Genomic DNA, 53,599 nt, shown 5'->3' on the forward strand with positions numbered 1-53,599 from the left:
ACGCGACAAGCTGGCCGCCTCACGCAACCGCTGCCGTTCACCCGGGGGCGGGATCGCAGCGGTCAGCCGGGCCTCCTCAAGAAGCGCTTCCACGCCGATCTCTTCACTCATACCCCGAATATACAGAAATTGGACACAGAATAATGCCCGATTGGCCAACTGTTGGGCATCGGCTGACGAGCCGCCCGCTGGGACGGCATCGACACACCGACGCAGCGAAACGTGGTACCCATCGCCTCGCTCTCCCGCCCCGCAACAGCCGCGCGCCCTGCCGCCAGCCGCGCGCCCTGCCGCCAGCCGCCCGCTGAGCGAACGACGGTCAAGCCGTGACCGGTTGAGTGGTGAGTGGCCGTACCCCCTGTGACCTGCCGTGTGAGTAGCTATGGGGAAGCGCCGCCATGGGTCGGGGAGCCCGCTCGGGGACGCCGAAGAGGCAGACGACCAGACACCCCTCCGCGCAGGGGCCGGGGCCCCACGGGGGAAGGGGCGGGCGCTTGTGGGGTGCGTGGTGCCGCGTTCAGCCGCCCGATGCCGCTCCGGCAGGCGGGTGCACGGCCCACAGACCGGCGTGGGTCGGCGTACGCCTGAACGTGCTCAACCCGTACAGGTGAACGTGCTCAGTTGATGATGCGCTGACCAGGGCTCTCGTGAGCCCACAGACGGTCGACGGCCTGGGCGGCCGAACACTTCTCATGCCACCTTGATGACAACCTTGCCCGCAGTGTGACCGTTTTCGACGGTGGCGAGGGCGGCCAGGGCGTCGGAGAGCGGATGGACCGCAGTGATCACGGGTGCGAGAACTCCGTCGAGGGCCAGCCGGGCCGACCGCTCCAGGCTCTCCCGGTCGAGGCGCCGCTCGACGAAACGCCCACCGAGATCGGGCACAGACATATCACCCACAGCGATGACGTTGCGGGGATCCCGGGCCAGCCGAGCGACCGTCCGCAGCGAGGTGCCTCCGACCAGGTCGACGATCCCGTCGAAGCCGTCTGGAACCAGCTCGCGTGCCGCGGCGACGACGTCCCCGGCGGTGTAGTCGATGAACCGCGCCCCGATGGCCTCGGCCTGCTCGCGCTTGGCGGTACTCCCGGTGCCGATCACACGTAGCTCGCGCCCGACGGCCAGTCGGGCGACAGCGAGGCCGACCCCGCCCCCGACTCCGTTGACCAGGACCGTGGCACCGGCCGGGAGGCCTAGCTGGTCGAGCACGTCCACCGCGGTCGTCCCGGTCACGGGCAGTGTTGCCGCCACGGTCGCGGACAGGCCCGCCGGGATGAGCGCGGTGTTCGGCGCGGACAGCACCGTAGTCTCGGCGTAGGTGCCGCCACCAGTGAGTGCGAAGCCGAAGACCGCGTCACCCACTTCGAGCCCGTCGACGTCCTGGCCCCGGGCGAGAACGGTTCCCGCTGCCTCCATACCCAGCACACGGGGGAACGGACGCCCGCCGTCGAGCCCGGGGACCAGACCCGAGCGCAGCATGTGGTCGAGGGGATTCACGCCGGCCACGTCGACCCGGATCAGTACTTCGCCGCGACCAGGGACGGGATCGGGACGATCGAAGAACTCCTGCACCTCGGGCCCGCCATACCTGCCAAAACCCCACGCCTGCCCCATCTTCTGCCGCCTCCCGTGTGACCGACCCGGTGGTTCCGGGCTCTGCAGCCATCCTCACCTCTCACATCGATGTCAGGGGCAACCTACTGAGATGCAGGTCACAGCATCAGGCCAACCGTGCCGTCGGCTCCGGCGACGTGGACAGCTCCGCCCGGTGCCGGCTGTTGGCTCTGATCAGCACGTCGAGCGCATCCCGGGTCTCGATCAGGTGCGCGATGTCGTCGTCGATCCGGTCGCGCTCGCGCATCATCGCCGTGAACGTCTCCTCGGCGACGCCCAGGTCACCCGGGACGTCCACACACGGCAGCACAGTCGCGATCACTCGGCTGGACATACCCGCGTCGAACAGCTTTCGGATGAGCGACACGCGCTGGACTGCCTCAGCGGAATAGTGACGCTGCCCGGTATCGGAGCGCGAGCTGGTCAGCAGGCCCTGCTCTTCGTAGTACCGCAATGAGCGCGGACTCACGCCCGTGCGTGTGGACAGCTCGCCGATCCGCATTCCTGAGAGCCTACGCTCGCGTACTCCAGGTGCAGACCGCCGGCGAGTCATAGACACCCGCGGACGCCGCCACAGCTGCAGGGTTGTCGTCCCGGTCCCACAACTGAGCACGTTCGTCTGTACGCGCCTGAGCGCTTTTCTCAGTACGCCGACAGCGTGGGTGGTGATGACGCCGTGGTCGCAGTGGCGCACCAGGTGGGTCAGGTCCGGGGACAGTGCGTCGTGGTGCACCACGACGATGTCGGTTCGGATGGTGCGGTGCAGCCTAATCAGCTCCGCCCACCACCCCCATCCGATGCGGTGGGCACGAAGGACCGTCAGCTGACGCACGGCTGCGCCCTCTAAGGCGGTGCGCACCGCGCGCTCCTGTTCGTGTGCGTCGCCCCGGGTGGGGCGTGCCGGAGTCATCCCACGAGGGCCCGGCGATGATGAAGCCCCGGCTGCTGCTGCGCCAGCGCCATCCGCCTCGGACGCCGTCCGCAGCCGTGACAGACACCAGCGCGCCATCCTCGTTCGGCACCCTGACATCGCAGCCCACCGCCGTCGAGCTAACCCGCGAGTCGGTCATCTACCTGTCTTCGGCTCCCTGGAACAGCACGGGCTGGGCCCACGGTCACTACCGCCGCCCGCCTGTTGTCTGACGGGCCGGCACTCGCCGGCCCGTCAGCACCTCTTACATACCTTCCTCCAGTTCGGAGAAATCTCGTTCACTGAGTGCGACGGTAATAACGCGGGTGGGGTTATCGAGGCACTGCCAGCTCTCCGGGTCCGAAAGAACTTCCGGTACATCATCATCAGGGACCTTCTGCCCACTGACATGCGGCGGCGGCCACTCCAACCCTGCATACAATTGCACGAATTTCAATCGTGCCCACCGCTCGATCAGCTCGGTGAATGCGGGAATCTCTGTCGCCCACACTTCTGGGTCATCAGACTGCGTGCGATCAGCCAGAAGCGCCCAGAGAGGAGACAGTTCCCGGCAGTTCACCAAGAGGCAGTACTCGTCCTCGGTCAATTTCGACCACTCTTTCACTAGACGCTCCTAATCCAGCGCGGGGTTTCCGGCGAGAGGAATGCCCACTGGCTTTTCTGCCCGTCGGTAAGCAGTCCGCGCAGGCAAACGACCTCACCGACACTGATCGCTATGCGCGAACGACCCGTGCAGGTTGAAGGTCAAATTAGAGCACAAATACAATCGAAACCGGATGGGGCATGGCCCAAATGTGCCAGGCCCCACATTGGCTAAACCCGATGCGTTGCTACCCGCTCTTCCGGCGGGCGAGTTCATCACCGTTAGCGGTATTGGAGAGCCAAGCCGAGCTACCGAGTTGTGGCGCCCAGCCGAGCCGGTCCAGGTCCGCGGTCACTCGGCGAACCTGCTCATCTACATCTCCGGTCCATGCCACAAAGCCCGTTTCCATCAATTCACCGACCTCGATGAGACCGCTCGAGAGCGCGTACCGCAGTAGCTCAACGAGGCGGTCCTGCCGTGCACGACCTGCCGGATATTCATCTGCGGCCCAAAGCAGCTGATCGATGGGTACCCAATCGTCGAGACCTTCGATAAGAACGCCTTCGAGGGCTTCCATCTCATTCATCAGGAAGGTGCACCTTCAAATGCCTTGCCGCCGGATCCAGGCAAGATGTCAATTGTCGCGCCGCCCGACCTGGACGCGTTCCGCCACTGCATCGTGGTACCGTCCTCGAATTTGTACACATCCGGAATCTTAGGTCCGCGTGCCGGCAATCTCTGCGCTCCCTGAGTCCAGCCATCGAACATGTCGCGCATCTCCTTCTCTGTGGAGATCTACCGGACGTGCCCCTGCTACCCTGCCGCAAGCTTACCGAAGTCATCCGACCAGGACTTCCGGGCGTCGGATCCTGCATCGGCGGCTTTCTCAATCGGTGCCCTTGCGCTTGAAGCACTCCGGCGAAAATACAGGGGCCCGACTCGGTCGAGTCGGGCCCCTGTGGGAAATCATGCGGCGGAAGCAGCCGATCGCCCGCTATTGTCCAGTCATTGTTGCTCTCACCTCACATCCCTTCGTCCAGTTCAGTGATATCGCGGTCTCCAACCGTTACGGCGGTGTAGCGAGATGGGTTTTCCTCGTACTGCCAACTGGTGGGGTCGGCCAGCACTCCGTCCACCTCATCAGGCGGGACCTCGCTTGTGCTGAGATCGACTGGCCAATCAGCTCCCTGGCACAGCTTCACAAATCCAAGCTGGACCCATTGCGAGATGAGATCTCGAAACGCGGGGATATGTGACTTCCAGATCTCTTCGTCTTCGCTTTGAGAACGATCGGACAGGAGCATCCATAGATAGGAACCCTCCCGAGCGTTGACGTGAAGGCAATATTCGTCGTCAGTCCATTCTTTCACGCCAACCACCTAATCCAGTGTCGGTCACCGTCTTGCCGGAGCCACTGCGGATGAGGAGTTCGCCGTTGGCGTCGTACAGGTAGTCGGTTGTCTTGCTGCCCTCGGTGAGGTTGGCCAACTCACCCTCGACATTCCAGGTCAGGGTTTGCGCGCCGACCGGACCGGGGCGGGTCGTGGTGTTGCCGGACACGTCATAGGTGTAGCTCTTGGTGGTGCTCCCGGTGGTGGTGGTCTTCAGGGTGTGGGGCCAGCCAGCGCTGACCGACCAGCAGGCAGGGAAGCTTTCCCGCAGGAAGTGGAAGCCACCGCAGCGAGCACGCCGATCGTGATCGGCAGCGGCCGTTCAAGCGCTCCATTACGTCTCGGGGCCGGCAGTGGGGTGAAGGGCGGCGAGTCAGCTTCTCGGTAACAGCTAGAGCTGGCCAGCCTCCGCCCGAGCCGGCAGGAAAGCCCACCCAGTCCGCCTCGCGTGCCGGGGCGGGCCCGCCTCGCCACCCGCCACCGCGCGCTCCGCCCGGTGAAGAACGGCTTGCGGCTCCAACCGGCTGCTAGCCCGTCCGAGCCGCGGTTGCCTGCCGATGAGTACACCGCTTTAAGCTCCACCTGGCCGTAGAGAGCCGCCGGGCGGAGCCGGACTGTCCGTGTGCTGTACCCCTTGTGTTTGGAACCGTTCCGGCTGTCCGGGACTCCCCTTCCATGGTGCCCCATGGTCGATCACTGTCGTGGTGCCGTACCGATCCAGCCTAGGAAGAACCGAGGATGACTGTGCCCCTGTTGTCACACCGACGTCTGACCGTGAGTACCGCTTTGATCGCCGCTCTCGCCGGTGGTCTCGCTCCCGCCACCAGCGCGTCCGCAGCCCCGGCCGCCACCCAAGCCCAGGCGCCCGCGCCCGATATGGTCGGCGTCGTCGCCGCACTTGAGTCCACGATGGCCAACAGGGCGCCGGGCGCGATGGCCCGCTACTCCGGTCCGGACGGGGTCAAGGAAAGGGCTGTCGGGGTCCGTGACCGGGAGTCCGGCGCGGCGATGGACACTAAGGCGCGGTTCCGGATCGGCAGTGTCAGCAAGACGTTCTCCAGCGTCGTGCTGCTCCAGCTGGTGGAAGAGGGACGGCTGAAGCTGGACGCGCCCGTCAACGCCTATCTCGAAGGGCTGCTGCCCGACGACCGGATCACGGTCCGTCATCTCCTCACCCATCGCAGTGGCTTGGCCGACTACACCAACGCCATGTTCAACCAGACCGTGCCAGGCTTCGAGGCCGTACGAAACCGGGTGTTCAGCCACCAGGAGCTGGTCGAGCTCTCCCTCGCCGAACCCCGGACCACCGAGCCCGGCGCCGCGTACAAGTACTCGAACGCCAACTTCGTCGTCGTCGGCATGCTGATCGAGAAGCTGACCGGGCGCCCGGTGGCCGACGCCTACCAGCGACGCATCATCAAGCCGCTGGGGCTGCGCAAGACCGCGTACGTCCACCCCGACACGCGCATCAAGGGCACCCACGTGCGCGGCTACCTGCACCCCGACGAGGCTGATGCGCCGCTCGTCGACTCCACCGAGCAGACCGTTTCCTGGGCACAGTCCGCCGGCGCCGTCATCTCCAGCCCCGCCGACCTCAACACCTTCACCAGCGCCCTGATGCGCGGCCGGCTGTTGTCCCCAGCGACGCTGGAGGCGATGACCACGGTGACGCCGACGGACGCCACCAACACCCGGTTCTACGGCCTCGGTCTGCGCCGCTACGACCTGACGTGCGGCACCCAGGTGTACGGCCACACCGGCACCGTCCAAGGCTTTTACACCTACGCCTTCTCCACCCGCGACGGCCGCCGAAGCCTTTCGGCGCTGGCCAACACCTCCAACCACGGCGCCGCGAACACCGCGCTGGGCGGCACCCTGGAAGCCGCCTTCTGCGGCAAGCAGCCGACACCCGTCTCGACCGCCCGCTCCACGGCACCCTCCGCCTCCCCTGACCACGCACCGCAGCCCGCCGAGCGTGACCTGCCCGAGCGCTACTGAGGTCTGGCACGACCGGCCGACCCACCCCGCGGGTCGGCCGGTCCAACAGGGCACCACTCTGCTTGACCACGGCCAGCACCCCCGCGACCACGGAGAATGCCTGCAGGCCCCTTCCACGGAGTCACTGATCCACTTCAAGCACCCGTCGGCGCCTGCAGTGATCGGCACGGCACACACCTCCGGGTTGTCCCAGGGATGGTGCTCCAACAGGTAGGACTCCAGCTCTGGATACCGGTGGACCGTGATCTTGAGGAGAAGTTGCCACTCCTCACCGGTGCCGTACTCCCCCAGGTGCCAGAACACGCTCGTGACCGGCCCGACGACCTGAGCACCAGCAGAAGCCGCTGCTGGACCGCCGGGCCCGCAAGCGCTACCGCCTGCTCTTTCGTCTCCGTGGCCGTGGACACCTGCACGTAGTCAGTCACGCCGGGGAGCCTAACCAGCCTCGGCGCGCCCCGGACGGGAAGATGGACGAGTATGCTCCCTCGCGTCACTTTTCTGGACGGTCAGTTTGGAAACACAAATCATGCGTCCGCGTGGGATGGATACAAGTTCGTGAGGACGATTTGTTGCTCTCGGAAGATGAAGCCAAAGCGGTTGCCGAAGGGTTCCTCCTTGCCAGCCGCAAGGCTAGTGAGCCAGAACTAGCAATTAATTGGGAGCTCACGAGAGTAAAGGAGGGAACCCTAATCGCCCCATACAACTCCGCCCGCTACTTGGAAACCCGGAATCCGAGGGACCAGTTGTTGGACTGCTGGCCAATCCTGGTAGACATGTCAGCGAGCCAAGTCCGCTTCGCACTCCTGGAGGAGCGGGCATTTTGGCGAATCATGCCAAACGAACGAGCCTGAGATCCTTGCGTCGCGTTGGCGGGCCGCTGTTGCACTGTCGGCGATGTGGGCGTCCGGTCCGCTGGCCGCGGGATCGGGGCTGCCGTCACGGCTGAGGGTCCCTGGCCTGCCGCCGAAGAGTCCGCTGCCGCTCGTACGGACGACAGCGTCCTCTTCGGCAGAACTCCATGGGCACCGCACTCGTCGGTACGGTCATGGAACCGATCGACACACAGCACATCAGCGAGCCCGGCCTCGTCGTTCTCGACATCACCGCGGCCGACGAAAGCACCGCTCTCGCGGCGATGGCCTCACTCGAACAGCACTGGGCCACCTCAGGGGTTGGGCGGGCCCGTTCGACGCGAACCCGGAGAACCTGGTGTCAAGGCACGCATCTACGCAGACACCCGTCGCCGTCCAGAGGCGTCCGCGTGATGCAGCCTCTTCTGGGAGCCCGGTGCGTACCGGCCCGGGCTCCCAGGGTGTCGGGTGCGGTGCGCAGTTATGGGGCGGGGGTGTAGGAGACGACGGTTTTCTCGCAGGGGCCGTCGGCGAATACCTTCAGCGCCTCGAGTTCGGCGGCGTCCGCGGTCAACTGCCAGCGGAGCTTGGTGGCCACCCACTCCCCCACGTACCGGCACTGCGCGTCCGGGGCCGGTGGTAGCCACTCGGCCGGGTCCTGGTCCGACTTCTGCCTGTTCGTACGAGCCGTCACCGCGACCAGCGAAGCCGCCGCACCCTGGTCGTTCGCGTAGGCCTCACACCGGGCGGCCGTCCAGGCGGAGGCACCAGCTGGCGGGGAGCGTCATTCCGCATGTGCGGTATTCCCTCCGACCTCTGCCCTTGGCGCACAGAAGGCGGATGGTCTGCAGCTGGTGTCGCGTTGTGCTGAGGCCGCCAAGGCGTGGGTGCGCCCGGCGCCGGCAAACGCCCAGATGATCAAGCGGGTCAGACGTGAAGGTGCAAGTAGACCAGGAGAGCGTCACCCGGTATGCCTTCCAGGTAACGCTGCACGGCGAGGTTCGACCCGGGCGCGATGTCCGGTGCGTGCGGGCACGCGGCGCGGCCGCCGCAGGCGCTGTGGATCACTTCCTCGCCTTCCTCGTACCACCAGCCGTCCAGGGTGAGCACATTGGGGAAGTTCGCTCCGTCGCTCCGGGAATGGTCACTGATGAACTCCTCGCGGGAGAGATCATCGACGCTCTTCAGGGGATCCCAGATATCCAGGAAGCTGGGTCCGTATCGGTGGGTGCGGGCTGCACTCTTGAACTCGTCCAGCGCTGACAGGTAGGCGCCAATGAGGGGCTGCGCCTGGTAGCGCTCGCAAGCCGGTGTGAAGGGGTCCGGCTCAGTTTCCATGCGGAACAGGAGGAAGGGCGGGACGTCCATCTCCGCCTTGCTGCGTTCCAGGAACAGCTCGTACGGATGGGGAGCGGGATAGCGGCCGGACAGTTCCCCCCACAGCTCCCACGCTCGGCCGGCCAGGGCGACGGACTCGTCGTAACTCGCGGTGAGGTCGAGCACACCGCGGGGGCCGCCCGCGCAGAAGCCGTGTCGACTGGGCTCGGTCGTGCCATCGTATCGCGGCCGGTCGTGCAGAAGTCGTGAATCCTCTTCGGAGCCGGCCTGGGCAGCGAAGCCGTAGCCCGAAGCACCGCCGCAGATCCGGTAGTAGTCCCAGATGTCGAATTCCGCGCCGGGCCCCTTCGCTCGTTCGAACGGAGCCATCGCCTCCGCGACCGCGTCGTCCACTCGCCCTGCTGCCGAACCCGGCAGGCACACCACTATCGTCATTCCGGCCATGACCTGATCATGCCGCAGCCACGGCAGGCGCCTCCTCCGGTTTTCCCGCACGTCTTCGTCTGCCGACGCGGCCCGACGGACGGCGTCCTAGGCATAGCCGCCAGCCGGCTGGGAGCGTCATTCGAAAGGTGCCGGAGGCCACTCCGACCCCGTATCCGACGGCGGATGTGTGTCCGTCCGTCCGCAGACGTCTATGGCAAAGCATCCACCTTGCGGATGAGTTCTGCTGGGGTCGTGTCGGGGGTCATCGCCAGGTCGAAGTTGTAGCCCTGATCGCAGAAGATCATTTCGATGGACCCTGGTACGTAGTGGCGAAATACGCAGGCGATCTGGGCAGCGTCGGCGAGGGCGGCATCGATGTAGAGGCACGTGCCGTCCGTGTGCAGGCAGGCCTCAGCTGGACCGCTGGACGTCCAGAAGCTCCATGTGAAGCCCCGAACTTCACTACGAATGGTCGGATCGGTGATCGTGTCGGCCCAGATGTCTTGAAGCGCGGGAGTAAGGGCTGAGGGTTCGATCCGCCAGGTGGTGCGGGAGTCGTCGAAGAGAGCCAGGTACGTCGCCATGCTGGATGTCTACCAGGCTGGGCGAATCGCGATGTCAGTCGTGTTCGTATCGCCGCGCCTAAAGGGGTGTCCCGCTATTGGCGGCGGCCGGAGGGCCGAGCGGAGCGGACCGTCATACTCAGTGCGTGACGACCATCGATGTTGAAGGTCCCCTGCCCGACCCCTGGGAACTGGTGGAGGGAACCGACTGGGCCTCGCTGGAGCATGCCTATGGATCGGCCGAAGGGGCAGCTCCCGTGATGGGCGGGCTGCTTGCGGCGGACCTCGACACTCAGGTCAGGGCGATGCGTTACATCGAGGACCCGGTTCACCACCAGAACACGATCTACTCAGCCACAGTGCCTGCGGCGCTTTACGTGGCAGCATCCCTCAGCGAGCCTCGCACAGACACCATGCTTCCCCGCGAGCAAGGGGAGTGTCCGCTCCGCGCGACCATGCTGGACTGGTTGGAGTCTGTCGCAAGCGCGGTAGGCAAGGACGCCGAGGCGATCCGAGAACGATTGGGCTTCTCTTGGGATCCGGCGTCCGTCCAGATTCGGGCGCTGCGGCCCGCGCTCTTCCGGGCTGTGTCCCCCTTCTTGCACGACCTTGACCCCGCCGTCCACGAAGCGGCGATCGCTGCGGCTGTCTCACTGCTGGATGCCCCGGAGCTGGTCCAGTATCGGGCGACTCTTGTTCCGCTGGTGCGTGAAGTCCTGGCCGTCAGCGCCGAGCGGTCGTATCGCTCCATTGCAGTCAACGGCCTTCAAGCCTGGGGAGAAGACACTAGATATCTACAGGCCGTGGAGAACGAGGATCCTTGGGCTGCCGGCTGCAGCAGAGAGATGCCGTTCTGACACACGGGCTTTCCAGAAGGAAGGTCTATTCACCTTCGAGCCCGTAGCCAGCTGCCATGATCGCATCGTGACTGGTGTGATCACGGCCTTGGAGCCCTCCTGGATAGCCCCGTTCACTGGGCTGAGCCCACGTTGCTTCGGCAAGTTGGTGACCTCGCTGCGCCGCGATGAGGTGCGGCGCGGACGACCGTGGAGTCTGCCACTGGAGGACCGCTTGCTGGTCGCAGCCTATTGGCGCACGAACTTGACTCTGCGCCAGCTCGCTCCCCTCTTCGGTGTCTCCAAGTCCGCCGCCGACCGAATTATCGACCATCTCGGCCCCAAGCTGGCGCTCTACCCCCGCCAGCGGTTCCGCAAGGGCACAGTGCTCATCGTGGACGGCACTCTGGTGCCCACCCGCGATCACTCGCTGGCCGAGCAGTCGAAGACATCTCATGTCGCCGGCAGGTCAAGTAGGCGGTCAGGCGGCGAGCCCCAGGGGTGCCGCGAAGGCACGATCAGGGTCGAATGGCGTGCGGCGTTGTAGGCAGTGGTAGAGGCAGCCGAGCAGTTTGTTGAACAGGTTTCTGAGAGCTGCCGTATGGCGCTCTCCACCAGCGCGCCGTCGGTCATAGTGGGCGCGTGGAGCCTGCGTGCGAAGGGCTGCGAAGGCCCACATGTGCCCGGCTGAGGCCAGCCGCTGGTTCTTGACGGTCCGTGCCACTACGACGTGGCTTCGCCCGGAGGCCCGCGTGACAGCGGGTTGGTGATGCCGCACCGTCGCCGCAAGGGCGAGGAACTGCCCGCCTGGAAACAGGACCACAACAAGTCCCACAAGCAAGTCCCACAAGCAAGTCCGGGCCCGCGTTGAGCACGCCTTCGCCCGGATGAAGACCTGGAAGATCCTGCGCGACTGCCGCCTCAAAGGTGACGGCGTCCACCACGCCATGCTCGGCATCGCCCGCCTGCACAACCTCACCCTCGCCGGATGACGAAGAAACAGACAGGTCAGCGAACACTTCGCAGATCATTTACGGGACAGCCCTTAGCTCGGCGTGGTCCTCGTTCTGCACCTCCACGGTGCACGCCTCGGGGTGCTTGCGCAGGATCATGTGACCGTAGACGATCTCCCACCGACGCTCACGCCCCTGTTCAGCGTGAGCGTCCCGCACGCAGCCCGTGTCTGCCCGCTGACCTGCAACTTCAGGTTGAAACGATCCCCGTGGGCTACTCGACGGTCTCGAAGCCGAGCCCTCAGCAGCCCGCCCGGCTGGCATCACCGCGACTTCAGGTCTGCCGAGAAGAGGAACATCCAGCCGGATTGAACTCAGGGCTCAGGACCCATACCTGGCCGGGGTCGGCGAGGAGGAACGGGTCGCCGTCACGAACGCCGTCGCAGACCAGCTGGAAGGCGACGGGCTCTGGGGGCAAGTCGTTGGCGATGAACTCGCGGACCAGGGCGCCGATGCACTGGGCGGCGCTTTCGGGGCTGCTGATGAGTCCGTCGAGGGGAAGTGAGGAGGGCTGCGTTGTGAGGCTCCTCAGGAGCGTGCAAGGGTAAGGGCGCCCCGAGGTGTCCGGCTGGCCACATGGCTGGTGACGGAACGGATCACCTCGGGGCATTGCTGTGCCGTCAGGCGTGGACGTCGTCGCCCTTGCTTATGGGCTGGACATCGGAGGCGAACCTGCCGACGCGGGCCTCGGCCGGGTGCTCGGCGATCCACCCCTCGGCGCATGTTTTGTGTACGGGCTCGCGGTGATTGGAGCGCATCTCTTCCGGACTACGGAGACGATCAGAGTGCGGCTCCTTCAATGAGATCGGCCCGCCAAGTGAGGCTGGTGGTTATGTCAGTGCAGAGGGAGTCAGAGATACTAAGAGGCAGTGCGGAAGCGGTGGTTGATGCGGGGAGGCATGATGGACTCGGCCGTGGCGGGCCTGCTGGCTGCGGTTGTGGGCGTGGGCGGCACGCTGGGTTCGGCGTGGCTGACCCAGCGCCGCGCAGATGCCTCCCGCCGTGAAGAGTGGAAACTCCTCGAACGCACCCGCCGTGACGAACTCGCCGCCCAACAGTTGGAGTCGAGCCAGGAAGCCAGGAAGTTGGCGTACACGAAGTTCAACGCCGCCGCCCGTCACTACCTGGCGACCCTGAATGATCACAGGCACGTACTGCGCATCGGGTACGACCCGCGGGAGTCGCTGGCCTTGGTTGAGACAGCCCGCGTTGAATACCGCCAGCAGTACGCTGAAGCCCAGATGATCGTGCCGGACACAGTGCTGGAGGAGGTGAGACGGGTCGACATCGGCCTGGGCTCGGTCTACGGGACCTTGGCCCGCCTCAGTCAAAACACGGCGCGCGATGGCGACGACGTCGAAACCGTACGGGACGAGATCACACAGGGCTGGCGAGACTTATCCAGAATGCGCGCCACGATGCGTACGGATCTGGGAGTGACGAGGCCGTCTCACCAGTGAGCACAGTTCCCTCTCAGATCCGTGGACCGGGGTCCACCCGTTCCCGGACGAGGTGGCAGTGCTTGGTCGCGGGGACGACTGGGATGCCAAGGTCGACCAGTTGCGGCCAGCCATCGGTGGGCCTTCGGCCAGGGCAGAGGCGGATCCAGATGAACGCCTCCGGGCTGGCCGGCGGCCACTGCTCAGCGAGCGTGCCCTTGCGCACGACGCGCACAAGCTGGTCGCCCCCGTCGAGCATGGCCAGACTTGCTCACCTAAATTCCCCACCCCGTGAGCTTCAAGGCCTTGAGACAGCATCGTCCGGAAGTCCCGCAATGATGGCCGCGACGGCCTCTGCCGCACTGTCCAGCTCTTGCAGCCGGCCGTCGGAGAATCGCACCTGGTAGCCACCATTTCTGAGCGGCATGGCCGCCGGCAGGTCATGGCAGATGGGCGGCGCGGCCCGGCGGCTGAAAGTGACCCAGTACATGCTCCGCCCCGGCGACAGGACCCGAAGCCGCTCCTGTTCGAAGGCGGCCTCGACGAGCTCGTGGAGCGCGGTGTCCGGCTTGCGCGCGGCGGCCTCGCGTAGCTGGCGCCATCGCACTGGAATAGCCTCTCCACGCTCATGGGCCTCGGCCAGCTCCCAGGTCCGCAGGAAGGGCCACTGGGCGACGAGTCCCCGGACCCCGGGATCCTGCAGCCACGAATGCAACGCCCCGACAACCGCGGACAAGTCCAGGGTGCTGCCGGTGGCCATGCGGACATCGTTGGTCCAGCAGTCGACGACGAAGCTGCGTTCGCTCTGTGCCATCAGTACATTCGCCGAGTGGCCGTCGGCTTCCACCCGTGCGGCCACCTGGCGCCAGCCTGGTGAGGATGTCAGCTCGACCGCAAGCCCGTAGCCTGCACGATCGGCCACCGCCTGCAGGGCATTCTGCAAGGATCCCGCCCGGACGATCTCGGGGTACAGCGTTAGGTACTCGTGCATCGGATCGTTCGGTGCTGCGTCGCCAGCGAGTTGTTCGGACATACGAGCGAGTCTGCCAGGCTGGCGCATTGGCATCCCCGCTGCCTACGTCCGTAGACCCTGCCCAGTCCTTTGAATACCAAAACCCGAGTGGGGAGCGAAGAGCAAGAGGAAATTTCGGGCTCTGACCGGAGTTCCGTGAGCTGGACCAAGACCTTCACCGCCCCCCGGCTCTACGCGGCTATCGTCGACCGGCTCACCTTCGGCGGCAACATCATCGAAACCGGCACCGACTCCTACCGCCTGTCTCATGCTCGTGCTCAACGGGCGGCTTCGGCAACCTCCTGAACTGCACAGATGCAGATCTCACGGGCGAAGAGACAGCAGAATCTGACGTTTCACAAGGTTGATGGCGACCACCTCTACCGCGACCTCGTCGCCGGCCTGCACGGTGTTTCCCGGGGGATCGGTAGTGTGGCCTGCGATCTCAGGCCACGGGACCAGCCCCACGCAGTGCCTATTGACTCGGACGAACGCGCCGATCTTCACCACCTTCTCCGCACGACCTGCGACGACACGACCAAGTTGCGTGCGCGCGAACTCTGGCAGTGGGTCAGGATAGAGCGCCTTGAGCGACAGCGCGCACCGCTCCCAGCCCAGATCCACGCCCAGGACGACGACGGTCACCTCCTGCCCGATCTCAACGATGTCCGACACCGCATCGGCATGAGCCCAGGTCAACTCGGCCACGCTCACCAGGCCGTCCAAACCCCCGATGTCGACGAACGCACCGAACGGTTTGATCGCTGAAACGACGCCTTTGCAGACCTGGCCCGCCTTCAACCCCTCCAGCTTCGCCCGGCGCGCCTGCTCTCTGGACGACTCTGCCATCCCCACCCCTTCCTGAGCCGCCCAGACTCTCACCCCAGACCCCGGCGAAAGAGACCAACCGCCGCAGGTGGGTCCAAAGCCCATTGCTGATCAAGGTCCGGCAGACCAGATGCTGGGTCCAACTCCCATTGCTAAGTGGGGCCGAGTCGTCCTGGCGAAGAACTCGGCAACATTCCAGAGCCAGCCCAGCATTAGATGATGCCGAAACCCACCGACATCCGTTCTTAGTTCTCGGTTCTGGCACACATTCCGTGAGGACGATCACCGGCGTTCTGCCACGGTGACGTCGCGTCATATGGGACCGTGGTGCGGTGTGATGACCTCAAAGGGGCGCTGTTTCCGCAGTTCAGGGCGGTTTGGGTGGAGCGGGTGTTCACGGAGTGCGGCGTGGTGCACATCGTTGCGAGAACCCTCGATGGCACGGCTTCGTGCCCGGACTGCGAGCTTCCGTCGAGTCATGTGCACAGCCGCTACGAACGCCGGCTGGCCGACACTCCGGTCGGTGACCAGCCGGTGGTGATCGCACTGACCGTGCGGCGGCTGTACTGCGATAACGCCTATTGCGGGCGTCGTACGTTCGTTGAGCAGGTTGCGGGGCTGACGTTCAGGTACGGGAGAAGGACTCCGGCCTCGCGCCGTGTCCTGGCGGTCGTTGCAGTTGCCCTCGCCGGCCGGGCCGGGGCCCGTCTGGCAGCTGTCCTGCAGACGAGGGTGAGCCGGACAACGCTGCTGCGGGCGATCATGGCCGTGCCTGATCCTCTCTGGGCCGTTCCAAAGGTGCTGGGTGTCGATGGCTTCGCCACCCGTCGTGGGCACCACTACGGCACTGTCCTCATCGACTGCGAGACCGGCCGGCCTCTCGACCTTCTGCCCGGCCGCGACGCCTCCACCCTGGCCGGTTGGCTGCGCGAGCATCCCGGCGCCGAGATCATCTGCCGTGACCGGGCCGGCTCCTACGCTGACGGCGCCCGGACCGGTGCCCCGAACGCGATCCAAGTGGCCGACCGCTTCCACCTCTGGCAGAACCTCGGCACCGCCGTCGAAGCCACCGTCAGACTCCACAGCACGTGCCTCAAGACGGCTTTCACCAGCTCAGATGGGCCTACGAGCGATGGCGACAGCGCGGACGCGACGAAGACGATGTCGCCCATCGAATCCCGAAGCAGGGAACGGCACGCGACCATCCATGCCCCGGCTGGCCCAGGGACACGGGATCCGGGAGATCGCCAGGGAACTACACATGGGCGGTAACACCGTCCGCCGTAACGCCCGCACGGAAGTCCCCGAACAGCTGCTGGCCGGAAGGCGCCAGCCCCGGCCCAGCCAGCTCGACCCCTACAAGCCCCACCTCCTTCTGCGCTACTCATCGCTCGCCTTCATGCGGCCGTTGAGAGCACAAGCCCAGACTTTTCTTTTGTTGATGACACTGGCGAATACGGCTCTTTGTTCGAATAGTTATTGCCCAGCCACACTTACCACCCAGCCACCTGACGAGCCGCAAATGAGGGACGTGCCGTTGAATGCTCGCTTCCTGGTGACCGTCTCGAAGAGCACACACTTCTCTTCCTGACGCAGCGTCCAAGGCGCAAGGCGTTGCGGTCAGTTATTCATTGACAATCAATCGTTCGACAGTGAACTCCCACAACTAGGCCGTGTTTTGAAAGATGGCTTCGTTCCCTGCTCTGCATCGCGATGATCGCTGTGTGGGGCGGGGAGATCTTTCAGATGATCAGTGGGCGGTGCTGGGGCCGTTGTTGCCGGTCGCGGTGGTGGGCAGGCCGTCGCTGGGTCGGCGGCGGTTGATCGACGGGATCCGTTGGCGGGTGCGGACGGGTGTTCCGTGGCGGGATCTGCCGGCTGAGTACGGTCCGTGGCAGACGGTCTACGGACTCTTCCGTCGCTGGCAGCGCGGTGGGGTCTGGGCAGCCGTCCTGACCGGACTGCAGGCCCGTGCAGACGCCGCCGGACTGATCACGTGGGACGTGAACGTCGACTCCACGATCTGCCGCGCCCATCAGCACGCGGCCGGCGCCCGGCGCGAAGGCCGAGCCCAGAAGGAATCCCCGGGCGGCCATCGGGCCGAGCCCGACGACCACGGCCTGGGCCGCTCCCCCGGCGGCTGGACCACGAAGATCCACCTGGCCCGCGAGCAGGGGCAGAAACCGTTGTCCGTGCTGGTCACAGCAGGCCAGCGGGGTGACAGTCCGCAGTTCACCGCCGTGCTGGACGCCATCAGGGTTCCCCGCCTCGGGGTGGGTCGGCCGCGGATCCGGCCGTTGCGGATGCGTGGCGACAAGGCGTACTCGTCGCGGGCGAACCGTGCCTACCTGCGTCGGCGCGGGATCCGCTGCACGATCCCGGAACCCGCCGATCAGGCCGGGCACCGCAAGCGCCGGGGACGGGCCGGCGGGCGGCCTCCGACTTTCGACCGCGAGGACTACAAGGGCCGGCACGCGGTCGAGTGCGGCATCAACCGGCTGAAGCGGAACCGGGAGGTGGCCACCCGCTTCGACAAACTCGCCGTGCGCTTCGAAGCGACCGTCCTCATCGCCGCGATCGGCGAATGGCTGTGACCTGACGGACGAGCCGGTCCCGCATGTCATCCTGGCCGCGATCAGGTCAGCGGGGCGAGGGGAGACAGAGCCGATGGGGGCTACGTACTACCGGGCCGAGAGTGAGAGCGGCGACCACGTCGACGACCCGTCCGAGGACATGCTGTTCATGCTGATCGACGACCTCAACGACTCCGACAACACCTTCGTCGTCATCCAGCCCGACGAGGACGACCCGGCCTGGTTCACCTCCGTCGCCGTCCTCGACGAAGGCGGCTACGAGATCGTCCGCCGCGACACCAACCGCCGCGAACACGACGTCCTCACCGAGACCAGCATCGACCGGATCGCTCTTGACCTCACAGTCTGGATGGCCGCCCGCGCATTCCCCAGACGGCCCACCGGGCAAACCAGCCAGATCTAAAACACGACCTAGTCAAGGCGAGCCGATCTGAACGGCGTCGTAGCCAGTCGGCGCCAGTAGATGGGCGGCGGTTACCGTACGCGAGAGCCACGGCTGCCGGACATGAACGACCACTCGGCCGTGTCACCCCGGCCCGTGTCCCGGGCGTGTCAGTGGCCTGCGGCATGATGCGGGAGACGTGACGGCAGATCCGATAGCGATTTCAGAGGCCGTCCCGAACGGGGGCGTTGTGCACAAGCTGGTCTCAGATGGGGTAGGGGTCACGGAGGATCCGCAGCTGCACTACGAGAGGTGGCGGTGGGGCGGAAGACTGCCGAGTGAGTCGCTGCGCCGTGTCCGCGAGAGCAACGTCTTGGGGCTGCTCGACTTCGACAGTGACCTGGTCCACGACCTCGGCGCCGCGGATCCCGACGTCCAGCGTGCCGTGGCGGTGCTCGCCGCTCAGCGGGCCTGCGAGGTGGCGGGCCTGACCGATGTGCCGTGGGTCGCTGGCACGCTCGCCGCGTTGACGCAGGGGCATCCGCTACCGCCCCCTTTCGACGACGCGGCCCGGATGCGGGAGGCTCTGCGGTCCACCCCTCTCGAACCGGGCCCGGATGTTCTCGGGGCAGTACCGCCCCAGCGGCGGCCGTACTTTCCCCAGCCGCCGGCAGGGTTGATGTGGGTCAAGACCGCAGAAGAGAGCGACGGGGAAACGAGCTACGAGCTTGACCGGCTACCGGGCAGCCTGGCACCGATGGTGTTCACCGAGCTCGTGTTCCCTGCCAGCACACCGCAGGTCCGTGGGCCCATCTCACAGCCGCATTTCGCTCTCCCCGCCGTACTCGCTGCTGCCGAACCCGACCCGCTCAAAGCAGCTCTGGATGCGGTGTGGCATGCGCTGAACACGCACGGAGAGCACTACCCGAAGTTGTTGGATGAGATCCGGTCGACCTGGGGCGGGCGGATGTCCGTACCGGATGCAAAGACATGGCCTGCTGATCCGGGCCGACGAGTGCGGAGCGGACGAGGGAGCGTACCGATGGTCAACTACCGGGTGAAGTGGGTACGCGCGCGCGACGGCAAGACCATGGTGTCCACGGTGAGCTACGACCAGCCCAGCGCCGAACACCGCAAGGCAGATCTCGAGGCGGAGGGCGCCACGGACATCAAGATCGTGAAGGTGCGGCCCGGCGAGTAGAACCGCCCGATTCGCATGCACCCGGCCGTCTCCACGGCACACGCGGGCGTTGAATGCGAACAGCCCCCTCGACCTGGTGGTCGAGGGGGCTGTTGCGTTGGTAGCGGGGACAGGATTTGAACCTGCGACCTCTGGGTTATGAGCCCAGCGAGCTACCGAGCTGCTCCACCCCGCGTCGGTGAACACCACCCTACGGCACTGGCCCCACGCTTCCGACCGAGTATCCGGACGGTGAGGCGCTCGCGTTCGACCCGCAGTGTCCCGGGTCCGGCGCACTGTCCCTGACAGTGGTCAGCCCGTACTCCTCGGGAACGGACCAGGGAGTGTCTCGGACTTCCAGGACCGCCCATCCAGCGGACCAAGCTGAAGGGGCGGAGGGCCGCCCGTGAGACAGCCCGTACTGACCCTGCGCACCCGCCCAGATCGGCCCGTGCGCGAGGTGCCGAGGAGTCTTCAAGAGTTGCGGTCCGTCACTGCGGGAGTGTTCTGGGCGGACAGGTCTGCGAGCGCCATGACGGCGGCTTCGCGGACGTAGTCCACGGGGTGTTGTCGGTAAGGCTCGATCATCGGGTAGGCGTCGGGGTTACGGGTGGAGCCGAGAATGCCGAGGGCGTGCTCGAGAAGGGGTGCCGTCATCGTGTGGAGGCACGGTGCCAGCCCGGCGACCAGGTGGAGCGACAGGTCTCTGCATTCGAAGGCCTTACAGATGGAGTTGAGGGCGCTCTCTCGGACGGCGTCGTCTGAGTCCTCGATCGCGGCGGTGAGCAAACATGCTCACAGAAGGGACTGACTCAGCCGCTGCGAGTGTCCATCGACGCGGCTACCTGCAGTCTCAGGAACGTGTCATTTCCTCAGATCAGAGATCGACGAGCATGAGCACTTCGTCGCGATCGTCGCCGGACCCGAAGCGGAGGGCTCCTGGCCAGCGCCCGATCTCCTTCCAGCCGAGGCTTTCGTAGAAGGTCTCCAGCCCTTCTCCAGCGCGTGCGGCCAGGTGCAGCTACTCAAGGCCCATGTCCTCACGGGCGATGCGGTGAGCTTGCTTCGTCAAAGCGCTCCCGATTCCCTGCCCGCGTCTGCTGATGTGGGTTTGAACGTGATTCAGCGTTCCCCAGTGAGCGATGAGGGCGTAGGCGTCTCGGCGAATGCTGAGCCAGCCCACCAGCTCGTCGTCGTCCAGGGCCATCAGGAGGCGGCTGGTTCGGGGGTCGAGGCTTTCGAGGATGTTCTCAAGGGCCGGGGCGGCCTCCCGTTCGTCGATGGGAGGGAACGGGAAGCGGCCGCGCCGCCGGCGTTGGAGACGTCGATCCAGCAGTTGATGAGAGCCTGGCGCCGGTCTTGGTCGATTTCCTGCGCGGTGGTGGCCTGGGCGAAGCGGAGCGGGTGGGAGTGCATGCGGTGAGGATCCCAGCAGCCACTGACAACGGACCTCTCCGTCACTTCCGGTATTTCTTGACCGCACCAGCAACGCTTTCACTCGAATGAGGTACGGCAGCGAGATCGCCCCGCCCCATGGGAAGCCGCCGAGGGAGATCCGCCTGCGGCCTCGCGGGCGTCAGCGCTCCGCGTGCTCCTCCCCGTGCACGTCGTGCTGGTCGTGCGCGTCCTAGGCGCCGGACGGCGCCAAGGTGCGCAGGACGTCGAACTCGTTGCCCTCGGGGTCGGCCATGACCACCCAGCTGCGGTCGGGGCCCTGGCCCACGTCCACCCTGGTGGCGCCGAGGCCGAGGAGTCTGGTCACCTCGGCCTCGGTGCCGCGGTCGATCGGGCTCACGTCGAGGTGGAGCCGGTTCTTCGCGGTCTTGCCCTCGGAGACCTGGATGAACACCACGGTGGGCGGCATCTGGCGGGCACGCACTTGCTCAGCGGTCGGCACCCATGAGCAGATCTCGACCTTTCCCTCGCCGCGCTCCAGGACCTGGAAGTCCAGGACCGCGCACCAGAAGTCCGCGAGGCGCTCGGGGTCGTGGCAGTCGACAACCAGTTCGGTGAATCTGCTGGTCATGAGATCTCCAGGTCGGTGGTGGTGGAGGTGGGTGCGCTGACGATGCCGTCGAACGCGTCCACGACGGCGGTCTGTTGCTGGATGCTCTGCATCCGGATGTGGTCGGGCCCCTCCACGCCTTCCGCGCGGGCCGCACGGAGATCGGCGACCGCGAGCCCCACGTCGGCCGCGGCGAAGGCGGCTTCGACGCTGCCGGGCACGGGGGGCTCCAGCGCGGTGGCGTGGAGGGTGAAACCGAACCGGGCGCTCTCGTCGCGGCGCATCTCGGCGGTCTGTCCCGTGACGCTCGTCAGGCCGAACGCGAAGTAGGCGTCGCCGAGGGCGTCGTGCAGGTACTGGCCCATGGGGAGTCCCGTGAGCTGCCCGCCGAACTCGACCGGTGTCCGCTGGATGTGCGCGTTGTGAGCCACCAGGACGACGCGGGCCGCGGGGTCGAGCCGGTCCAGGTGCCACAGGAGCGAGTCGGCCATGTAGCGGTCGCGGGCCGAGGTGTCGGCGGTGAGACCGCCTCCCGCGAAGAGGGCGGCCATCGCGCGGAATGTGTGGTCCGCGTGGCAGGCGCCTTCGAGGCGGTGCAGGGCGACCTCGTAGGAATGCCGGTCGCCCCGGGAGAGGTAGAGCGGCCGCAGCGAGCGGACGCGGATGAGCAGCCTCGCCAACAGAGCGCTCAGGGCGTCCTGTTCGTCGGTGGCCAGGCGGGCCCACGCGGGCGCGGCCACGGCGGCGGAGTCGCCCGCGAAGGACTCGGCGATGGTCAGCGCGTCGCGCAGGACCGGCAGCGTCTCGGGGTCGATCTCGCAGAGGTAGTCGGCGACGGGGTTCAGGGCGGGCAGCAGCGACCCACCGGCCGCTGGGATGTCGACGCCCGCGAAGCGCACGGGTGTCGCGGCGGTGCGGTTGTGATCGCGGACGAAGCGCAGCGGCGCCTCCAGTCCGATGGGGACCGCCGCCGCCAGCAGGGACGGGAGGTCGTCGTCCGCTCCCCCGCCGTGGGCCCAGGCGTCGAGCGGGAATCCCTCGCTGAATCCGTACTCGAAGGCGAGGGCGGTGAAGCCGCAGCGTTCCACCAGGAAGCGCAGCAGCCGCTGCCGTATCGCGGCGAACTCGGCGATGAAGTGGGAGTGTTCGCCCAGGGCGACGACGCGGGCTCCGTCGAGGATCTCGCGCAGCGGTTCCAGGTCGTCCAGGGGCGCCGCCGGGTCGGGACGACCGAGCGGGACGGCGCGGCTGTGGAGCCAGTCGGTGAAGGGCTGCCGGCCGGTGGCAGGAGGCATGGTGGTGACTCTTCCGCGAAGGGGGCTCTGAAAGGGGTGGTGGGTGCACGCCGGCGGATCACCGGGGCGGCGGCACGGGTGCCGCGTCTTCCAGCTGGTCGACGGTGCCGGACATGAGGGTGCGTAGGTGGGCGGTGAGGTGTTCGGCGGGCCAGTCCCACCAGGCGAGGGCGAGGAGCCGGGCGATGTCCTGGTCGCAGTGGCGGGTCCGCAGGAGGCGGGCGGGGTTGCCGCCGACGAGGCCGTACGCGGGGACGTCCCGGGTGACCACGGAGCCGGCGCCGATGATGGCGCCGTGGCCGATGCTGACGCCGGGCAAGACGGTGGCGCCGCGACCGAACCAGACGTCGTGGCCGACGACGGTGTCGCCCCGGCTGGGGAGCCCGGCCAGGAGGTCGAAGTGATCGGCCCAGGCCCCGCCCATGGTCGGGAAGGGAAAGGTGGAGGGGCCGTCCATACGGTGGTTGGCGCCGTTCATGAGGAAGCGCACGCCGGTGCCCAGGGCGCAGAACTTCCCGATGGCGAGCTTCTCGGGCCCGTAGTGGTAGAGCACGTTGTGGGTCTCGAACGCGGTCGCGTCCTCGGGATCGTCGTAGTAGGTGTATTCCCCGACCTCGATCAGCGGGGATGTGACCAGGGGCTTGAGCAGCACCACCCGGGGCTGACCGGGCATAGGGTGCAGCACGTTCGGGTCCGGCGGGACGGGCATGGCGGGAATCCTCACGGGGTGCGGGTGGTCAGGGTCTGGTCGGTGGCCGGGCGCGATCTCGGCTCCTTCTCGCAGGGTTGCCCGAACCAGGCGGCGAGAGCCTGCCGCAGTGCGGGTACGAGTGTGTCGGCGGGTTCGCCGACGGGCGCGGCCCAGGCGATGTGCGCGTCCGGGCGGATCAGGAGGGCGTCCGCCGGCCGGGCGTTGGTGCCGACGACCCGGACGTCGACACGGTGCGCCCAGCCCTCGGCGGCCTCGCGGAGTTCCGGCCGGTCGGCGAAGTCGAGGAGCACCGGGCGCGCGGGCCGCAGCAGGTCGGCGACGCTGGTCGCGCCCTGCGCGGTGTCCAGGGGCAGGTCAGGGGCGAAGGCACCGGTCAGGGGATGCCGGTCATCGCCGGGCGACGGGTAGCGGATGTCCGTTCCCGCGACCATGGCTCCCGTGCGGCGCAGGGGCGCCTCGTCGCCGAGCAGTTCCTGGAAGACGTCGCGCAGGGCTTGCGCGGCGGGGTCGTGGCCGCGTCGCAACGCCACCTGGGCACGGGTGTGCAGGAGGGTCCGCTCCCCGGCGAAGCGGCGTTCGGCGTGGTAGGTGTCCAGCAGTCCCGGCGGTGCCCAGCCCTGCACCTGGGCGGCCAGCTTCCACCCGAGGTTGACCGCGTCGAGCATCCCGGCGTTGAGGGCGACGCCCGTGGCGGGGAACTGGTGGGCGGCGTCGCCCGCCAGCAGGACGCGTCCCTCCCGGTACCGCTCGGCGTGCCGGGCCTGGAACTGGTAGCGCGACAGCCGAAGCGGCTTGCCCAACGGCAGGTCCTCCCCGAGCACGCGGCCGACGCTGCCCCGGAGTTCCGCCAGGGTCATCGGCGCGTCGTCCTCGAACGTGGTGGTCTCGTCCTCGGTGGTGGAGATGAGCAGTACCTCGTCGGTGAGCCAGCCGAAGCCGAACACGCCGCGCTCGGTCCGGGTGAAGCCCGCGCGGAGCATGCCTGCCCCAGGCACGTCGAGGTCGCCGTTGTCGCGGCGCGTCGCCCCCTCGGGGAGCGTGACCTGGGCCAGCCGGTTGACCTGGGGATACGTGGTCCCCGGGAACGCTATGCCCGCCATGTCGCGGACCCGCCCGCGCGAGCCGTCGCAGCCGACCAGATAGGCGGCGGTCACCCGGTACGGCCCGTCGGGGGCGTGGACGTACGCGCTCACGCCATCCGGGTCCTGGGTCACCTCCGCCACCTCGTGGCCCTGGCGTACGGGGGCGCCGAGTGCCTGGGCGCGTTCCTCCAGCAGGCGCTCCAGGCGGGCCTGCTGGAGCTGGACCGAGCGCAGCGGCGGGTCCGTCACCCGGGTCAAGTCCAGGTGGACGTCGCCGAACGGGAACCTGGGGGCCGGATCGGGATCCGTGGCGGTGGCCCGGATGTCGGCCGCCATGCCCCGGTAGCGCAACAGTTCGAGGATCTGACCGCCCAGCCCGTTCGCGCGTGGAGTCTCGCGCAGCCGGGGCTGCCGCTCCAGGATCAGCGGCCGCACCCCGGCGGTGCGCAGCTCCGCCGCCAGCATCAGGCCCGTGGGGCCCGCCCCCACGACGATCACGTCAGCGTCCATGCGTTCCCCCTCGAAGAAACGGCACGCCCCGTGCCGTTCTGGTGTCCAGAGAGTGCCCCGGAGCGTGAACACCTGTCAAGCACGGCACGTGCCGTGCCTTATTGTGGAGGGATGCCACCTACCCGCCGTCGCGGCCCCGACCTGACCGAAGCCATCATGCGCACCACCGTGGAACTGGGGCAGGAACTCGGTTACGCCAGGCTCAGCATCGAGGCGATCGCGGCCCGGGCCGGCGTCGGTAAGCACACCGTCTACCGCCGGTGGCCCTCGAAGGGGGCCCTACTGCTCGACTCGCTGCTGTCGGTCAACGGCGCGGCGCTCGACTATCCGGACACCGGCGACGTCCTCGCTGACCTGCGCACACAGATCCACGCGATCGTCGAGCTGCTGGGCAGGGCGCCGCTCGACTCCCTCTTCCGGGCGATGATCGGCGAGGCCCAGCACGACACAGGGGTCGCCGCCGCGCTCAACGAACGGTTCATCGCCCCGCAGGCGCGGAAGACCGTCGTACGCCTCGAAAAGGCGCGGGAACAGGGCCAGTTGTCGCCCGACTTCGATCTGGACCTGGCGATGACGATCCTGTCCGGCCCGCTGTACTTCAGGCTGCTGATCACCCAGGAGCCGCTGACCCCCGCGTACGTGGACCGCGTGCTCAAGGCCCTGTTCACCGGGATGCGGCCGCGCCCGTGACCCGTCGGCGGTCTGCAGGATGCCCGCCGCACGGGGGTCGCCCCCGATTGCGACGACCAGCTGGGTGCGCGGGTCGCGGGTGATGGTGACGTAGTCCATTGCGAAGAAGGTGAGTTCGCCGTCGCGGCGCGTCATCGGCTTCGGTGCGGGGATGCGACCGTCGGGGGCGGCGGCGCGACCGAGGCGGTACTCAGCGCGGGCACTGTCACCGTGCAGGGCCGTATCGGTCCACAGGTCGAGTATGAGGGTATCCGACTGATTGGCATGCCCATATCCATCGTTGATGAGGCCATAATCCAGCACACCGAAGAGCATGAGACGAGCCTGATCTTGGGCTGCGGCGGCGATCTGGGGTTGGGCGGCCTCAACATGAACGTCCGGGCCACGAGAGCCGGCGACGCCACAATCAGCGAGGCCCGGTTCTGCCAAGAAGAGTGGGAAGACCATGGCTGACCATGGCGTTTCCGCATCACAGAACCTGAGCCAGAATCCGTTCTCACGAACAAAGCCAGGCTTGGCAGTAGCCACGCAATTCACCCAAGACGCCCCGCTTGACACCCTCGCAGACGCTGGGCGGCGGGGTTGGCGACGGGCACGAGCAGGCGAGCAGCGATCTACCTGGCCGGACTCCACATCGCAGGCATCTTCCTGTGGTCAGCCCGATGATCCAAACGAAACGGCCTAACTCAGCGTCATGAAGTTGCGGGTGTCAGCCACGCACACGGGACACCTCAGAATGCGAGCCCTCCAGTTGCGGCCGAACCCCGAACTCGCTTCACCTGTCCCGCCAGCCCAGCCTGCCCTGGCCAAGGAACCCGCCGCCGACCGGCGCCGAGAATGTAGTGCGGCCGGCGGGTTCCCAGTGAGAGCCAAGCGGGAATCGGCGAACTCGTCGGATTCGCGACGGCCCGACTCCAGCACTGATCTGAACCCCGTACATGGCGAGGATGCGGAGCCGGATGACCGCGGCAAGGCTTTCGGGCCCGTGGTCCCGGTACCGCAGGGCGCCGGTGAGGTCGACGTCGGCGGACCAGTCTGCGGGGTGCGCCTGAACGCGCGGGGTGACGCCCTCGAGGACGTCGAGGATCTGCTCGTACAGCTCCGCGTTCTGCACATGGAAGTAGATACGCATCACGGTGCGTGGTCTGGTGGTCATCCCGCACTGCCCTGGCTGTTGTGGCCGAGCCGGTTGAGGTCGGCGGAGCGGGTGCCGGCGGACTGGAGGCCGGCGTAGGGGTGGAGTTTCGCTCCCGCGGTTCCGTTGGTGAGCGTCCGCGCCGGCGCGTCGGCCGACTGGGCGGGGGTGAGTATGGGTTCGCAACGGCCGAGGAGGTCACGACCAGGGCTCACTGCGAAACGGTCATGCGGACCTTCTACGACTTCCACCTCCGCGAGGGCAGCGGACCGGGCCGCGTACTTGACGCCCGGCGACGACTTGCCCGTCACCGGATTCGGCGTCCCCGGTGCCAGCCTCACGACGCCATGCCCCTTCGGTGCTGCCGTCTGCGATCGAAGCTGGAGGCGCCAGTGCACGCGCACGGGCTTGTCGGCCAGCAGCATCCAGCGCATGAAGTCCCTCGCCTCGACACCTGGTTGCCTGGTCCCACCTGATGTCGAGCACCCAGAGGAATCGCAGCAGGTCCAGCGCGTAGGAGCGCAGGGTCGTGTCTTCGCGGCCCGCGGTCTGGAGGTCCTTGAAGAACGCCTGGGCCTCCGCGCAGACCAGCCCGTCCTTGTCGATCAGCTGGTACGGATCCCCGGTCTCTCGTAAGCGGCCCCACTGCGGCAGCTCCAGAGCGGACAGATCACGCTCGGCCCCCTCGTTCTCAGGCATGCCCGGAAGCTAGCAGCAGCATCCTCTATACCGTGCCTGAACTGGGAAAACTCCCAAGTTAGTTCAGTCAACAGGAAGCCCATCTGAACTGGGCACTCATCACCGTGATGACCCAACGCATCACCCGCGAAGGACCTCGCACCGACAACTGGACGAAGCGGCCCTGACCCGAGCTGGCACGATGACGGCCATGAATCCCCAGCCGCACCCCTGCCCCTGGCTCGGTTCCGACCAAGCAGCCGCGGACGTCCGTGCAGCTGCCCGACTAGTTTCCGCGCGCTATCCGGAAGCGACCGGCGCGGTGCTGGGCGGTTCCGCCGCCCACGGTCAGTCCACCCCGAGCAGTGACCTCGACATCACGGTCCTTCTCCCTGATCACGGCATGAGACGTCGTGAGGTGCTTCGTCACGACGACCGCTTGGCCGAGGTCTTCCTCAACAGTCGCTTCGACCTGCGAACCGCCTTCGCGGAAAGCCGCATAACGCGCAGGGCGACAGCACTCTTCCTCTTCGCTGATTCCATCGTTGTCCACGATGCCGACGGTCATGTCGAGGCGCTTCGCCAGGAAGCGAAAGCCCTGTTGGCAGCAGGCCCAGATCCCCTGACAGGACCCGAGTGCGAAGCCCAGCGAGCCCTGCTCACAGACCTCTTGGACGACCTCACTGACACCGGCCCCCACAGCGACCCTCACGAACAGCTGGCGGTGGCAGACCGAGTCCTCCGCGAAGCGGCGCACTTGCTCACCGCGCACCATCGCACGTGGAACGGCGCCGGAAAATGGCTGCCCAGGCGCCTGAAATCAGCTGATCCCGACCTCGGCCAACACCTACTCGACGGACACCTCGCCCTGGCCAGACACGCTGACCCGACACCGCTGACGACCTCAGCTAAGCGAGTGCTGAACATGACAGGCGGCCCTCTCCGCGAAGGCTACGTCGCCCGCTGACACCTTGAACACCAATGTCAGAGCCATCGATGCCAGCGGTCACGTGATCTCGGCAGGTTGAAAAACACCTACCAAGGTGTCGTTCACCAACGCAGACCGCGTCAGAGACGTGATCCGCAACTTCAACACCCACGGTTTCGACTCGCTCTACCCCAAAGTGCACCGGCAGCGGCGTCAAATCGGTGGCGATGCCGCCAATTCCAGTGTGGAAGGACGAACTCACCTGGCCGGTTGAAGCAAATGCAAACCAATCGCTGTTCTGCCCCGCAGTGTGGTGAGTCGGGCTCATGGGATCCCGGTCGAAGCGCCGCGAGGCGCGCAACAAGAGGCAGCGCCGCTCCGGTCCGGCGTCTCCAGGGCTCGACCTCCACGCGCGAGAGAGAGCGGTCGGGCGACGTCACCTGGCTGGACGTCGACTCCGCCACGAGCATCCCACACCGTGCAGGTTCCCTGTCGGTCCCGGCGGTATCCAACCGTCTGACGGTGGGGCACTCACACCCACGGGCATGGGTCTGGTCATGCCGTGCCGCGGACGACGGTGACGGGGCAGTGGGCGTGGTGCAGCAGTGCCTGGCTCACCGAACCCAACAGCAGGCCAGCGAAACCTCCACGCCCTCTGGCTCCGACGACCACGAGCTGGGCCGTCCGGCTCGCCTCGATCAATGCCTCGCGGGCTTCGCCGCTCAGCACTTCGTGTCTGACCGTGACGTCCGGATATCTCTCCGTGCGGCCAGCGAGTGCCTGCGCCAACAGACGCTCCGCGCTCTCCGGGCCCGTACCGGGCGGCACGTAGTCCGGCTGAAACGCGTGTACGGCCACAATCTCAGCCCCCCGTAGCGCCGCCTCGGCGAAGGCGAATTCGACCGCTGCTTCACCGACGGAGGAGCCGTCGACAGCGAGCACGATCGGCCCCGTGCCGACCGGTTCATCGCGAACCACCATCACTGGACACTGGCTGTGGGCGGCCAGGGACGACGCCGTTGATCCCAGCAGCATGCCGATAATGCCACCCGTACCCCGGGGGCCGACGACCACAAGGTCCGCGTCCCGCGACTCAGCTACCAGCACCGCTACGGTGTCGCCGGTCACCACGGCTTCGGTGACCTCCACCTCCGGCGCCACCCTCCGAGCACGCTGCGCCGCCTCGTTCAACAGGCGTTTGACTGGTGAGGGGTCCAGCGGCGCCAACTCGGGCATGGCCGGCAAACTGAAGGCGTGCACTACACGAAGCTCCGCACGACGCCGCTGGGCTTCCCTGGCGGCCTCTTCCACCGCGGCGAGACTCGACGACGAGCCATCCGTTCCTGCGACGACAAGGTTGCCCACTGCTCCTCCATTGCTGGCTTCGGCTTCAAGCTTCACTCCGGCAGCACATTGCTGCCATCCAGGCTGGTGTCGGGGGGCGACTGCAGCTCAGCCCCGGCCCTCGTCTGATCCAGCGGCGCGTCCCCCAGGCGCGGCACCTGCAGTAACGGCGAGGAGGCCCGGGGCTGGCGTACGGCGGATTTCGTTAGTCGGGCCCAGCAAGGCCGATGAAATGTAGGTGTTCCGCGAGTCCGGCCGGGTTCAGGCAAATTGGCCGCGGGACGGGGTGGAATGCGTACGGCGAGGAGGGCGACGTCGTCGGTGCTTCCGGCTCCGAAGTCGGCGAGGACTGCGTCGCAGAAGGCGTCGAGGGGCTCACCTTTGAGTGCGGCGGCCTCTTCCCGGAGTGTAAGACCGGTCTGATCGCCTCTTGAGGAGGGCCCCTGGCCTGCTGCAGCAGGCCGGCGCGGTAGCTAACAAGTTGTCTCGTTGCTGCTGTGGCGGGGATTGTTGAGCGGTTGGTGCCGGATGCGCTGTGGGAGCTGTTCCAGCGGGTGGTGCCGTAGGCGCCGTCGACGCCACAAGAGTGGTGGTCGGCGCCGGCATGGTGACCGTGAGGTTCTGGCGGGGATCGTATTCGTGGCAACGTCGGGCTGTACGTGGCAGCAGCTGCCCGCGGCGTCGTTCGGCCCGTCCGGCGCGACGGCATACCGCCGGTTCGCAGAGTGGACGAAGGCCCGGGTCTGGGCCAAGCTCCACCGCCTGGTCCTCGACGAACTCGGCTCTTGCGGCGACCTGGACTGGTCGCGGTGCGCGATCGACTCGGTGGACATGCGGGCCCTGAAAAGGGGGACCTGACAGGTCCGAATCCTGTCGACCGGGGCAAGTACGGCTCGAAGATCCATCTGATCACCGATCGGACCGGTCTGCCCCTGTCCGCCGGCGTCTCCGCCGCCAACGTCCACGACAGCCAGGCCCTCATTCCGCTCGTGAAAGGCATACCTCCGATCCGGTCCCGCCGAGGACCTCGCCGACGTAGGCCCGCCAAGCTCCACGCCGACAAGGGCTACGATTACCGCCAACTGCGGAAATGGCTGGCACAGCGAGGCATCCGACACCGCATCGCCCACAAGGGCGTCGACACCTCACAGCGACTCGGACGACATTGCTGGACCATCGAACGGACCATGGCCTGGCTCGCCGGCTGCCGCCGACTCCACCGCCGCTACGAACGCAAGGCCGAGCACTTCCTCGCTTTCGCGAGCATCGCCTGCACCCTCATCTGTTACCGCAGACTCGCCAAATGAATGACTTGTAATGAGCACGGCGAGCGTGCGGTATATGTGATGGCCTGTGATGACAAGGCCGTGACACAGTCATCGGATGTCCAACGACGTCGCCTATCCGGTCTTCCGCACCTCCGACCCTGCCCTCGCCCTGCGTACCGCGCGCCGCCTCATGGAGTTCGGTCGCTGCGAGCACTCCAAGGTCTCGGCGTACACGGAGCTTTCTTCCGTCGCCGAGGTGCGGCGGATGGCGAAGGCCATACCCGAGCCCGAGGGGCGGTTCTGCGGGGCGTTCGAGCTGGAGGAAGTGGAAGAGATTCCGTTCGAGGACCTGCCGGCTCTGGTCGCCGGTGTCCCGGCGAGCGGCCTGCCGACCGAGGCGGCCGCCTTCGAGGGGCGGCTGCCCGTGGAGTGGGAGGTGTGGAACCTTCCAATCGGCCATATCGAGGACGTTTTCACCGCGGCGATCGGTCCGAATGTGGGCTCGATCCACTGGGAATCGCTGCAATGGCCGGACGCGCCCGAGGCGGGATTCAACGGCGAGTCCAAGCACGCTGAGGTGACCCTTGTCTTCAATGCCCATAAGCTCGAGCTTGACAAGCCCACCGACGACCACACCGTCTTCGTTCACGTCCGCAGCGCCGTCCACAACGGCCTCCAGAGCAGAGAGCCATACGCCCACTGGCTCGCCGCGCAGCTGGGACTCACCGTCATTGGGCCCGCGCAACGGCCCTGACGGCGGCCCGCCAGCCCTCCGGGCAGCGAAGGCGCACCGATCACCAGTAGAGCGTGGTGGGCCGTTCGCGGGTGGGGCCGAGCTGGGGCGTCGACAGAACGCAAACCGCCGTTCCCAATCGCATGGAGATCATTACCCGACTGCATGCATAGAGCAATCATGTGAGCCTCCGGCGCCCTCCGAAGCAGTGCCGCTCCGCCGATCTGATCGGCTGCAGCGTCATGGGTTTTCTCGTTACTCCACGGCGCGGCCGATGAGTTTGTGGCTCCCGACCGGTCCAAGCTCGTGACACCCCAGGAAAGGACACCGCCATGTCGGAGCTTCTCGTCGACTTCATCACCTCCCTCGACGGCCACGCATCGGGAGAGGGATGGCCCGGGTTCTGGGGCCTCGAGGGCCCGGAGTACCTCGCATGGCTCGGCGAGCAGCCCAAGGCCACTTACCTGATGGGAGCGAACACCTACCGCCTGATGTCGGGCTTCGCCGCAGGCGAGGTCCCGAATGGCCAAGACGAGTTCAGGCCCGAAGAAGAGGCGTCCGTCGACGAGCTCACGCAAGCGTCCAAGGTTGTGTTCTCCTCCTCACTCGAGGAGCCACTGACGTGGGCCAACTCCACGCTCGTCCGCGACGACGCTGTCGAGGCGGTCCGCGCGATGAAGTCGAGTGGCTCTGGGCTCCTCAGCACGATCGGCAGCCTCAGCCTGTGCCAATCCCTGCTACGAGCCGGTCTCGTCGACCGCTTCCGGGTCGTGATGTTCCCGGTGATCACCGGGGCCACGGGCGAAGAACGCATCTACGACGGCTATCCGGACGTTGCCCTCGAGATGATCGAGCACCGCACCTTCGACCGCCGCATCCAGCTGGTCGAGTACAAGCCCCGCGTGCTTGAGCACCCGCCGCTCGGCGTCCCTGCGTGACGTCGCCCCGTCCGCCGGTTGGACGGCCGACAGGCCGACGTCGGCGGGCGCGGAGCCGTCCGGAACTGCCCGCACTGCGGTCAGCCCGTCACCATCGTGGCCTTGCTGGCCGATCTCGGTGTCCTGTGCGCCGTCCCGGGTGGCTGACGACTTGGACACGAGGACGGGTTGGGCCCGGCGGTGGTTCGCAACATGGCAATCCGCCCCAGGCCGGAGAGACCGCCGCGCGGTGAGGGCGACCGGAATCTGAGCATCGATTGGTTGATCAGTGACAGCAAAGTTTGAGCAGCTCGGGCCACAGGGGCACTCATCGACTGTTGAGCGGGAGGGGCGGGCGGGGTCTTCAGAGCGCTATGCCCCCATTGCGCAGATATTCTGTGAAGTGTGATCGAGCCTGGACGGCCGCGGCTCCGTAGGCACCCCGGCCCGGGAAGACTGGTGCGGCTCTCGCCGGTCATCCTGACCGTCGTCATCGCCAGTCTGGCATACGCCACTCCGCCGGAAATGGCCTTCAGCCGCCTTTTGCCTGCGGCGCCGGCCCTCGCCGCTGCCATGTGGCCGGTGCTCCCCACCGTTCTGCTCGGGACGGTCTGTCTCGTTCTGATGATCGGTCTCGGCCTCGTCTTCCCCGATCTGGGAACGTGGTGGACGGCCGCGGGAATCATCGCGGTCACCGTGGCCGCCGCGTACGGAAGCCATGTGCGCCTCCAACGGGAGCGCACCCTCTTCCAGGTACGGCTCGTCGCCGACGCGGCGCAGCAGGTGGTACTGAGCCCCATGCCACGCCGTATCGGCAGCATCGAGATCGAGTCGCTGTATCTCGCGGCCGCAGCGGAGGCCCGCATCGGCGGGGATTTCTACGAGGTGGCCGACACGCCATACGGGGTCAGGCTGCTCATCGGTGACGTGCGAGGTAAGGGCCTGCCGGCAGTGGGCGCGGCCGCGGCGATCGTCAACGCCTTCCGGGAGGCGGCCTACGGCGAGACCGACATGATCAACGTCGCACGCAGGCTGGACGCCAGCAGCACCCGTTACAACGCCGCCTTTCCCCCCGAGGGGCCGATGGAGCGCTTCGCCACCGCTCTTCTCGTCGAGATCCCGCACGAGGGCAGACGTATAGACATCCTCAACTGCGGACACCCTCCGCCGCTGCTCCTGAACCGCGGGAAACTCCGTGTCCTCGAGTCGGCCACCCCCTCGCCACTGCTCAGCCTCGCGGAGCTAATCGGCGAGCACTACAACGTCGACACCTTCGACTTCTCCCCCACCGACATGCTGCTTCTTTATACCGACGGGATCGCCGAGGCCCGCGCCCGCGACGGCGAGTTCTTCCCGCTGGCAGCTTGGATGCGTCGACAGCCCCCGACACCTCCCCGCGAGCTGCTCGCGGCTCTTCACAGCGATCTCCTCCGATACAGCAGAGGACACCTTGACGACGACATCGCCGCCCTCGCCGTACGTATGCGTGAGCCCTGAGACACGGGCGTCCGAGTGAGCACTTTTTCAGCTCACGCTGACGCCACAGGCGAAGAGCGAGGGCGGCTCGGACGAGGTCGGTGATGCGGTTGGTGCGAACCGCTCGTCAGTGTGGATCGGCAACGCTATGGCGCGCCCGGGCCTGCCCGGTCAGCCGGGACCGGGATAGTCGCTTTGACCCCGCCTCTGCGCAGGTAGGCCCGGTTCCCGAGCAGCAGGTGATCGTCGTTGCCGCCTTGTGGCGCAGTGCCGTCCCTTGGGACCATCTCCGCATGTTCGAGTTGCTCCCCGGAGTCGGTCTCCGGCTCCCTGGCTCTGCCGGCACCCTCCGCTTCGGCATGGACGAGCGCACCGCCCAGTGGGCCGTCGCCACCGTCGCGGACGTTCGCGATGGTTGGCTCTGTGGCGCCCGCTGGGCCTTCAGCGCGCAGTACCGGGGCCTGACGCTCGACACATACGGTGACACCACGGACCGCCGCGGCCGGCACCAGGACACCCCTGGCCTAGCCTGCATCGGCCTCACCCGCGACCCCTTCACGCTCACTGGGCCGTCTGCCTGCCCAGTTGTCCTCCGCGACATCAACCTCTTCGGCTACCCGACCGCCGAGGTTTCGGATGCTTTCAGTGACGGCCTGCCCCCGACGCTCCGGGTCAGCGGCGACGGTCTCTACCTCACCACCGTGTCACTTCACGCGGAACCCGTACCTTTCGAGAACTGATCACGACGGCGAGCCGGGCAAGTCGAGGTCGCGGCGCATCGCCTCACGCAGGGCGACCAGGCTGGGCCAGAGGTCATCGATCCGCTCCGTCAAAGCGTCAACACTGTCACCTGGATTCTGCGGTCCGACGTCCAAACGCTTGACCAGCCCATGGATCTTGCGCAGCGCCCCATTGACGCGGCCGACTACGCCGAGAACATCGTTGGAGGCAATGATGTGGGTTTCGGCGTGCTGGGCGACGTAGGCGTCCCAGCGTTGCTTCAACTCCTCGCGGTGCGTGTCCTCCAGAGTGCCGGCACGCCGCATGTCGTACATGCAAGCCGCCAGTGCGTCCCGTGCTGTGCGGGCTGCCGCACTGAACCGCACGTATGCAGCCTGCCGTTCCTCGAGCAGACGGTTCGCCCGGGCCCTTGCCAGGTCCTCATGCCGGTGGCGCTCGACACGGTCCTGTTCCCGCCGGTGCACCTGCTGCGTAAAACGCTGGGTCACCAAAACCGACACCAGCGACACAGCGCTACCGATCACAGCCGCCGACAACGTCAACACTGCCCCACCCATAACGCCCACCCCTCCCCGACACAGCTGAACGCACCGTATACAGGACCTCCACCCTCTGTAGGTCATTCCCTACTTTCGCTCTCAGAGCACGCCAGCATGACAGGGGTCGCGGCGTCGGGCACGACAGCACGTAGCCGAAATCCCCGCACTACACCGACCACCACAGCCCACCAGCGACCCGGCCCCCGCAGCGGAACCATCGTGTTCGCCGCGGTGGCTGTGGTGGGCGGCAGCTGGGCGGCGGTCGCGTGGGGCCTACTCGCCGGGAGCCCGCCGTACCCAACCGCGGTCGAACCGGCCGCCAACAGCCCCTACCTGACCCTTCCGCGTGCTCGCACCAACACCGCGCTGCAATGACGTCGGCGACCGACTCGAAGTCCGCACACCAACCCATCCCTGTCGGCAGGCGATCGTGTGTGAGAGTGGCCGTGCACGCAACTCGGAGGACGCCCTCACTGGCGCGCACCTCACCGTCGCCACTCGCGCGGCCTCCGAGTTCTGAGGCTTCGCACGCATGCGGGGCATGCCTGCCTGAACGGCACGAACAGCCAAGGATGTTCCCCTACCTTCCAAGTCGACTACCGACTCGAGGGGACCGATGCACACGTTCAAGATGACCGGCGATTACGCGTCCGCGATGGTGACGGTCATCCCCATCATCCTGCTGCTGGGCAGGGCAGAGGTTCATAAATGACTGGCCACGTTTCTCACCAGGAGAGGTCCGGACTTCGACCAGGAGTTCCGCGATCTCAGCCTGAAGGTCTTCAAGGGGAAACAGCAGCGCCCGCAGGAGCCGGATTCGCCCGCCATCCAGGTCCCCGAGCGGGATCCTTTTTCCCCGTTCATTGATGCGGGCAAGACGGGTGGCGGCTTCACGCAGGGCGTCAAGATCACAACCGGCGTGATGGGCGAGGAAGAGAGGTCTCCGCCTTCGTTGTGGTGGGCCAGGCCGGTTCTGGCGAAGCTCGAACAGCGAGTCCAAACACCAGAAGAATCTTAGGAACAGCGATCCGCTCCGGACCCACAGGAGCCTGCCCTCCCCGACTGCCGGGCGAATGCTCGGGGCGTCGGCTGTGGGGCGGATTTCAGCCGTGGGTACGGTGCGGCGCGGTGGATCGGCTGAAGTCGGAGGTCACCGTCCCTTCGGCTGCGATCTGAGGGCGACGAACTGGGCGGTGCTGGGGACGCCGTCCTCGTCGAGCAGGAACAGCATGTAGTAGCCGGGCGGCGCGTCGTTGGCCGTCGGCGGGGCCTGGAGGGTCAGCTTGCCGCCCTTGCGGGAGGTGATCCGCAGGTCGAGGTGACGCTGGCTGAAGTTCACCGCGTGGGTCGCGGTCGTGGGCGCGAGCAGGACAGCGCGCTTGACGCGGTCCGGTGTCGAGGTGGTGACCTCGAAGTGGGACCGGTGGGCGATCGGGCCATCAGGGACGCGGCTCAGGACCGGGCGAGGGCCCTGGTGGAGGTAAGCCGGCTCATAGAGCTCGATGCTGCCGTTCATGTCATCGCTGATGTTGGGATCGTTGGCGAGCTGTTGGAGTTCGTCGCCAGTGAGCATGATGCGGCCGTCGGGCAGCACCACCGCATTGGAGTGGTAGCCGCGCGGGAGCCGCTGGACCGGCCCGAGCTTCCACTGTCCGAGGGCGTCGCGCGTCTCGACCTGGCGGTATTTCAGGTCGGCACTCGGGTTGTACGGCCCGTTGCCGTAATCACGGATGTCGTAGGCTCCGTTGACCGTGAGCAGGTTCCCGCCGGGGAGGATGACGGTGTCGTCCTGGGTGCGGCCGAAGGCCCGGGGCTGTTGGGTCTTCCACTTGCCATGGGCGAGCCGGTAGGTGTTGGGGTCGTCCCGGTTGCCGCCGAGGACGAGCACGGAGTCCGGGCCCCGGAATCCGGCGGGCAGGGGCACGGCGGAGCCGTAGTTGCGGCTGAAGTTGTCGGGCCGGGCGGGCAGGTCGGACCGGGTCTCGGCGACCGGGTCGAAGATCCATTGCTGCTTCGGGTCACGTCCGAGGCCGTAGACCTTGCCGTCGCGCAAGGTGAACAGATGCGGGTAGTCGCTGGTCGAGCTGAACGGGGCGTCCACGCGGAGCCTGTCGACGGGGACGTTGCGGGGGATGTCCTTCTCGTTCCAGGGGACGGCGTGGCTCTTCGCGGGGAAGCGCTCGACGACCGGAGTGGCGGTACCCCATCCGTTCTCGGACTGGCCCGACATGATCAGCAGACGTCCGTCCGGGGCGGCGACGACAGACGGATACCAGCGGCCCACCGACATGTCCTGGTTCACCGCCCAGCTCTCCGTCCACGGGTCGAAGACCAGCGAGAGCTTGGCGCCGCTGCCGCCCTTGCCACCGAGGTTTCCGCCGAACACGCCGAGCATGCCGTTGGGCAGGAACGCGTGCCCGGCGCAGAAGAACGGAGCGGGACGGCTCTCCTGCGTACCGTCCGGCATGACGACTTCCGGCGGGGTCACCTTCGTGAAGGCCGTCGGGCCTGTCCCCTTGGCGGGATCCCACAGGAACGCGCGGCCGGCGTTGGCGGCGCCGATCGTGTCGGTGGGCGCCGGCTCGAGCGTGGGGTTGGATTCCATCCGCTCGAACGAGAACAGCAACACCTTGCCCGTGGGCAGCTGGGCGACGTGCGCACCGAAGTCGGGAGAGGGGAAGTACTCGGCGAACTGGCCGTACGCCTTGGGATGGAACTGGGAGTTGGCCTCCGCCTGGGACGTGGCGAGGTTCTGCAGGCTCTGGACGCGGGCCAGCTGGGAGTAGCCGTCCAGGGCCTTGGCCCCGGAACGGACGCGCGCGTGTGCCTTGGCGTGGTCCTGGCCAAGTACGGTGGCTTCTTCGGCGCTGGTGTCGGTCGCCTGGCCCGAATCATGGGCGTGGGCCGGAAGTGCCGTGGCCATGAGGGCGCCGACCACGGCGCATGCCGAGATCACCGCCGACAGCTTTGTGCGTGACATGGAGCTCCTCGTGGGAAGAGGTGGCGACGGATCGCCAGAGGATCACTGAGAGTGAAATTTCGTGATCAACATCACTCAATGTCATATTTATGGCTATCTGACTTCATGTGCACGTCCAGAAAGGGCGCACACGCTGGGCTGTCCGTGTGAGTGGGCCGACGTCGCTCGGTGGGTCGTCCAACTGATCGTTTCAGAATGCCGTCCTGCGGAGACGCTGGCGGCCCATGAAACAATCCCCGCAGCCACGGGCTCAGGGGGATGACGACGTATGGAACGGGTCGGGGCTGCGCAAGACCTCGTCCTCGGTTACGTCCACGCTCTGAACGCGATTGACGAGGCCATGAGGGTGGCGATCCCCTCGCTTGAGCGCCTGGCAGATATCCTTGGCCTGGCCCGCTCGCGCCTGATCAGCCGGAGTGGGCACATCGGTACCTACTCCTACACGGTCCATGGGGCGGGATGCCGATTCGTCAGCGGCAACGGCACTGAGGTCGATGTGGACTTCGCAGCCGACGGGAGCGAAGTCTTCGACCTCTGGCGGCTGCGCTGGTACGGGCTGAGCCTGCCGGAGCCTCTTGACGTCACGGATGAGGACCTGCGGTCCGCAGTGCAGTCACTGCAGCCGCTTCTGGCCGAGGTGCAGCCGGGATGGTTCAGCGTAGCCAGCTGACCGCTTCAGGGTGAGGTTCGGATGCGTCGGAGGCTGCAAGGAGCTGGGTTACGGCGAGTGGGGCGCCGTGTCGGTCAATGATCAGGTGGTGCTTCGAACCGGGGCGGGCGCGGTCGACAGGTGAGGGGCCGCAGGACCTCACAGAGGGTCCGCGCCCAGGCGCAGCTCCTGGCCCGGATCGTCCAGGTCCTGGAGATCGACAACCACCGGCGCAAGGAGGCCAACACGAATCTGCGCGGGCAGTTGGCCGTACAGGGAGCGGTTCGCGACCTTGACCCAGCGACGTCGAACCTGAGTCCGTGCGACGAGGCGCAGGGGCAAACCTTCGCTGGATTCTACGCCTTTGCGTGCGAAATATGCCCCCGCCCGGTATCCCCGGGCGGGGGCCGGCGCGGCCGGACCACATTGCGGTCCGCGCCAATTGACGGTTACCGCGTTGCGGTGGCCAGTGCGGCGCGGATGGCGTCCTCGCCGACCGGCTGGCCCTTCTCGTTCGAGTACGGCCCGTACGGTGTTCCCCACACCGGCGTGCCCGTCGCCTGCCGCCAGCTGTCGGCCAGCGTTCCCGTGTCTACCACGCTGTAGCCGATGGAGTCGATGAATGCGGTCACCGCCGCCTTCGCCGGTGCGGAGTCCCCGGCGATCGGCAAGTAGGAGCGGTCGGCCGCACCTGCCGGGCGGTCGAGTGACAGCAGGTGCTTGAAGTAGATGTTGTTGAACGCCTTTACGAGCAGGGCGTCCGGGACGTACCGCAGAAGCAACTCGCTTGAGGTGAGGGACTTGCTGTCGAGCTCGGGTATGTGCCCGTCACGCTCGGGGCCGTAGTTGCAGGTGTCGATGACCGTCTTCCCGGCGAGTGGCGCGGCGGGCACATGGGGGAAGGCTCTGACCGGCACCGTGACCACGACGATGTCACCGGCCGCCGCGGCCGCTTCGCTCGTCGCCGCGGACGCCCGCGGCCCCAGTTCCTCGGCCATGTCCGCGAGCGTTTCGGGACCGCGCGAGTTGCTGAGCACCACTTGGTGCCCGGCCCCGACAGCGAGTCGCGCGAGGGTCTTGCCGATGTTTCCGCTTCCGATGATTGCCACAGTCGTCACAGTCTCAACGTCCTTCAGTAGAAACGAACTTGCCGGTTGCCGGGCTTTTTCGATCCGGGTTCCCGCCGTCAGCCGACGGGGAAGTAGTGGCCGTTGTCCAGATCGGCGAGCAGGCCGGGCCGGGCGGGTTCCCAGCCGAGGGCCCGGCGGGTGATGAGGTTGGACGCCGGGTAGCTCTGCGTGACGATATTCGTGAGGAACCCGAAGTACCCCGGCGTCATCAGGGCATCGTCGGGAACGCTCACGGCGGGCAGGCCCAGGCGGCCGGCGATGGCCTCGGCGATGTCGCGGAACGTGATACCCCCGTCCTCTACCGCGTGCCAGTATTTGCCGGCCGGCCCCTTCTCCAGCGCGAGGCGGAACAAGGTGGCGGCATCGTGGATGTGCACGGCGTTCCACAGGTTCGCGCCGTCGCCGTGGTAGCCGACGAACCCCTTTTCCTTCGCAAGCGCGATCAGCGTGGGGAGGAAGCCGGCACGGTCGGTCGCGCTGTGCGCGATGTTGGCGATCCGGACGACCGAAGACCGCACCCCCTGCTCGGCGAGGTCGACAACGGACCTTTCCACGACGTTGCGGACCCGCAGGGTGCCCTTGTGCTCCTCGCCGACGGGGAGGGCCGGGTCCATCTCGGTGGCCGGCCGCTCCAGGTTCCCGGGCGAGCCCATGCTCCCAGCCGTGACCAGCGGCTTTCCGGTTCCCGCGAGTGCCTCGCCGTACGCGAGCATGATCGGGAGCTCCGCAGCGGCGACGGCGTCCATCCCTCCGGAGGGCAGCAGATCCTGCCTGTGGGCGACATGGATGACGCCATCCGAGCCCGAGGCTGCCTCCTTGAGCCCGTCGAGATCCTGAAGGTCGCCGCGACGCACCTTCGCGCCGAGCGCGGACAGGGTCGCCGCGGAAGCCTCCGACCGGGCCAGGCCGGTGACCTCGTGCCCGGCAGCTATGAGTTCGGGGATGATATACGAACCGGAATGACCGGTCCCCCCGGCAACGAATACACGCATTTAATTTCCCTTGCGAGGGTAAGTGCAGGATCTTCCCGTGCCCATAGGGCAACTGGCGTAATGCAGCACGAGGTATTGGTATGGGTTCGCTCAGCCGAGAAAGCTGATACCGAGGGAGAAAATGACGTGCTTGACGGAGTGGTTCATGATGCCCAGCTCCAGCAGACCGACGTTCTCCAGTGCCCGCGCCATGAACAGTTCCCCGGTGTCCCAGGGACGCAGCCCCAGGCTCTCGACGAACGCCGACACGCGTGCCTTCGCCTGCGCGTCGTCGCCGGCGATGAACACGTCCAGAGGACGGCCCTCGACCCGGCCAGCCGCCAGAACGTGGGAGAACACGGTGTTGAACGCCTTGACGACATGCGCGTCATCGGGAGCCGCCTTGGCGATCTCCTGTGCGCCGGAACTGTCGTCGGGGACGACGAAGCCCTGCATGTCGGGGGCTACGGGGTTGGTGATGTCGACGATGATCTTGCCGCGCAGCGCGTCCCCGTACTCCCTCACAACCGCCGCCGCGCCGGCGTACGGCGCGGCGAGGATCACGATGTTCCCGTTCGGGGCGGCCCCGAACCGCCCGACCGTGGCGCCGCCGAGCGTGGTGGCCAATTCCTTGGCCTTCGCCTGGTCGCGGCCGATGATCTCGACGGTGTTGCCGCCGGCCAGCGCCCGGCCGGCCAGAGCACGGGCCATGTTTCCCGGTCCGATTATGCTGATGCCGCTCATCGGTGTTCCTGCTTTCCGGGCTTTGGCCCTGCTCTCACATTCCAATGTCGAATTTCTGTGCCGAATTCACTTGGCCGCCCTTAAGCGCCTGGTTTTATGCTGCCATCTGGCCCGAGTGGCGTCCAAGACCTATTGAAGCCGTGGTGATACCCTGGAGGTATCACCACGGCCAGGGGGGTTATATGGATCTGGATCTGCGCAAACTGCGTTACTTCGTCACCGTGGCCGAACGGCTGCATTTCGGCCGCGCCGCCGATGAGCTTCACATCGCACAACCGGTGCTCAGCCGGCAGATCCGCGCGCTCGAGCATGATCTCGGCGCCTCGCTGTTCACCAGGGATCGCCACGGCGTGGAGCTGACAGATGCGGGCCGGCAACTGCTGGCCGATGCCGGCCCACTGCTCGCCTCCACCCACGCGGTACGCCGCCGGGTGTCTGCGGCCGCCAGTGGCAAGCGGCGGCTCATGGTCGGTTTCCGGGCTGGCATTGCGGTCATCCCTGCGGCCCGTGCGTTCGAGGACCGGCACCCGGACGTGTTCGTGGACGTGCAGCGGATCGAAGGGGACGACCAGGCTGCGATGCTGCTCGACGGCCGCATCGACGTCGGCTATGTACGGCTGCCCATCGACGAGGCCGGCCTGCGCGTCACCCCGCTGTACACCGAGCCGCGGGTAGCGGTATTGCCCGCCGGACACCGGTTTGCCGGCAAGCAGGAGGTCACGGAAGCCGACCTGGCCGGCGAAACGCTGGTCTGGAACGGTGCCCCGAGCACGCAGCCCACCAAGCGCCCGCTCCTCAATGCTGGGTACTCGGTGCGCGGGGTGGACGAGACGCTCGAGCATGTCGCGGCCGGACGGGGTATCTCCTTCCTGGCCCGTTCGGCGTCCGTGTTCTACTCGCATCCGGACGTCGTCTATGTGCCCATCCCGGATCTGGCGCCCGACCAGGTGTGCCTCGCGGTGGCGGCATCGCACACCTCACCGGTGGTGGATGACTTCGTCACTGCGGCTCAGTCGACGGCCGAGATCACGGCAGAATGCGGGAACTATGAGATGTGGCAGCTTGGAGGCGATCCCGTCTCAAGGCACGCTTGAGCAGTTCGACCGGCCCCCGTTCATCATGCGCTGAAGAGTGAAGTGGTCTGACGCAGTGGTGCTGTTGCGGCTGACCGCCGAGCTGGTTCCGTTCTTCGGCCAGCAGTTGTCCGAGGTGCCCCGAAGCACCTGAGACCGACCGGAAGTACGTCTGCGGACGCGGCTCAGGTCGGCTGCCACGCTGTTGGCATTCGTTTCGGGCTGGCGTGGCCCAGATGGGCCCGCTCACTGACGAGCAGCGTGGACGGTTGGGAGGCCCTGAAGATGCGGGTGGCCGTCTGTTCAACCCGCCGCGCGCCGGCGCCCTGGGCCGGAATGACGTCCTCGAATTCCTGAAGCCCGTCGCCGGTCTCCCCCGTAAGGATTCGTCAAGACCTGTGGATCAGGTCAGTTGGGCAGGTTCCGGAGCCGATGGTTCGCTGCGTTTCGGACGCGGCGGGTTCGTCCGCGTTCGGCCAGCAGCCTGAGGGCCTCGGGGGAGGTCACGATCTGCATGGTTGCGGCCGTGCGTTGGAACCAGTCGGATGCGGTGGTGATCTCATCGTCGGCCCACGATTTGCCCAGCGCGATGTTTCTGAGCAGGGTCCACTCGTGCAAGCGACCGGTGAGGAAGTCGCGCTCCGCGATCACCTCCGTCATGGTCCGGGCCCAGGCCGTGAACCGGGGGTCGGTCAGCAAGTCGGTGACCCGGCGGTCCAGATGGCGGCCCACCGCACTGTCCGCCATCGTTGCGTCCTCATCACTCAGGACGGCAGCCACCAGGCCGGCCTCCTCCGTCTCGGCGACGGCCTCCAGAGCCTGCAGGTAGTTGGCGAAGCGCCGGTGCTCGGCGGGCTCCTCGTTGAAGTGAGGGCTGATCATGCCGCGATCCCTTCTGGCCGCTCAACCAGTTGGTCCCGCTCGAAGTGGGCACCCGCCCGGACCAGGACAACGAGGTGGGGTGCGTTGACCGGGCGCCAGCGGGCCTGTGCGGATTCGATCAGCTTGAACACCATGCTCAGCGCGGCGGCCCGGCTGCCCGGCGCCTTCGGTGACCTTGGTTCGCAGCCCAACAGTGGCGAAGGTCGACTCGAGGGGGTTCGTGGTCCGCAGATGGGACCAATACTCAGCGGGAGAATCGACAAAGCGCCAGGAGTTCGTCCTTGTCGTCGGTGATCCACTTGATGACCTTGGGGCACTTCGCCCCGTACTGTTTTGGCGAACGTGGCGACAGCTTTGACCTCGTGCTCCTCGTCCTCGGCGTTGTAGATCTCTTGGACCGCGCGCTTGGCGGCCGGCTGGGCCGACTTCGGCAGGGCGTCCAGGACGTTGGCGGTCTTGTGGGCCCAGCACCACTGGTGGCGGGTGTCGGGGAAAGCTCGTGCAGTGCATGCCAGAAGCCGAGCGCGCCGTCGCCGACTGCCAAAACCGGGCTCGCATCCCCCGGTGAAAGCAGGAGCAGTCCCGCAGTAGCCCTGCCCATGCCTCGGGCGACTCGCGGTAGCCGTCAGTCACTGCGGTCAGCTCCTTCGTGCCGTCCGCGCGCACCCATCAGCACCAGCACGGCGGCCTTCGCCTCTTCCAGGCGGAGGCAGGTGGACACCGTCGGCCCAGACATAGACGTAGTCGGTGGCAGATAGGTCAGGGTCCATGGCGCACTTCTACCTCGAAGTGCGCGCCGCGGCATCCTCCCTGCAGTAAGGGTGCGACGCCTGACCGACACTGGCCGCGTCAGCCCTGCCAGGTGCGCAACTGCTCGGTGATGCTCGCCGCGGTGCAGCGGGGGTTGTAGAGCTCTTGAGCCAGGGCGGCGAGTTGGTCGCGGTCCGGGTCGGCGGGGATACCGCTGGCGTTGAGGTACATGACCGCCACGGCGCAGGCGACGGTGAGGTTGGAGCGCTCCAGCCAGCGGCAGCGGCCCAGGGTGTGGACGAGGGCGGCGGCGCGGGCGTAGGCGCCGCCGTAAACGGGCTGCTCGAGGAGCTCCGCGCGGTGGCGGGCGACGGCAGCGAGCGGGACACCGAGGTCGTCGGGCGCGGGGTCGTGCTTGCCTGCCCGCTCGGCGACTTCGAGGATCCAGGACAGGTCGACGTGCAGGGACATGCTCACGCAGCGGCGTCCCGGTTCTGCGCGGCCGGGGTGTGCTGCGCGTCGAGGTCGGCCTCCAGGTCGTCGAGGAAGGCGCTCTGGGTGTCGATCAGGCGCTGGGCTGCGGCCATGCCGGCCGAGCGGGCACCAGTGGTGTCCTCGGAGATAAGGCGCTCCACGTATTTGTTGAAGTCCAGGCCCCGGGCAGCGGCGGCGCCCTTGCCGGCGGCGAGAACGTCGGGGGCCAGCCGGAGCTGGGTCTGCTTCTTGTCGCTGCTCATATCACCAAAGGTAGCAGGGTGGTAGCACTCGCGGGGCTGGCAGCGCTGGACCGCACGGCCCGCCTCGGAATCCATCCCGTTCGGATACGGAAAGGCGTGGAAGGCAAAGAAGGCCCGGCCCCGATGCCGTCACTCACCAGGTCCGGCCTTGGCTTGCGGGTCAAGTACAGGATTGGGCAGTGGTCTCAGCAGCGGCCACTCCAGCGCGCTGGTGCTCGAGGTCGTCGTGCCGCTCCTGAAGCTGGCCCAGGGCAAGAGGGTCGGTGGCGAGGGTGGTCAGCAGCTCCCGGATGTACTGTTCGCCCGCATGGAAGCCTGCGTGCCAGCGGCACAGGTCTTGCGCCTCCGAGCAGGCTCCGCAGTCCTCCCAGCAGGCGCTGTAGGGAGCAGTCTCCGGGACAGGGCCGGCCTCGGTGGTGACGGCCGGGACGCAGCTGATGTCGTCGGGGCGCTGGTTGCTCCCGGGGCGCTTCCCGAGCCAGCACCTCAGCCACAGCCAGCGGGTCCGCCACCTCCACCCACTCGGCGTCCAGCCTCGCACGGCCCGCAACAATGCCCTCGTCGAGCTCGCCTACGAGCTGCGCGCAGTCGACTGCTCGGCATCCGCCAGAAACTCCGCCGACGCCTGGAAGCCCATCCGCGGGCAGGACAACGCCTGCGCAGCAGAGGCAGCCAGCCGCCCCTGTGGTGCGGGCATGGCCTTCCCGTCGCCCCACCGAGTTGGACAGCCGGGTCAGAGGCGCTTCCGCTGAGCGCGACCTGATTCTGAGAGCCGATCAGCTTCTTGGTGGTCTCCCCCAGCCCAATTTGATCTTGCTCGGGCAAAGGGTCGCTGGTGAGAGGGCCGAGTGCCAGGCCATGCGCGCGCCGTTGTCCGGTACGCATGCCATGGCCCGGCCAACTGTCTCCTCAGTCCAGGTCGGACATGTCGAGCACGAAGCGGTAGCGGACGTCGTTTCGCCGGAGGCGGTCGAGTGCAGTGTCCACCTGTGACGACGGGAGTACTTCGATGTCGGCGGCGATGCTGTTGTCGGCGCAGAATTGGAGCATCTCGGCCGTCGCCAGGCGGCCTCCGCTGCCCGCGGAACTGAGCTTCTTGCGGCCGATGAGCAGGTCCGTGGCCTCGACGGTGACGGGTCCCAGGTACCCGAGGAGGCTGAGGGTGCCGTCCATCGCCACCAGCTTCAGATACGGGGCGAGGTCGTGGGGGGCGGAGATGGTGTCGATGACGACGTCGAAGGTGTCGCGTGCCGTGGCCATCTGCTGGGTGTCGGTGGAGGCGATGAGGTCGTGAGCGCCGAGCCTGCGGGCATCGTTGCGCTTGTCCTGGGTGCGGCTGATGACGGTCGTGGTGGCGCCGAGTGCCACGGCCATCTTGACTGCGAGGTGGCCCAGGCCGCCGAGGCCGGCCACGGCGACGCGACTTCCGGGGCCGACGCCGAGGGAGCGCAGGGGTTCCCAGACGGTGATGCCGGCGCACATCAGCGGGGCGGCTGCGGCCGGGTCGAGGCCGGAGGGGAGCGGGTAGGCGAAGGCGTCGCGCACGACGTACTCGCGGGAGTAGCCGCCCAGGGTGGTCGACCCGTCCTGTCGGTCGGTGCCGCCGTAGGTAAGAGTCGGGAAGGAGTGGCAGAAATTCTCCTGTCCGGCTTCGCACATGGCGCACACGCCGCAGGAGTCGACGATGTTGCCCACCGCGACGCGGTCGCCGACCGAGAAGGTCGTCACCTCGGGGCCGGTCCCGGCCACCACGCCGGTGAATTCGTGACCGGGCACCAGGGGCGCTTTCGCGTGCTGGTCGTAGGCGCGCAGGGCGTGCAGGTCGGTGTGGCACACGCCGCAGTAGTCGACCTGCACCGCGATGTCATCCGGGCGCAGCTCACGGCGCTCCAGCGACGCGCGCCGCAGTGCCGTCGGGCCGGTTGCCTGCCATCCGTCGGTCGTTCGCATACGTGACTCCTTAAACAGACCGTTCTGTCTGTTGCAGAGTAGGTGCGACCGCACCCCAAGGCAAACCAACTGTTCTGTTTGGTAGAGTGCGGGCATGCCGGAACAGCCCCAGACCTCGCGAGGCGCCGCGACCTATCAGCGCATCCTGGACGCCGCCACCGAAGAGTTCACCCAGCACGGCATCGCCGGGGCCCGCATCGAACGCATCGTGACGGCAGCGCGCACCAACAAGGCACAGCTCTACGCCTACTTCGGCGACAAGGAGCGACTTTTCGACGCGATCTTCCTCAGCTCGCTGGAGCGCATCACCAACGTGGTGCCCATCGACGCCGACGATCTCGCGGAGTGGTCCGTCCGTCTCTACGACGAGTACCTGCGCCGCCCCGACCTCATCCGGCTGGCGACCTGGACACGACTGGAGCGTCGGCCTGCCGGGCACCTCGTCGAGACCCACCAGCACTACGACGACCGCAAGCTCACGGCCATCGCCGAGGCCCAGGCCACCGGGCGGGTCCGCGCAGGCGACCCGTTCGACATCATGGCCATGGTCATCGCCATGTCCATGGCCTGGTCACCGGTCAGCAACGTATATGCGGCCAGCAGCCAAGAACCCGATGACGTACACAACCAGCGCCGCGCTCTGCTCCGCGACTGCGTCCACAACGCCACCGCCGGCAAAGGCGATGCATCCCCCTCATGACTGCCACCAACACCCCTGGCGACACTCACACATGTTGCCTGGGCCCCAACCAGGACCGGAGCCCAGGTCTCACACCGGAACTGCGGCTGCTTCCCCTGTGAGGTGCGCGGGCCGGGACCGTCGCCCGGATGGACAGGGCCGGGTCGAGGCGGCTGGTCACCCGGTCTGTGAACGTGACAGCGCCCTACGTACGCTTGCACCATATCCACACGTGTAAGCGGGGGTTGAATCGTGAAGACACGCCATGTCCGTGCGATCGCTGTTCTCGGCATCGTCCTGATCACGCTGACCGGTGCGCGTGGCTCGCGCGGTGGCGGCTGCGACAACGATCACAGCTCAGGTTCCAGCAGTTCCAGCGGCGGCGGCCACTACGACGACGACACGGACGGCAGTTCTGTCTCCGGCGGCGAAGACACCGTGGAGAGCCCCACCGCCGGGTCCGCGACCGGCCCCGTCGATGCCATGACGGACGTCGAGTTCAAGTACTGCTCCATCGACTCGGCGGCCGCGCAACTGCAGGGGCATCTGTACATCACCAACTCGGCCACGACGGACCAGACTTACGACATCACCGTGCAGTTCGACGGCGACAGCTCAAGTGTGGCACCGGTCGTCAGGACGATCGACGACATAACGGTCGCCGCCTTCAACAACTACACCATGGATGTGGAAGCCCCCTACGTCGGCTCCGGCAAGGAGAACGACAGCAGGGGCTGCAAGGTCACCCGCGCGACCCGCACCACGAACGTCTCCTAGTGGTAGAAGGCCGATGAAGGTGTTGGGTTCTGGCGCCACCGCCGACTCGGTGGCGCCAGACTCGTTGGTGTGGCGATGGTGGAACACAGCGGTCTCCCGCCCAGGCTCCGATTACTGTTCGCGCGAATGCTGAGGTTTCCCGCTTGACCAAAGTCATAGGGCGGCCCCGGGTCATCCTCTGCCACCTCCGCGACCGCGAATCCGGCAAGGCCGTCCCCATCGCCTTGGTCGGACACGTCCTCACCCAGGAACTCACGCCGGGCTGAACGGACGGTTCGGGTCAGCCGCTGACCGTGAGCCGGATGTTACCGATCCGCCCCATCCGGTCGAAGGAGACAACGGCGGCGTCACCGGTCGGCAGATCGGCGATCAGCTGGTCCCCTTCCACGCGCTGCGGCACCCCGTGGTGCTCGAAGTACCCCGTGACGGCCTGTCGTGGCGAACGCCCGATGAGCGAGACCCCGGCCATGAGCACGCGCGGCAGGGCGACCGGATCGAGCTCGGCGCTCGGCACCTTCGGGTCGTCGGGCAGGAAGTACACCTGGGTACCGGGCCCTGCGGGCTGTCCGATGTACCCGGGAGCGTTGGCCACCCCCATCCCCGCGAAGGCCAGCATCTCGGCGGCCCGCCGAGGATCGTCGAACCCGGAAAGATCGAGTTCCTCAGCGGTGAACTCAGGAATCCCGTGCGCCTGCCCGTACCGTGCCACCGCAGCGGACAACGCCACGACCTCACTCCCGCCGAGCCCCGGATTTGCCCAGCCCCACAGCCAGGAACCCCCCTCCATGTCGTACGTCCCAAGGACACCGACCCGTAGCTGAACCTCTCCTTGCTGGTACGAACATGTCGGCAGGTCCGCGCTCCACGGCGCCTCGGGCAGGAACTCCATGAGCGCCTCGAGCTGCGCGGCGCCCCAGACGGAGTGCCTTTCCGCCTCGAGCAGGAACTGGTCGCTGAATCCGTTTGTCATGATCACGAGCGTAGGGGGCGAGACCCAACGACAGGTAGCCCGGGCCCTGTTCCCCCGCCGATACCTTCTTCGTGGCTCCGCAACGGGGCCTCCGGCCTTCGGGTCGACCACGACTCCCCCTTGCTGTTCGTGATCCGGCGGATGTGGTGTCACCTGACCGGCGGCTCTGCCAGGAGAACGACTCGAGCAGCTTCGACATCGAAGCCGAGGACCGGACATCTTGCGAGGACCTCACCGCCCTGCGGACTCATCGTCTCCGGCAAGGAAGAACACGGGATTGGCAGGTCCCTCACATCCCCTCCAAAACAATGGAGTTGCTCCACAGCCTCTGGCCGAAGGAACCGACGCCCGCCTGCTCCCCCGAAGGCGGACGACGGCACGACTTTCGTACACGCGTGTTCTGGCGGGCACCCCGTGGATGTACGGGTTGCTGAGAGATGCGACCGCTTCTGAAATACGGAGAACCTGTAGAAGCGACTGTTCCGGTCGGGGCGGTCGCCCCTTTGCTGGACGGCGTTCGTTCCCGTCAACCGAATGAGACTTCGGTCGTGTCGATCTTTCGTGCATCGATGAGCTGGGCTATCTCAACCTTGACCGGCGGGGCGCCGGAATGCTGCTCCAGGTTCTGGCCGAGAGGGAGGAAGGGAACAGTATGGCCATCGCCTCGAACGAATCGTTCGGAGGCTGGACCAGGACCTTCACCGACCCTCGGCTCTGCGCGGCGATCGTCGACCGTCTCACCTTCACGACGCGATCATCGAGACGGGCACCGAGTCATAGCGCCTCACTCATACCAAGGCCCAGCAGAAACTCAAAGCGATCTGAACCGGGTCCGTCGAAGTCAGCCGTTCGGGGCCTCGAACGTCTGCACCACACTCCGGAAGGTTCCCTGACCGGACTGAACAGGGTTGATCAGCACCACGAAGTCCGACAGCGCTCCCGGAACGGGCCGCCCGGCCTCGTCCTGGCTGCCGGCTTCGGCCTGCCAGTCGATGAGGTGGACGACCACGCCATACCTGCCCTCGGGCACGGAGTGTTCGAGCACGCCGTCCGAGGCGTCCCCGCTGACTTCTTCGATGCCACCCACGAGCGCGCGCCCGCAGGAGACGAAGAGGTAGGGCTGGGAGGCGACCAGACAGTGGGCTGCCTCCCGCTGGGTCAATCCGGCCTGTGCGATCGCAGTTCCTGAACGGACCAGAACCCCGAATGCGCCGTCTCCACCGACGTTGAGCGGAACAAGAGCACCCGCCTGGATATGACGGGCGATGTCCAGGTCCTCCAGGAGCTCGTCCTCCCAGGTGTCGTAGTCGACGACGTTCTCGAACCGCTGCGGATTCCACAGGACGAACATTCCGGCGTCCGTGGCCACCGTCACCGGAACCTCATCAAGGGGCTGCTGAGCAGTCACTCGCTCCTCCGGTCATCTCACTGGCCGCACTCGAACCAACCAATTCTCCCAGCAACGGACACCGAACCATTTGGCGGGGCCTCGTCACACCAACACTCGGGGCCAATTCAAGCCGCCATCAGCAACGGATGCGCCCTGGTGCCGCTTCGGACCGCCCGAGGGGCTGGCTCAATCAGGTTCCGGTACTGGACGTCACCGTGCGTCCACTACAACGAGGCCGTCATCATCGCCGGTCGCCCCAGCTGACCCGGTGCTTCACCAGGCGTGGGTGACGCGTAACCGTTCACGTCCCCCAGCGATGAGCACGGGGTCCTACCGACGTCGTCGGCCAGTACGTGCTGCGGACTGCGCGGACCTGAGCCGGAGGCGTTCGGGCCTGAGCACGGCCTGGAACCGGAGTGGTGCCTCTTCCTGCACGACCTTGAGCTGAACGCGCCGGGGCCCTGGTGTGCGGGGTGGCGGCCGGGCAGGCTAGTTTGCTCGGATGAGTCTCCTTGATGATGTGGCCGAGCGCGACGGCTGGCGGTGCTGGGTGTGCGACGAAGCGGTCGACCCCAATGAGTCTGTCAACGACCCGCGGGGGCCCAGCGTCGACAGCCGGACTGCCGACCGGAAGGCCAAGGTCGCCGAGCGGCTCGCGCACCGCGGATGCAACACCCGCAAGGGCGCGGTCAAGGTGGTCATCGCCTGGCCGGACAGCCTGTACGTGGTCGAACCCGCGCCGCTGATCACCGTTGCCGGGAGGCTGGAGCGCAAGGGGGGCCGCGAGATGGTGGGCCGTTGTCCGACCAGGCGGGACGCCCAGGAGGCGGCGGACTGGCTGGTGGACCGGTTCTCCCGACTCGTACCGGGGCTGCCGGTGACCGCCGACATCGAGCCGGGCGGCGGCCAGTTCCTCGTGACCCTGTCCACCGGCCGCCGCTGACCAGGGATCACCAGCGCATCGAGCTGAACCATCGGTCCACACCGCCCTGACTTTGCACGAGCTGACCTGCAACGCTCGCCCGTGCCCAGCTACGGGTCGATGTCGCCGGTTGGAGCGGTCAGTGAGGGTCGCGGCCCGGTTGACCAGGTAGCCGCCGTGGGATCAGTCGGCGAGGCCGGTCCTGGTGGCGTCGAGGTTGTCGCGTGCCAGTGCCGCGTCCGTCAGCGCGAGGTGATCGTCGTAGGTCTGACCGCCGTACTTGCCCCGACCGCGCTCCCGCACGCGTTGCTCGTTGCCGGCAGACAGCGCTGGATCCGGTAGCGGCGCCGCGTAGCCGCAGGCCGCGAACGGCCGTGGGTTCCACAACCATGTCCAGGCGCTCCAGGACATCTGCAGTCCGCCATTTGCGGAGCAATGATCAGCGGTGCTGGGCGCTCGGCCCGAGACACCCTCGGGCAGCGCGAGCCAGGGCGCGCAACGGGAAGCTGTCGTCCGCCTCGACGTGCACTTCGGTCGGCGTGCCGGGAAGCGGGTCGGGGTCGCCGGGGCCCTGAGGAAGGCGGGTTCTTGACCGGCTGTGACGGCATCCAGCCGAACCACTCGATCCAGGCTGCCGATCGTCTGTGCAGTGCATAGAGGGTGGTTTCATCGGGCGACAAGCAGAGAGAAGTGTAGGCGCCGGATGCGGTCAGGCGGGTGCCTGGCCTCGCCGACCTCCGGCAGCGCACACATACAGCCGCCTTGACTCTCGCTCTTATCAGCGGCGGAATTTGTGTCCCCCAGCCGGAGAGAAATAGCAGGGTGCCGTCGGCAGCGAAAGCGGGAGCGAAGTTACCCTGCACGGACCGAGCACCGGCTGAGCGGTGGTGCCTCCGACGTGGCGGAGCCACGTCGGACTGACCGCAGCACGCCCCTACGGCAGGGAACGGGTGAGCCACACCAGTTCACCGCGGTCATCGGTCGAGACGTGGTCGCGCTCGAACCCAAGCTTGTCGAGAACGCGAAAGGACGGCGCGTTCCAGGCACGCACCGTCGACCAGAGGCGCTTCCGTCCAGTCGCGATCGCGCTATCGAGCACCGCGGAAGCCGCCTCGGTCGCATAGCCCTGTCCGTGCGCGCGCTGGAACAGCTCATAGGCGATCTCCGGCTCGTCAACAGAAGCCCGACCGACAGTGAGCCCGCAATACCCGATGAAGTCGCCCACATCTCGGCGGATAACGGGCAGCAGAGCAATCCCTGTCAGCGCCGACGCAGCCCGCTGATCCTCGATCATCCGCCGGTTGTCCTCGATCGATGGCATGCCACCACCCCGTTCGGCGACAAGCACGCGATGCGCGTCGATGTCGGGCTCGGTCCACCGACGCAACGTCAGCCGAGCGGTGTCGAGTTGGAGCGGCATCGGCGAATACGACATGGCGACACCCTATCGACGCCGCTCCCCAAGCCGGGGCAACTGAGGCCAGGTGGGACGGACAACTGTGTTCTGCGACGACGCGTCGTCCGCACCATCCACGGTGGGCTCGACGACGTCGACCAGGAGGCCCGGGGACCACGCCGTCCAGGACGACGATCCCGAGGGTCGCCCCGGTCCCACGTCTGGGCGGAGCGCTGCTGACCCGTCCGGCGGGCGCGGACTGTCGCCCGCCGGACCAGCATTGAACCGCGTCCTGACTACGGCTCGATGAGAATCGAGTTGATCGGCGAGAGGTCACGCCAGTAGAGCCAGTCCGGCGCGAGCTTCGGCCCGCAGTCCGTGCCGTTGCCCCCCTTGCACAGCCGCACGGTCCAGCCGTCGGTCTGGTTGTTGTAGACCCAGTGCCTGTTCTCCTGGTTGTAGAGCTTGTGGACTCCACGGGACCAGTAGATGTCGGTCGGCTTGCTGGTATCGGCGCTCTTGCCCTCGGGGTAGATGCATACGGCCCCTTCGGGGCAGTCGCTCTCG

General features: G+C 67.0%; 57 protein-coding genes, 1 tRNA gene and 7 pseudogenes (1 of these 65 cut by a window edge). 26 read left to right on the top strand and 39 right to left on the bottom strand.

Features of this window, described 5'->3' with window-relative positions; translation table 11 throughout:
• Positions 1–690 precede the first annotated feature (690 nt).
• From ACFQ6X_RS20835 to ACFQ6X_RS20860, 6 genes are all read right to left on the bottom strand, one after another.
• Complete coding sequence (locus ACFQ6X_RS20835; protein WP_383183449.1) at positions 691–1,614, bottom strand: NADP-dependent oxidoreductase; 924 nt, start codon at positions 1,612–1,614, stop codon at positions 691–693.
• Positions 1,615–1,720: 106 nt separating this feature from the next.
• A complete protein-coding gene (locus tag ACFQ6X_RS20840) occupies positions 1,721–2,116 on the bottom strand; it encodes a MerR family transcriptional regulator (RefSeq protein WP_362849767.1) in 396 nt (131 codons plus the stop codon).
• 673 nt (positions 2,117–2,789) lie between these two features.
• Positions 2,790–3,131 (bottom strand): hypothetical protein, encoded by a 342-nt coding sequence (locus tag ACFQ6X_RS20845; protein WP_383183451.1) that lies wholly within the window; start codon positions 3,129–3,131, stop codon positions 2,790–2,792.
• A 244-nt stretch (positions 3,132–3,375) separates the two neighbouring features.
• Positions 3,376–3,714 (bottom strand): hypothetical protein, encoded by a 339-nt coding sequence (locus tag ACFQ6X_RS20850; protein WP_383183453.1) that lies wholly within the window; start codon positions 3,712–3,714, stop codon positions 3,376–3,378.
• Between the two features lie 436 nt (positions 3,715–4,150).
• The gene (locus ACFQ6X_RS20855) at positions 4,151–4,498 is read right to left on the bottom strand and encodes a hypothetical protein (RefSeq protein ID WP_383183455.1); all 348 of its coding nucleotides are present in this window, start codon (positions 4,496–4,498) and stop codon (positions 4,151–4,153) included.
• Complete coding sequence (locus ACFQ6X_RS20860; protein WP_383183457.1) at positions 4,482–4,688, bottom strand: hypothetical protein; 207 nt, start codon at positions 4,686–4,688, stop codon at positions 4,482–4,484. The genes ACFQ6X_RS20855 and ACFQ6X_RS20860 overlap by 17 nt, the downstream gene beginning before the upstream one ends.
• A 569-nt stretch (positions 4,689–5,257) precedes the next feature.
• On the opposite strand from ACFQ6X_RS20860, the gene ACFQ6X_RS20865 reads away from it, so the two are divergent.
• A complete protein-coding gene (locus ACFQ6X_RS20865; RefSeq protein ID WP_383183459.1) occupies positions 5,258–6,517 on the top strand; it encodes a serine hydrolase domain-containing protein in 1,260 nt (419 codons plus the stop codon).
• A 111-nt stretch (positions 6,518–6,628) separates the two neighbouring features.
• Here ACFQ6X_RS20865 and cutA read toward each other — a convergent pair.
• Positions 6,629–6,942 (bottom strand): annotated as a pseudogene (gene cutA / locus ACFQ6X_RS20870) (divalent-cation tolerance protein CutA); the annotation flags it as partial.
• 620 nt (positions 6,943–7,562) lie between these two features.
• Between cutA and ACFQ6X_RS20875 the strand changes: the two are divergent.
• Positions 7,563–7,868, top strand: a complete 306-nt coding sequence (locus ACFQ6X_RS20875; protein WP_383183727.1) for a DUF6207 family protein — start codon at positions 7,563–7,565, stop codon at positions 7,866–7,868.
• Here ACFQ6X_RS20875 and ACFQ6X_RS20880 read toward each other — a convergent pair.
• The 3 genes and pseudogenes from ACFQ6X_RS20880 to ACFQ6X_RS20890 form a co-directional block, all read right to left on the bottom strand.
• Positions 7,850–8,140, bottom strand: a pseudogene (locus ACFQ6X_RS20880) (HNH endonuclease); the annotation flags it as partial. The gene ACFQ6X_RS20875 and the pseudogene ACFQ6X_RS20880 sit on opposite strands and share 19 nt — an antisense overlap.
• Positions 8,141–8,295: 155 nt before the next feature.
• Complete coding sequence (locus ACFQ6X_RS20885; RefSeq protein ID WP_383183461.1) at positions 8,296–9,150, bottom strand: hypothetical protein; 855 nt, start codon at positions 9,148–9,150, stop codon at positions 8,296–8,298.
• A 191-nt stretch (positions 9,151–9,341) separates the two neighbouring features.
• Positions 9,342–9,716, bottom strand: a complete 375-nt coding sequence (locus ACFQ6X_RS20890) for a hypothetical protein (RefSeq protein WP_383183463.1) — start codon at positions 9,714–9,716, stop codon at positions 9,342–9,344.
• 125 nt (positions 9,717–9,841) lie between these two features.
• Between ACFQ6X_RS20890 and ACFQ6X_RS20895 the strand changes: the two genes are divergently transcribed.
• Together ACFQ6X_RS20895 and ACFQ6X_RS20900 are read left to right on the top strand one after the other, a co-directional pair.
• Complete coding sequence (locus ACFQ6X_RS20895; RefSeq protein ID WP_383183464.1) at positions 9,842–10,552, top strand: hypothetical protein; 711 nt, start codon at positions 9,842–9,844, stop codon at positions 10,550–10,552.
• A 67-nt stretch (positions 10,553–10,619) separates the two neighbouring features.
• Positions 10,620–11,523, top strand: a pseudogene (locus tag ACFQ6X_RS20900) (transposase family protein).
• 641 nt (positions 11,524–12,164) lie between these two features.
• On the opposite strand, the gene ACFQ6X_RS20905 reads toward ACFQ6X_RS20900, so the two are convergent.
• On the bottom strand, positions 12,165–12,302 hold the full coding sequence (locus tag ACFQ6X_RS20905) for a hypothetical protein (protein ID WP_383183466.1): 138 nt from the start codon (positions 12,300–12,302) through the stop codon (positions 12,165–12,167).
• A 141-nt stretch (positions 12,303–12,443) separates the two neighbouring features.
• Between ACFQ6X_RS20905 and ACFQ6X_RS20910 the strand changes: the two genes are divergently transcribed.
• On the top strand, positions 12,444–13,004 hold the full coding sequence (locus ACFQ6X_RS20910) for a hypothetical protein (protein ID WP_383183468.1): 561 nt from the start codon (positions 12,444–12,446) through the stop codon (positions 13,002–13,004).
• 277 nt (positions 13,005–13,281) lie between these two features.
• On the opposite strand, the gene ACFQ6X_RS20915 is transcribed toward ACFQ6X_RS20910, so the two are convergent.
• Positions 13,282–14,016, bottom strand: coding sequence for a DUF6193 family natural product biosynthesis protein (locus ACFQ6X_RS20915; protein ID WP_383183470.1), 735 nt, complete (start codon positions 14,014–14,016; stop codon positions 13,282–13,284).
• 96 nt (positions 14,017–14,112) lie between these two features.
• Here ACFQ6X_RS20915 and ACFQ6X_RS20920 point away from each other — a divergent pair.
• Positions 14,113–14,301 (top strand): annotated as a pseudogene (locus ACFQ6X_RS20920) (ATP-binding protein); the annotation flags it as partial.
• Positions 14,302–14,319: 18 nt separating this feature from the next.
• Here ACFQ6X_RS20920 and ACFQ6X_RS20925 read toward each other — a convergent pair.
• On the bottom strand, positions 14,320–14,844 hold the full coding sequence (locus tag ACFQ6X_RS20925) for a S1 RNA-binding domain-containing protein (RefSeq protein WP_383183472.1): 525 nt from the start codon (positions 14,842–14,844) through the stop codon (positions 14,320–14,322).
• A 387-nt stretch (positions 14,845–15,231) separates the two neighbouring features.
• Between ACFQ6X_RS20925 and ACFQ6X_RS20930 the strand changes: the two genes are divergently transcribed.
• The 4 genes from ACFQ6X_RS20930 (at position 15,232) to ACFQ6X_RS20945 (ending at position 19,000) form a co-directional block, all read left to right on the top strand.
• The gene (locus tag ACFQ6X_RS20930) at positions 15,232–16,095 is read left to right on the top strand and encodes an ISL3 family transposase (RefSeq protein WP_383183474.1); all 864 of its coding nucleotides are present in this window, start codon (positions 15,232–15,234) and stop codon (positions 16,093–16,095) included.
• 452 nt (positions 16,096–16,547) lie between these two features.
• The gene (locus ACFQ6X_RS20935; RefSeq protein ID WP_383183476.1) at positions 16,548–17,417 is read left to right on the top strand and encodes an IS5 family transposase; all 870 of its coding nucleotides are present in this window, start codon (positions 16,548–16,550) and stop codon (positions 17,415–17,417) included.
• A gap of 73 nt (positions 17,418–17,490) precedes the next feature.
• Positions 17,491–17,820: a hypothetical protein gene (locus ACFQ6X_RS20940; RefSeq protein WP_383183478.1), complete on the top strand. Its 330-nt coding sequence runs from the start codon at positions 17,491–17,493 to the stop codon at positions 17,818–17,820.
• A gap of 352 nt (positions 17,821–18,172) precedes the next feature.
• Entirely contained in the window at positions 18,173–19,000 is an 828-nt protein-coding gene (locus tag ACFQ6X_RS20945; protein WP_383183480.1) for a hypothetical protein, read from the top strand.
• A 98-nt stretch (positions 19,001–19,098) separates the two neighbouring features.
• Here ACFQ6X_RS20945 and ACFQ6X_RS20950 read toward each other — a convergent pair.
• The 7 genes from ACFQ6X_RS20950 to ACFQ6X_RS20980 form a co-directional block, all read right to left on the bottom strand.
• A tRNA-Met gene (locus ACFQ6X_RS20950) sits at positions 19,099–19,175 on the bottom strand.
• A 278-nt stretch (positions 19,176–19,453) separates the two neighbouring features.
• Positions 19,454–19,636, bottom strand: coding sequence for a hypothetical protein (locus ACFQ6X_RS20955; RefSeq protein ID WP_383183482.1), 183 nt, complete (start codon positions 19,634–19,636; stop codon positions 19,454–19,456).
• A gap of 364 nt (positions 19,637–20,000) precedes the next feature.
• Positions 20,001–20,477, bottom strand: a complete 477-nt coding sequence (locus ACFQ6X_RS20960; protein ID WP_383183484.1) for a GNAT family N-acetyltransferase — start codon at positions 20,475–20,477, stop codon at positions 20,001–20,003.
• Positions 20,478–20,606: 129 nt separating this feature from the next.
• Positions 20,607–21,005: a VOC family protein gene (locus ACFQ6X_RS20965; RefSeq protein WP_383183486.1), complete on the bottom strand. Its 399-nt coding sequence runs from the start codon at positions 21,003–21,005 to the stop codon at positions 20,607–20,609.
• A complete protein-coding gene (locus ACFQ6X_RS20970) occupies positions 21,002–22,279 on the bottom strand; it encodes an erythromycin esterase family protein (RefSeq protein WP_383183488.1) in 1,278 nt (425 codons plus the stop codon). Before ACFQ6X_RS20970 ends, ACFQ6X_RS20965 begins: the two co-directional genes overlap by 4 nt.
• Positions 22,280–22,337: 58 nt before the next feature.
• On the bottom strand, positions 22,338–22,988 hold the full coding sequence (locus ACFQ6X_RS20975; RefSeq protein WP_383183490.1) for a CatB-related O-acetyltransferase: 651 nt from the start codon (positions 22,986–22,988) through the stop codon (positions 22,338–22,340).
• 11 nt (positions 22,989–22,999) lie between these two features.
• Complete coding sequence (locus ACFQ6X_RS20980; protein ID WP_383183492.1) at positions 23,000–24,583, bottom strand: FAD-dependent monooxygenase; 1,584 nt, start codon at positions 24,581–24,583, stop codon at positions 23,000–23,002.
• Positions 24,584–24,694: 111 nt separating this feature from the next.
• Between ACFQ6X_RS20980 and ACFQ6X_RS20985 the strand changes: the two genes are divergently transcribed.
• Both ACFQ6X_RS20985 and ACFQ6X_RS20990 read left to right on the top strand, forming a co-directional pair.
• Positions 24,695–25,273, top strand: a complete 579-nt coding sequence (locus ACFQ6X_RS20985; RefSeq protein WP_383183494.1) for a TetR/AcrR family transcriptional regulator — start codon at positions 24,695–24,697, stop codon at positions 25,271–25,273.
• A 264-nt stretch (positions 25,274–25,537) separates the two neighbouring features.
• Positions 25,538–25,726, top strand: coding sequence for a hypothetical protein (locus ACFQ6X_RS20990; RefSeq protein WP_383183495.1), 189 nt, complete (start codon positions 25,538–25,540; stop codon positions 25,724–25,726).
• Between the two features lie 322 nt (positions 25,727–26,048).
• Here ACFQ6X_RS20990 and ACFQ6X_RS20995 read toward each other — a convergent pair whose 3' ends face one another.
• From ACFQ6X_RS20995 to ACFQ6X_RS21005, 3 genes are read right to left on the bottom strand one after another with little or no spacing between them, the layout of a single operon-like run.
• Positions 26,049–26,429, bottom strand: a complete 381-nt coding sequence (locus tag ACFQ6X_RS20995; RefSeq protein WP_383183497.1) for a hypothetical protein — start codon at positions 26,427–26,429, stop codon at positions 26,049–26,051.
• Entirely contained in the window at positions 26,426–26,623 is a 198-nt protein-coding gene (locus ACFQ6X_RS21000; RefSeq protein ID WP_383183499.1) for a hypothetical protein, read from the bottom strand. The genes ACFQ6X_RS20995 and ACFQ6X_RS21000 overlap by 4 nt, the downstream gene beginning before the upstream one ends.
• Before the next feature lie 10 nt (positions 26,624–26,633).
• Positions 26,634–27,107, bottom strand: coding sequence for a hypothetical protein (locus tag ACFQ6X_RS21005; RefSeq protein WP_383183501.1), 474 nt, complete (start codon positions 27,105–27,107; stop codon positions 26,634–26,636).
• 190 nt (positions 27,108–27,297) lie between these two features.
• Here ACFQ6X_RS21005 and ACFQ6X_RS21010 point away from each other — a divergent pair, with 190 nt between their 5' ends.
• Both ACFQ6X_RS21010 and ACFQ6X_RS21015 read left to right on the top strand, forming a co-directional pair.
• Complete coding sequence (locus ACFQ6X_RS21010) at positions 27,298–28,053, top strand: nucleotidyltransferase domain-containing protein (RefSeq protein WP_383183503.1); 756 nt, start codon at positions 27,298–27,300, stop codon at positions 28,051–28,053.
• A gap of 76 nt (positions 28,054–28,129) precedes the next feature.
• A complete protein-coding gene (locus ACFQ6X_RS21015; RefSeq protein WP_383183505.1) occupies positions 28,130–28,288 on the top strand; it encodes a hypothetical protein in 159 nt (52 codons plus the stop codon).
• Between the two features lie 281 nt (positions 28,289–28,569).
• On the opposite strand, the gene ACFQ6X_RS21020 is transcribed toward ACFQ6X_RS21015, so the two are convergent.
• Positions 28,570–29,379, bottom strand: coding sequence for a universal stress protein (locus ACFQ6X_RS21020; RefSeq protein ID WP_383183729.1), 810 nt, complete (start codon positions 29,377–29,379; stop codon positions 28,570–28,572).
• 485 nt (positions 29,380–29,864) lie between these two features.
• Here ACFQ6X_RS21020 and ACFQ6X_RS21025 point away from each other — a divergent pair.
• The 5 genes and pseudogenes from ACFQ6X_RS21025 (at position 29,865) to ACFQ6X_RS21045 (ending at position 34,492) form a co-directional block, all read left to right on the top strand.
• Positions 29,865–30,665 (top strand): annotated as a pseudogene (locus ACFQ6X_RS21025) (IS5 family transposase).
• A gap of 76 nt (positions 30,666–30,741) precedes the next feature.
• A complete protein-coding gene (locus ACFQ6X_RS21030; RefSeq protein WP_383183507.1) occupies positions 30,742–31,380 on the top strand; it encodes a hypothetical protein in 639 nt (212 codons plus the stop codon).
• 311 nt (positions 31,381–31,691) lie between these two features.
• Positions 31,692–32,297 (top strand): dihydrofolate reductase family protein, encoded by a 606-nt coding sequence (locus ACFQ6X_RS21035; protein WP_383183509.1) that lies wholly within the window; start codon positions 31,692–31,694, stop codon positions 32,295–32,297.
• 438 nt (positions 32,298–32,735) lie between these two features.
• Positions 32,736–33,773 (top strand): PP2C family protein-serine/threonine phosphatase, encoded by a 1,038-nt coding sequence (locus ACFQ6X_RS21040; RefSeq protein WP_383183511.1) that lies wholly within the window; start codon positions 32,736–32,738, stop codon positions 33,771–33,773.
• A 272-nt stretch (positions 33,774–34,045) separates the two neighbouring features.
• Complete coding sequence (locus tag ACFQ6X_RS21045; RefSeq protein WP_383183513.1) at positions 34,046–34,492, top strand: hypothetical protein; 447 nt, start codon at positions 34,046–34,048, stop codon at positions 34,490–34,492.
• On the opposite strand, the gene ACFQ6X_RS21050 is transcribed toward ACFQ6X_RS21045, so the two are convergent.
• Complete coding sequence (locus ACFQ6X_RS21050; protein ID WP_383183515.1) at positions 34,493–35,050, bottom strand: hypothetical protein; 558 nt, start codon at positions 35,048–35,050, stop codon at positions 34,493–34,495.
• Between the two features lie 1,132 nt (positions 35,051–36,182).
• Positions 36,183–38,012: a galactose oxidase-like domain-containing protein gene (locus ACFQ6X_RS21055; RefSeq protein ID WP_383183517.1), complete on the bottom strand. Its 1,830-nt coding sequence runs from the start codon at positions 38,010–38,012 to the stop codon at positions 36,183–36,185.
• Between the two features lie 268 nt (positions 38,013–38,280).
• Here ACFQ6X_RS21055 and ACFQ6X_RS21060 point away from each other — a divergent pair, with 268 nt between their 5' ends.
• The gene (locus ACFQ6X_RS21060) at positions 38,281–38,682 is read left to right on the top strand and encodes a DUF6896 domain-containing protein (protein WP_383183519.1); all 402 of its coding nucleotides are present in this window, start codon (positions 38,281–38,283) and stop codon (positions 38,680–38,682) included.
• Between the two features lie 46 nt (positions 38,683–38,728).
• Here the strand turns inward: ACFQ6X_RS21060 and ACFQ6X_RS21065 are convergent.
• The 4 genes and pseudogenes from ACFQ6X_RS21065 to ACFQ6X_RS21080 form a co-directional block, all read right to left on the bottom strand.
• Positions 38,729–38,812, bottom strand: a pseudogene (locus ACFQ6X_RS21065) (IS5/IS1182 family transposase); the annotation flags it as partial.
• A 298-nt stretch (positions 38,813–39,110) separates the two neighbouring features.
• Positions 39,111–39,770 carry an NADPH-dependent F420 reductase gene (locus tag ACFQ6X_RS21070; RefSeq protein ID WP_383183731.1) on the bottom strand — a complete coding sequence of 220 codons (660 nt, stop codon included), beginning with the start codon at positions 39,768–39,770 and terminating at the stop codon, positions 39,111–39,113.
• 77 nt (positions 39,771–39,847) lie between these two features.
• Positions 39,848–40,783 (bottom strand): SDR family oxidoreductase, encoded by a 936-nt coding sequence (locus tag ACFQ6X_RS21075; RefSeq protein WP_383183521.1) that lies wholly within the window; start codon positions 40,781–40,783, stop codon positions 39,848–39,850.
• A gap of 90 nt (positions 40,784–40,873) precedes the next feature.
• Positions 40,874–41,506 (bottom strand): NADPH-dependent F420 reductase, encoded by a 633-nt coding sequence (locus tag ACFQ6X_RS21080; RefSeq protein WP_383183523.1) that lies wholly within the window; start codon positions 41,504–41,506, stop codon positions 40,874–40,876.
• Between the two features lie 182 nt (positions 41,507–41,688).
• Between ACFQ6X_RS21080 and ACFQ6X_RS21085 the strand changes: the two genes are divergently transcribed.
• Positions 41,689–42,600, top strand: a complete 912-nt coding sequence (locus ACFQ6X_RS21085; protein WP_383183525.1) for a LysR family transcriptional regulator — start codon at positions 41,689–41,691, stop codon at positions 42,598–42,600.
• Between the two features lie 387 nt (positions 42,601–42,987).
• Here ACFQ6X_RS21085 and ACFQ6X_RS21090 read toward each other — a convergent pair whose 3' ends face one another.
• The 5 genes from ACFQ6X_RS21090 to ACFQ6X_RS21110 all read right to left on the bottom strand — a co-directional run bounded on the left by ACFQ6X_RS21090 (position 42,988) and on the right by ACFQ6X_RS21110 (position 46,898).
• Positions 42,988–43,461: a hypothetical protein gene (locus tag ACFQ6X_RS21090; protein ID WP_383183527.1), complete on the bottom strand. Its 474-nt coding sequence runs from the start codon at positions 43,459–43,461 to the stop codon at positions 42,988–42,990.
• Positions 43,458–44,090: a transposase gene (locus ACFQ6X_RS21095; RefSeq protein ID WP_383183733.1), complete on the bottom strand. Its 633-nt coding sequence runs from the start codon at positions 44,088–44,090 to the stop codon at positions 43,458–43,460. Before ACFQ6X_RS21095 ends, ACFQ6X_RS21090 begins: the two co-directional genes overlap by 4 nt.
• 220 nt (positions 44,091–44,310) lie before the next feature.
• Complete coding sequence (locus ACFQ6X_RS21100; protein ID WP_383183735.1) at positions 44,311–44,682, bottom strand: fic family toxin-antitoxin system, toxin component; 372 nt, start codon at positions 44,680–44,682, stop codon at positions 44,311–44,313.
• 2 nt (positions 44,683–44,684) lie between these two features.
• Complete coding sequence (locus tag ACFQ6X_RS21105) at positions 44,685–44,948, bottom strand: hypothetical protein (RefSeq protein ID WP_383183529.1); 264 nt, start codon at positions 44,946–44,948, stop codon at positions 44,685–44,687.
• A gap of 909 nt (positions 44,949–45,857) precedes the next feature.
• Positions 45,858–46,898, bottom strand: coding sequence for an NAD(P)-dependent alcohol dehydrogenase (locus ACFQ6X_RS21110; RefSeq protein WP_383183531.1), 1,041 nt, complete (start codon positions 46,896–46,898; stop codon positions 45,858–45,860).
• Between the two features lie 94 nt (positions 46,899–46,992).
• On the opposite strand from ACFQ6X_RS21110, the gene ACFQ6X_RS21115 reads away from it, so the two are divergent.
• From ACFQ6X_RS21115 to ACFQ6X_RS21125, 3 genes are all read left to right on the top strand, one after another.
• Positions 46,993–47,598: a TetR family transcriptional regulator gene (locus ACFQ6X_RS21115; RefSeq protein ID WP_383183533.1), complete on the top strand. Its 606-nt coding sequence runs from the start codon at positions 46,993–46,995 to the stop codon at positions 47,596–47,598.
• A gap of 231 nt (positions 47,599–47,829) precedes the next feature.
• Complete coding sequence (locus ACFQ6X_RS21120; RefSeq protein WP_383183535.1) at positions 47,830–48,354, top strand: hypothetical protein; 525 nt, start codon at positions 47,830–47,832, stop codon at positions 48,352–48,354.
• 143 nt (positions 48,355–48,497) lie between these two features.
• Positions 48,498–48,620 carry a hypothetical protein gene (locus tag ACFQ6X_RS21125; protein ID WP_383183538.1) on the top strand — a complete coding sequence of 41 codons (123 nt, stop codon included), beginning with the start codon at positions 48,498–48,500 and terminating at the stop codon, positions 48,618–48,620.
• Between the two features lie 14 nt (positions 48,621–48,634).
• Here the strand turns inward: ACFQ6X_RS21125 and ACFQ6X_RS21130 are convergent, their stop codons facing one another.
• Entirely contained in the window at positions 48,635–49,324 is a 690-nt protein-coding gene (locus ACFQ6X_RS21130) for a DUF6882 domain-containing protein (RefSeq protein WP_383183539.1), read from the bottom strand.
• 541 nt (positions 49,325–49,865) lie between these two features.
• Between ACFQ6X_RS21130 and ACFQ6X_RS21135 the strand changes: the two are divergent.
• Positions 49,866–50,104: pseudogene (locus ACFQ6X_RS21135) on the top strand (ATP-binding protein); the annotation flags it as partial.
• Positions 50,105–50,165: 61 nt separating this feature from the next.
• On the opposite strand, the gene ACFQ6X_RS21140 reads toward ACFQ6X_RS21135, so the two are convergent.
• A complete protein-coding gene (locus tag ACFQ6X_RS21140; protein ID WP_383183541.1) occupies positions 50,166–50,732 on the bottom strand; it encodes a hypothetical protein in 567 nt (188 codons plus the stop codon).
• A 484-nt stretch (positions 50,733–51,216) separates the two neighbouring features.
• Between ACFQ6X_RS21140 and ACFQ6X_RS21145 the strand changes: the two genes are divergently transcribed.
• Positions 51,217–51,657 (top strand): hypothetical protein, encoded by a 441-nt coding sequence (locus tag ACFQ6X_RS21145; RefSeq protein WP_383183543.1) that lies wholly within the window; start codon positions 51,217–51,219, stop codon positions 51,655–51,657.
• A 913-nt stretch (positions 51,658–52,570) separates the two neighbouring features.
• Here ACFQ6X_RS21145 and ACFQ6X_RS21150 read toward each other — a convergent pair.
• Positions 52,571–53,071, bottom strand: coding sequence for a GNAT family N-acetyltransferase (locus ACFQ6X_RS21150; RefSeq protein ID WP_383183545.1), 501 nt, complete (start codon positions 53,069–53,071; stop codon positions 52,571–52,573).
• A gap of 257 nt (positions 53,072–53,328) precedes the next feature.
• Positions 53,329–53,599, bottom strand: the 3' portion of a protein-coding gene (locus ACFQ6X_RS21155) for a hypothetical protein (RefSeq protein WP_383183547.1). It continues 95 nt past the right edge of the window; only the last 271 of its 366 coding nucleotides appear in the window; its start codon lies off the right edge, out of view; its stop codon occupies positions 53,329–53,331.

Origin of the sequence: Streptomyces sp. NPDC056452 (assembly GCF_042796085.1) — a bacterium.
Lineage (GTDB): Bacteria > Actinomycetota > Actinomycetes > Streptomycetales > Streptomycetaceae > Streptomyces.

What these genes read in the sequence shown, in the direction of transcription:
- ACFQ6X_RS21045 (WP_383183513.1), top strand. Translation starts at nt 34,046, where the DNA reads ATGTTCGAGTTGCTCCCCGGAGTCGGTCTCCGGCTCCCTGGCTCTGCC.
- ACFQ6X_RS21150 (WP_383183545.1), bottom strand. Translation starts at nt 53,071, where the DNA reads ATGTCGTATTCGCCGATGCCGCTCCAACTCGACACCGCTCGGCTGACG.
- ACFQ6X_RS21055 (WP_383183517.1), bottom strand. Translation starts at nt 38,012, where the DNA reads ATGTCACGCACAAAGCTGTCGGCGGTGATCTCGGCATGCGCCGTGGTC.
- ACFQ6X_RS20850 (WP_383183453.1), bottom strand. Translation starts at nt 3,714, where the DNA reads ATGAATGAGATGGAAGCCCTCGAAGGCGTTCTTATCGAAGGTCTCGAC.
- ACFQ6X_RS20925 (WP_383183472.1), bottom strand. Translation starts at nt 14,844, where the DNA reads ATGGCAGAGTCGTCCAGAGAGCAGGCGCGCCGGGCGAAGCTGGAGGGG.
- ACFQ6X_RS20955 (WP_383183482.1), bottom strand. Translation starts at nt 19,636, where the DNA reads ATGACGGCACCCCTTCTCGAGCACGCCCTCGGCATTCTCGGCTCCACC.
- ACFQ6X_RS20865 (WP_383183459.1), top strand. Translation starts at nt 5,258, where the DNA reads ATGACTGTGCCCCTGTTGTCACACCGACGTCTGACCGTGAGTACCGCT.
- ACFQ6X_RS21100 (WP_383183735.1), bottom strand. Translation starts at nt 44,682, where the DNA reads ATGTCCCTGCACGTCGACCTGTCCTGGATCCTCGAAGTCGCCGAGCGG.
- ACFQ6X_RS21080 (WP_383183523.1), bottom strand. Translation starts at nt 41,506, where the DNA reads ATGAGCGGCATCAGCATAATCGGACCGGGAAACATGGCCCGTGCTCTG.
- ACFQ6X_RS21105 (WP_383183529.1), bottom strand. Translation starts at nt 44,948, where the DNA reads ATGAGCAGCGACAAGAAGCAGACCCAGCTCCGGCTGGCCCCCGACGTT.
- ACFQ6X_RS21115 (WP_383183533.1), top strand. Translation starts at nt 46,993, where the DNA reads ATGCCGGAACAGCCCCAGACCTCGCGAGGCGCCGCGACCTATCAGCGC.
- ACFQ6X_RS21050 (WP_383183515.1), bottom strand. Translation starts at nt 35,050, where the DNA reads ATGGGTGGGGCAGTGTTGACGTTGTCGGCGGCTGTGATCGGTAGCGCT.
- ACFQ6X_RS20835 (WP_383183449.1), bottom strand. Translation starts at nt 1,614, where the DNA reads ATGGGGCAGGCGTGGGGTTTTGGCAGGTATGGCGGGCCCGAGGTGCAG.
- ACFQ6X_RS20965 (WP_383183486.1), bottom strand. Translation starts at nt 21,005, where the DNA reads ATGACCAGCAGATTCACCGAACTGGTTGTCGACTGCCACGACCCCGAG.
- ACFQ6X_RS20905 (WP_383183466.1), bottom strand. Translation starts at nt 12,302, where the DNA reads ATGCGCTCCAATCACCGCGAGCCCGTACACAAAACATGCGCCGAGGGG.
- ACFQ6X_RS20975 (WP_383183490.1), bottom strand. Translation starts at nt 22,988, where the DNA reads ATGCCCGTCCCGCCGGACCCGAACGTGCTGCACCCTATGCCCGGTCAG.
- ACFQ6X_RS20995 (WP_383183497.1), bottom strand. Translation starts at nt 26,429, where the DNA reads ATGACCACCAGACCACGCACCGTGATGCGTATCTACTTCCATGTGCAG.
- ACFQ6X_RS21005 (WP_383183501.1), bottom strand. Translation starts at nt 27,107, where the DNA reads ATGCCTGAGAACGAGGGGGCCGAGCGTGATCTGTCCGCTCTGGAGCTG.
- ACFQ6X_RS20980 (WP_383183492.1), bottom strand. Translation starts at nt 24,583, where the DNA reads ATGGACGCTGACGTGATCGTCGTGGGGGCGGGCCCCACGGGCCTGATG.
- ACFQ6X_RS21030 (WP_383183507.1), top strand. Translation starts at nt 30,742, where the DNA reads ATGTCCAACGACGTCGCCTATCCGGTCTTCCGCACCTCCGACCCTGCC.
- ACFQ6X_RS21060 (WP_383183519.1), top strand. Translation starts at nt 38,281, where the DNA reads ATGGAACGGGTCGGGGCTGCGCAAGACCTCGTCCTCGGTTACGTCCAC.
- ACFQ6X_RS20890 (WP_383183463.1), bottom strand. Translation starts at nt 9,716, where the DNA reads ATGGCGACGTACCTGGCTCTCTTCGACGACTCCCGCACCACCTGGCGG.
- ACFQ6X_RS20875 (WP_383183727.1), top strand. Translation starts at nt 7,563, where the DNA reads ATGGAACCGATCGACACACAGCACATCAGCGAGCCCGGCCTCGTCGTT.
- ACFQ6X_RS21075 (WP_383183521.1), bottom strand. Translation starts at nt 40,783, where the DNA reads ATGCGTGTATTCGTTGCCGGGGGGACCGGTCATTCCGGTTCGTATATC.
- ACFQ6X_RS21010 (WP_383183503.1), top strand. Translation starts at nt 27,298, where the DNA reads ATGAATCCCCAGCCGCACCCCTGCCCCTGGCTCGGTTCCGACCAAGCA.
- ACFQ6X_RS20910 (WP_383183468.1), top strand. Translation starts at nt 12,444, where the DNA reads ATGATGGACTCGGCCGTGGCGGGCCTGCTGGCTGCGGTTGTGGGCGTG.
- ACFQ6X_RS21145 (WP_383183543.1), top strand. Translation starts at nt 51,217, where the DNA reads ATGAGTCTCCTTGATGATGTGGCCGAGCGCGACGGCTGGCGGTGCTGG.
- ACFQ6X_RS21090 (WP_383183527.1), bottom strand. Translation starts at nt 43,461, where the DNA reads ATGATCAGCCCTCACTTCAACGAGGAGCCCGCCGAGCACCGGCGCTTC.
- ACFQ6X_RS21085 (WP_383183525.1), top strand. Translation starts at nt 41,689, where the DNA reads ATGGATCTGGATCTGCGCAAACTGCGTTACTTCGTCACCGTGGCCGAA.
- ACFQ6X_RS20985 (WP_383183494.1), top strand. Translation starts at nt 24,695, where the DNA reads ATGCCACCTACCCGCCGTCGCGGCCCCGACCTGACCGAAGCCATCATG.
- ACFQ6X_RS20885 (WP_383183461.1), bottom strand. Translation starts at nt 9,150, where the DNA reads ATGGCCGGAATGACGATAGTGGTGTGCCTGCCGGGTTCGGCAGCAGGG.
- ACFQ6X_RS21130 (WP_383183539.1), bottom strand. Translation starts at nt 49,324, where the DNA reads ATGACAAACGGATTCAGCGACCAGTTCCTGCTCGAGGCGGAAAGGCAC.
- ACFQ6X_RS20940 (WP_383183478.1), top strand. Translation starts at nt 17,491, where the DNA reads ATGGGGGCTACGTACTACCGGGCCGAGAGTGAGAGCGGCGACCACGTC.
- ACFQ6X_RS20840 (WP_362849767.1), bottom strand. Translation starts at nt 2,116, where the DNA reads ATGCGGATCGGCGAGCTGTCCACACGCACGGGCGTGAGTCCGCGCTCA.
- ACFQ6X_RS21110 (WP_383183531.1), bottom strand. Translation starts at nt 46,898, where the DNA reads ATGCGAACGACCGACGGATGGCAGGCAACCGGCCCGACGGCACTGCGG.
- ACFQ6X_RS20990 (WP_383183495.1), top strand. Translation starts at nt 25,538, where the DNA reads ATGCCCATATCCATCGTTGATGAGGCCATAATCCAGCACACCGAAGAG.
- ACFQ6X_RS20970 (WP_383183488.1), bottom strand. Translation starts at nt 22,279, where the DNA reads ATGCCTCCTGCCACCGGCCGGCAGCCCTTCACCGACTGGCTCCACAGC.
- ACFQ6X_RS21035 (WP_383183509.1), top strand. Translation starts at nt 31,692, where the DNA reads ATGTCGGAGCTTCTCGTCGACTTCATCACCTCCCTCGACGGCCACGCA.
- ACFQ6X_RS20915 (WP_383183470.1), bottom strand. Translation starts at nt 14,016, where the DNA reads ATGTCCGAACAACTCGCTGGCGACGCAGCACCGAACGATCCGATGCAC.